This window comes from Sivoneniella epilithica UHCC 1019, assembly GCF_040830845.1.
Classification (GTDB): Bacteria; Cyanobacteriota; Cyanobacteriia; order Leptolyngbyales; family Leptolyngbyaceae; genus ULC077BIN1.
Map to the genome: position 1 here is coordinate 1 of NZ_JBFPDP010000027.1, position 54,898 is coordinate 54,898.

64 protein-coding genes and 1 tRNA gene (1 of these 65 cut by a window edge) are annotated in these 54,898 nt (G+C 47.8%); 26 read left to right on the top strand and 39 right to left on the bottom strand.

Annotated elements, in window-relative coordinates; translation table 11 throughout:
• The first annotated feature begins 120 nt into the window (after positions 1–120).
• Positions 121–465, top strand: coding sequence for a hypothetical protein (locus AB3R30_RS16255; RefSeq protein WP_458650256.1), 345 nt, complete (start codon positions 121–123; stop codon positions 463–465).
• A gap of 166 nt (positions 466–631) precedes the next feature.
• Here AB3R30_RS16255 and AB3R30_RS16260 read toward each other — a convergent pair whose 3' ends face one another.
• Positions 632–1,165, bottom strand: coding sequence for a hypothetical protein (locus tag AB3R30_RS16260; protein ID WP_458650257.1), 534 nt, complete (start codon positions 1,163–1,165; stop codon positions 632–634).
• 207 nt (positions 1,166–1,372) lie between these two features.
• Here AB3R30_RS16260 and ruvB point away from each other — a divergent pair, with 207 nt between their 5' ends.
• The 6 genes from ruvB to AB3R30_RS16290 all read left to right on the top strand — a co-directional run bounded on the left by ruvB (position 1,373) and on the right by AB3R30_RS16290 (position 8,788).
• Positions 1,373–2,527, top strand: a complete 1,155-nt coding sequence (gene ruvB, locus AB3R30_RS16265) for a Holliday junction branch migration DNA helicase RuvB (protein ID WP_458650258.1) — start codon at positions 1,373–1,375, stop codon at positions 2,525–2,527.
• 83 nt (positions 2,528–2,610) lie between these two features.
• Entirely contained in the window at positions 2,611–3,489 is an 879-nt protein-coding gene (locus AB3R30_RS16270; RefSeq protein ID WP_458650259.1) for a tetratricopeptide repeat protein, read from the top strand.
• A gap of 51 nt (positions 3,490–3,540) precedes the next feature.
• Positions 3,541–4,566, top strand: a complete 1,026-nt coding sequence (locus tag AB3R30_RS16275; protein ID WP_458650260.1) for an ABC transporter permease — start codon at positions 3,541–3,543, stop codon at positions 4,564–4,566.
• Between the two features lie 143 nt (positions 4,567–4,709).
• The gene (locus tag AB3R30_RS16280) at positions 4,710–6,005 is read left to right on the top strand and encodes a M16 family metallopeptidase (protein ID WP_458650261.1); all 1,296 of its coding nucleotides are present in this window, start codon (positions 4,710–4,712) and stop codon (positions 6,003–6,005) included.
• A 156-nt stretch (positions 6,006–6,161) separates the two neighbouring features.
• Positions 6,162–7,496, top strand: a complete 1,335-nt coding sequence (locus AB3R30_RS16285; protein ID WP_458650262.1) for a M16 family metallopeptidase — start codon at positions 6,162–6,164, stop codon at positions 7,494–7,496.
• Positions 7,497–7,663: 167 nt separating this feature from the next.
• A complete protein-coding gene (locus AB3R30_RS16290; RefSeq protein ID WP_458650263.1) occupies positions 7,664–8,788 on the top strand; it encodes a tetratricopeptide repeat protein in 1,125 nt (374 codons plus the stop codon).
• A gap of 158 nt (positions 8,789–8,946) precedes the next feature.
• On the opposite strand, the gene AB3R30_RS16295 is transcribed toward AB3R30_RS16290, so the two are convergent.
• From AB3R30_RS16295 to AB3R30_RS16355, 13 genes are all read right to left on the bottom strand, one after another.
• Positions 8,947–9,153: a type II toxin-antitoxin system HicA family toxin gene (locus AB3R30_RS16295; RefSeq protein ID WP_458650264.1), complete on the bottom strand. Its 207-nt coding sequence runs from the start codon at positions 9,151–9,153 to the stop codon at positions 8,947–8,949.
• A 14-nt stretch (positions 9,154–9,167) separates the two neighbouring features.
• Positions 9,168–9,371: a type II toxin-antitoxin system HicB family antitoxin gene (locus AB3R30_RS16300; protein WP_458650265.1), complete on the bottom strand. Its 204-nt coding sequence runs from the start codon at positions 9,369–9,371 to the stop codon at positions 9,168–9,170.
• 128 nt (positions 9,372–9,499) lie between these two features.
• Complete coding sequence (locus AB3R30_RS16305; protein ID WP_458650266.1) at positions 9,500–9,820, bottom strand: aspartyl protease family protein; 321 nt, start codon at positions 9,818–9,820, stop codon at positions 9,500–9,502.
• A gap of 154 nt (positions 9,821–9,974) precedes the next feature.
• On the bottom strand, positions 9,975–10,142 hold the full coding sequence (locus tag AB3R30_RS16310) for a hypothetical protein (protein ID WP_458650267.1): 168 nt from the start codon (positions 10,140–10,142) through the stop codon (positions 9,975–9,977).
• Positions 10,143–10,264: 122 nt separating this feature from the next.
• Positions 10,265–10,666 carry a type II toxin-antitoxin system VapC family toxin gene (locus AB3R30_RS16315; RefSeq protein WP_458650329.1) on the bottom strand — a complete coding sequence of 134 codons (402 nt, stop codon included), beginning with the start codon at positions 10,664–10,666 and terminating at the stop codon, positions 10,265–10,267.
• The gene (locus tag AB3R30_RS16320) at positions 10,660–11,148 is read right to left on the bottom strand and encodes a ribbon-helix-helix protein, CopG family (RefSeq protein WP_458650268.1); all 489 of its coding nucleotides are present in this window, start codon (positions 11,146–11,148) and stop codon (positions 10,660–10,662) included. Before AB3R30_RS16320 ends, AB3R30_RS16315 begins: the two co-directional genes overlap by 7 nt.
• On the bottom strand, positions 11,102–11,512 hold the full coding sequence (locus tag AB3R30_RS16325) for a type II toxin-antitoxin system VapC family toxin (protein WP_458650269.1): 411 nt from the start codon (positions 11,510–11,512) through the stop codon (positions 11,102–11,104). Before AB3R30_RS16325 ends, AB3R30_RS16320 begins: the two co-directional genes overlap by 47 nt.
• On the bottom strand, positions 11,512–11,724 hold the full coding sequence (locus tag AB3R30_RS16330; protein ID WP_458650270.1) for a hypothetical protein: 213 nt from the start codon (positions 11,722–11,724) through the stop codon (positions 11,512–11,514). Before AB3R30_RS16330 ends, AB3R30_RS16325 begins: the two co-directional genes overlap by 1 nt.
• A gap of 214 nt (positions 11,725–11,938) precedes the next feature.
• Complete coding sequence (locus tag AB3R30_RS16335; protein WP_458650271.1) at positions 11,939–12,238, bottom strand: type II toxin-antitoxin system PemK/MazF family toxin; 300 nt, start codon at positions 12,236–12,238, stop codon at positions 11,939–11,941.
• On the bottom strand, positions 12,235–12,444 hold the full coding sequence (locus AB3R30_RS16340) for a hypothetical protein (RefSeq protein ID WP_458650272.1): 210 nt from the start codon (positions 12,442–12,444) through the stop codon (positions 12,235–12,237). Before AB3R30_RS16340 ends, AB3R30_RS16335 begins: the two co-directional genes overlap by 4 nt.
• Positions 12,441–12,566 (bottom strand): hypothetical protein, encoded by a 126-nt coding sequence (locus AB3R30_RS16345; RefSeq protein ID WP_458650273.1) that lies wholly within the window; start codon positions 12,564–12,566, stop codon positions 12,441–12,443. The genes AB3R30_RS16340 and AB3R30_RS16345 overlap by 4 nt, the downstream gene beginning before the upstream one ends.
• An 88-nt stretch (positions 12,567–12,654) precedes the next feature.
• Positions 12,655–12,870, bottom strand: a complete 216-nt coding sequence (locus AB3R30_RS16350; protein ID WP_458650274.1) for a DUF6887 family protein — start codon at positions 12,868–12,870, stop codon at positions 12,655–12,657.
• The gene (locus AB3R30_RS16355) at positions 12,867–13,082 is read right to left on the bottom strand and encodes a DUF6888 family protein (RefSeq protein WP_458650275.1); all 216 of its coding nucleotides are present in this window, start codon (positions 13,080–13,082) and stop codon (positions 12,867–12,869) included. Before AB3R30_RS16355 ends, AB3R30_RS16350 begins: the two co-directional genes overlap by 4 nt.
• 22 nt (positions 13,083–13,104) lie before the next feature.
• Here AB3R30_RS16355 and AB3R30_RS16360 point away from each other — a divergent pair, with 22 nt between their 5' ends.
• Positions 13,105–13,317 (top strand): hypothetical protein, encoded by a 213-nt coding sequence (locus tag AB3R30_RS16360; RefSeq protein ID WP_458650276.1) that lies wholly within the window; start codon positions 13,105–13,107, stop codon positions 13,315–13,317.
• Entirely contained in the window at positions 13,310–13,453 is a 144-nt protein-coding gene (locus tag AB3R30_RS16365) for a hypothetical protein (protein ID WP_458650277.1), read from the top strand. The genes AB3R30_RS16360 and AB3R30_RS16365 overlap by 8 nt, the downstream gene beginning before the upstream one ends.
• 50 nt (positions 13,454–13,503) lie before the next feature.
• On the opposite strand, the gene AB3R30_RS16370 is transcribed toward AB3R30_RS16365, so the two are convergent.
• The 4 genes from AB3R30_RS16370 to AB3R30_RS16385 all read right to left on the bottom strand — a co-directional run bounded on the left by AB3R30_RS16370 (position 13,504) and on the right by AB3R30_RS16385 (position 18,176).
• Entirely contained in the window at positions 13,504–16,416 is a 2,913-nt protein-coding gene (locus AB3R30_RS16370; RefSeq protein WP_458650278.1) for a LecA/PA-IL family lectin, read from the bottom strand.
• Positions 16,417–16,879: 463 nt separating this feature from the next.
• Positions 16,880–17,194, bottom strand: a complete 315-nt coding sequence (locus tag AB3R30_RS16375; protein ID WP_458650279.1) for a type II toxin-antitoxin system PemK/MazF family toxin — start codon at positions 17,192–17,194, stop codon at positions 16,880–16,882.
• A gap of 402 nt (positions 17,195–17,596) precedes the next feature.
• Positions 17,597–17,803 (bottom strand): hypothetical protein, encoded by a 207-nt coding sequence (locus AB3R30_RS16380; RefSeq protein ID WP_458650280.1) that lies wholly within the window; start codon positions 17,801–17,803, stop codon positions 17,597–17,599.
• Between the two features lie 4 nt (positions 17,804–17,807).
• Positions 17,808–18,176: a GIY-YIG nuclease family protein gene (locus AB3R30_RS16385; protein WP_458650281.1), complete on the bottom strand. Its 369-nt coding sequence runs from the start codon at positions 18,174–18,176 to the stop codon at positions 17,808–17,810.
• Positions 18,177–18,263: 87 nt separating this feature from the next.
• On the opposite strand from AB3R30_RS16385, the gene AB3R30_RS16390 reads away from it, so the two are divergent.
• Positions 18,264–18,422 carry a hypothetical protein gene (locus AB3R30_RS16390; protein WP_458650282.1) on the top strand — a complete coding sequence of 53 codons (159 nt, stop codon included), beginning with the start codon at positions 18,264–18,266 and terminating at the stop codon, positions 18,420–18,422.
• A gap of 6 nt (positions 18,423–18,428) precedes the next feature.
• Here AB3R30_RS16390 and AB3R30_RS16395 read toward each other — a convergent pair whose 3' ends face one another.
• Together AB3R30_RS16395 and AB3R30_RS16400 are read right to left on the bottom strand one after the other, a co-directional pair.
• A complete protein-coding gene (locus tag AB3R30_RS16395; RefSeq protein ID WP_458650283.1) occupies positions 18,429–19,613 on the bottom strand; it encodes a hypothetical protein in 1,185 nt (394 codons plus the stop codon).
• Between the two features lie 25 nt (positions 19,614–19,638).
• Positions 19,639–20,433 carry a TauD/TfdA family dioxygenase gene (locus AB3R30_RS16400; protein WP_458650284.1) on the bottom strand — a complete coding sequence of 265 codons (795 nt, stop codon included), beginning with the start codon at positions 20,431–20,433 and terminating at the stop codon, positions 19,639–19,641.
• 198 nt (positions 20,434–20,631) lie between these two features.
• Between AB3R30_RS16400 and AB3R30_RS16405 the strand changes: the two genes are divergently transcribed.
• Both AB3R30_RS16405 and AB3R30_RS16410 read left to right on the top strand, forming a co-directional pair.
• Positions 20,632–22,101, top strand: a complete 1,470-nt coding sequence (locus AB3R30_RS16405) for an ATP-binding protein (RefSeq protein WP_458650285.1) — start codon at positions 20,632–20,634, stop codon at positions 22,099–22,101.
• Entirely contained in the window at positions 22,098–23,750 is a 1,653-nt protein-coding gene (locus AB3R30_RS16410) for a tetratricopeptide repeat protein (protein WP_458650286.1), read from the top strand. The genes AB3R30_RS16405 and AB3R30_RS16410 overlap by 4 nt, the downstream gene beginning before the upstream one ends.
• On the opposite strand, the gene AB3R30_RS16415 is transcribed toward AB3R30_RS16410, so the two are convergent.
• Positions 23,703–24,929: an MFS transporter gene (locus AB3R30_RS16415; RefSeq protein ID WP_458650287.1), complete on the bottom strand. Its 1,227-nt coding sequence runs from the start codon at positions 24,927–24,929 to the stop codon at positions 23,703–23,705. The two genes, AB3R30_RS16410 and AB3R30_RS16415, sit on opposite strands and share 48 nt — an antisense overlap.
• A gap of 99 nt (positions 24,930–25,028) precedes the next feature.
• On the opposite strand from AB3R30_RS16415, the gene AB3R30_RS16420 reads away from it, so the two are divergent.
• Entirely contained in the window at positions 25,029–25,319 is a 291-nt protein-coding gene (locus tag AB3R30_RS16420) for a nucleotidyltransferase family protein (RefSeq protein WP_458650288.1), read from the top strand.
• Entirely contained in the window at positions 25,309–25,668 is a 360-nt protein-coding gene (locus AB3R30_RS16425; RefSeq protein WP_458650289.1) for a HepT-like ribonuclease domain-containing protein, read from the top strand. Before AB3R30_RS16420 ends, AB3R30_RS16425 begins: the two co-directional genes overlap by 11 nt.
• Positions 25,669–25,686: 18 nt before the next feature.
• Here AB3R30_RS16425 and AB3R30_RS16430 read toward each other — a convergent pair whose 3' ends face one another.
• Positions 25,687–25,803: a hypothetical protein gene (locus AB3R30_RS16430; RefSeq protein WP_458650290.1), complete on the bottom strand. Its 117-nt coding sequence runs from the start codon at positions 25,801–25,803 to the stop codon at positions 25,687–25,689.
• Between AB3R30_RS16430 and AB3R30_RS16435 the strand changes: the two genes are divergently transcribed.
• Both AB3R30_RS16435 and AB3R30_RS16440 read left to right on the top strand, forming a co-directional pair.
• Positions 25,802–27,721, top strand: a complete 1,920-nt coding sequence (locus AB3R30_RS16435) for an ABC transporter ATP-binding protein (protein WP_458650291.1) — start codon at positions 25,802–25,804, stop codon at positions 27,719–27,721. The two genes, AB3R30_RS16430 and AB3R30_RS16435, sit on opposite strands and share 2 nt — an antisense overlap.
• A 77-nt stretch (positions 27,722–27,798) precedes the next feature.
• Positions 27,799–27,872, top strand: a tRNA-Pro gene (locus AB3R30_RS16440).
• Between the two features lie 49 nt (positions 27,873–27,921).
• Here AB3R30_RS16440 and AB3R30_RS16445 read toward each other — a convergent pair.
• From AB3R30_RS16445 to AB3R30_RS16480, 8 genes are all read right to left on the bottom strand, one after another.
• A complete protein-coding gene (locus AB3R30_RS16445; protein WP_458650292.1) occupies positions 27,922–30,102 on the bottom strand; it encodes an NAD-binding protein in 2,181 nt (726 codons plus the stop codon).
• 114 nt (positions 30,103–30,216) lie between these two features.
• Entirely contained in the window at positions 30,217–32,490 is a 2,274-nt protein-coding gene (locus AB3R30_RS16450; protein ID WP_458650293.1) for a molybdopterin oxidoreductase family protein, read from the bottom strand.
• Positions 32,487–32,807: a DUF1830 domain-containing protein gene (locus AB3R30_RS16455; protein ID WP_458650294.1), complete on the bottom strand. Its 321-nt coding sequence runs from the start codon at positions 32,805–32,807 to the stop codon at positions 32,487–32,489. Before AB3R30_RS16455 ends, AB3R30_RS16450 begins: the two co-directional genes overlap by 4 nt.
• 101 nt (positions 32,808–32,908) lie before the next feature.
• The gene (locus AB3R30_RS16460) at positions 32,909–33,745 is read right to left on the bottom strand and encodes a nitrate ABC transporter ATP-binding protein (protein ID WP_458650295.1); all 837 of its coding nucleotides are present in this window, start codon (positions 33,743–33,745) and stop codon (positions 32,909–32,911) included.
• 121 nt (positions 33,746–33,866) lie between these two features.
• Entirely contained in the window at positions 33,867–35,879 is a 2,013-nt protein-coding gene (locus tag AB3R30_RS16465; RefSeq protein ID WP_458650296.1) for an ABC transporter ATP-binding/substrate-binding protein, read from the bottom strand.
• 168 nt (positions 35,880–36,047) lie between these two features.
• Positions 36,048–36,875 carry a nitrate ABC transporter permease gene (gene ntrB, locus AB3R30_RS16470; RefSeq protein WP_458650297.1) on the bottom strand — a complete coding sequence of 276 codons (828 nt, stop codon included), beginning with the start codon at positions 36,873–36,875 and terminating at the stop codon, positions 36,048–36,050.
• 113 nt (positions 36,876–36,988) lie between these two features.
• Positions 36,989–38,317 (bottom strand): CmpA/NrtA family ABC transporter substrate-binding protein, encoded by a 1,329-nt coding sequence (locus AB3R30_RS16475; RefSeq protein ID WP_458650298.1) that lies wholly within the window; start codon positions 38,315–38,317, stop codon positions 36,989–36,991.
• A 102-nt stretch (positions 38,318–38,419) separates the two neighbouring features.
• Positions 38,420–39,976, bottom strand: coding sequence for a ferredoxin--nitrite reductase (locus AB3R30_RS16480; protein ID WP_458650299.1), 1,557 nt, complete (start codon positions 39,974–39,976; stop codon positions 38,420–38,422).
• 586 nt (positions 39,977–40,562) lie between these two features.
• On the opposite strand from AB3R30_RS16480, the gene AB3R30_RS16485 reads away from it, so the two are divergent.
• Complete coding sequence (locus tag AB3R30_RS16485) at positions 40,563–40,691, top strand: photosystem I reaction center subunit VIII (RefSeq protein WP_171574128.1); 129 nt, start codon at positions 40,563–40,565, stop codon at positions 40,689–40,691.
• 138 nt (positions 40,692–40,829) lie between these two features.
• Here AB3R30_RS16485 and AB3R30_RS16490 read toward each other — a convergent pair whose 3' ends face one another.
• From AB3R30_RS16490 to AB3R30_RS16515, 6 genes are all read right to left on the bottom strand, one after another.
• Positions 40,830–40,949, bottom strand: coding sequence for a photosystem II reaction center protein J (locus AB3R30_RS16490; RefSeq protein WP_171574129.1), 120 nt, complete (start codon positions 40,947–40,949; stop codon positions 40,830–40,832).
• 69 nt (positions 40,950–41,018) lie between these two features.
• Positions 41,019–41,144: a photosystem II reaction center protein L gene (locus tag AB3R30_RS16495; protein WP_458650300.1), complete on the bottom strand. Its 126-nt coding sequence runs from the start codon at positions 41,142–41,144 to the stop codon at positions 41,019–41,021.
• 7 nt (positions 41,145–41,151) lie between these two features.
• Positions 41,152–41,286: a cytochrome b559 subunit beta gene (psbF, locus tag AB3R30_RS16500; protein WP_458650301.1), complete on the bottom strand. Its 135-nt coding sequence runs from the start codon at positions 41,284–41,286 to the stop codon at positions 41,152–41,154.
• A gap of 58 nt (positions 41,287–41,344) precedes the next feature.
• Complete coding sequence (psbE, locus tag AB3R30_RS16505; protein WP_458650302.1) at positions 41,345–41,596, bottom strand: cytochrome b559 subunit alpha; 252 nt, start codon at positions 41,594–41,596, stop codon at positions 41,345–41,347.
• A gap of 89 nt (positions 41,597–41,685) precedes the next feature.
• On the bottom strand, positions 41,686–42,690 hold the full coding sequence (locus tag AB3R30_RS16510) for a photosynthesis system II assembly factor Ycf48 (protein ID WP_458650303.1): 1,005 nt from the start codon (positions 42,688–42,690) through the stop codon (positions 41,686–41,688).
• An 85-nt stretch (positions 42,691–42,775) separates the two neighbouring features.
• Positions 42,776–43,108 (bottom strand): rubredoxin, encoded by a 333-nt coding sequence (locus AB3R30_RS16515; protein WP_458650304.1) that lies wholly within the window; start codon positions 43,106–43,108, stop codon positions 42,776–42,778.
• Between the two features lie 421 nt (positions 43,109–43,529).
• Here AB3R30_RS16515 and AB3R30_RS16520 point away from each other — a divergent pair, with 421 nt between their 5' ends.
• From AB3R30_RS16520 to AB3R30_RS16530, 3 genes are read left to right on the top strand one after another with little or no spacing between them, the layout of a single operon-like run.
• On the top strand, positions 43,530–43,892 hold the full coding sequence (locus AB3R30_RS16520; protein ID WP_458650305.1) for an NAD(P)H-quinone oxidoreductase subunit 3: 363 nt from the start codon (positions 43,530–43,532) through the stop codon (positions 43,890–43,892).
• The gene (gene ndhK / locus AB3R30_RS16525) at positions 43,883–44,629 is read left to right on the top strand and encodes a photosynthetic/respiratory NAD(P)H-quinone oxidoreductase subunit K (protein WP_458650306.1); all 747 of its coding nucleotides are present in this window, start codon (positions 43,883–43,885) and stop codon (positions 44,627–44,629) included. Before AB3R30_RS16520 ends, ndhK begins: the two co-directional genes overlap by 10 nt.
• Complete coding sequence (locus AB3R30_RS16530; protein ID WP_458650307.1) at positions 44,622–45,140, top strand: NAD(P)H-quinone oxidoreductase subunit J; 519 nt, start codon at positions 44,622–44,624, stop codon at positions 45,138–45,140. Before ndhK ends, AB3R30_RS16530 begins: the two co-directional genes overlap by 8 nt.
• Positions 45,141–45,325: 185 nt before the next feature.
• Here the strand turns inward: AB3R30_RS16530 and AB3R30_RS16535 are convergent, their stop codons facing one another.
• Together AB3R30_RS16535 and AB3R30_RS16540 are read right to left on the bottom strand one after the other, a co-directional pair.
• Positions 45,326–47,206 carry a PAS domain-containing sensor histidine kinase gene (locus AB3R30_RS16535; protein WP_458650308.1) on the bottom strand — a complete coding sequence of 627 codons (1,881 nt, stop codon included), beginning with the start codon at positions 47,204–47,206 and terminating at the stop codon, positions 45,326–45,328.
• Between the two features lie 210 nt (positions 47,207–47,416).
• A complete protein-coding gene (locus AB3R30_RS16540; protein WP_458650309.1) occupies positions 47,417–47,647 on the bottom strand; it encodes a hypothetical protein in 231 nt (76 codons plus the stop codon).
• A gap of 279 nt (positions 47,648–47,926) precedes the next feature.
• Between AB3R30_RS16540 and lepA the strand changes: the two genes are divergently transcribed.
• The 3 genes from lepA (at position 47,927) to AB3R30_RS16555 (ending at position 52,384) form a co-directional block, all read left to right on the top strand.
• Positions 47,927–49,735, top strand: a complete 1,809-nt coding sequence (lepA, locus tag AB3R30_RS16545; protein ID WP_458650310.1) for a translation elongation factor 4 — start codon at positions 47,927–47,929, stop codon at positions 49,733–49,735.
• A gap of 50 nt (positions 49,736–49,785) precedes the next feature.
• On the top strand, positions 49,786–50,760 hold the full coding sequence (locus tag AB3R30_RS16550) for a UDP-glucuronic acid decarboxylase family protein (protein WP_458650311.1): 975 nt from the start codon (positions 49,786–49,788) through the stop codon (positions 50,758–50,760).
• A gap of 184 nt (positions 50,761–50,944) precedes the next feature.
• Positions 50,945–52,384, top strand: coding sequence for a UDP-glucose dehydrogenase family protein (locus tag AB3R30_RS16555; RefSeq protein ID WP_458650312.1), 1,440 nt, complete (start codon positions 50,945–50,947; stop codon positions 52,382–52,384).
• 121 nt (positions 52,385–52,505) lie between these two features.
• Here AB3R30_RS16555 and AB3R30_RS16560 read toward each other — a convergent pair whose 3' ends face one another.
• A complete protein-coding gene (locus tag AB3R30_RS16560; RefSeq protein WP_458650313.1) occupies positions 52,506–52,685 on the bottom strand; it encodes a hypothetical protein in 180 nt (59 codons plus the stop codon).
• A 499-nt stretch (positions 52,686–53,184) separates the two neighbouring features.
• Here AB3R30_RS16560 and AB3R30_RS16565 point away from each other — a divergent pair, with 499 nt between their 5' ends.
• The 3 genes in view from AB3R30_RS16565 to AB3R30_RS16575 are tightly spaced (at most 21 nt apart) and all read left to right on the top strand, a layout consistent with a single transcriptional unit that may run on beyond the window.
• Entirely contained in the window at positions 53,185–53,685 is a 501-nt protein-coding gene (locus tag AB3R30_RS16565) for a DUF2231 domain-containing protein (protein WP_458650314.1), read from the top strand.
• Positions 53,682–54,284: a DUF2231 domain-containing protein gene (locus AB3R30_RS16570; protein WP_458650315.1), complete on the top strand. Its 603-nt coding sequence runs from the start codon at positions 53,682–53,684 to the stop codon at positions 54,282–54,284. The genes AB3R30_RS16565 and AB3R30_RS16570 overlap by 4 nt, the downstream gene beginning before the upstream one ends.
• A gap of 21 nt (positions 54,285–54,305) precedes the next feature.
• Positions 54,306–54,898, top strand: the 5' portion of a protein-coding gene (locus AB3R30_RS16575) for a cytochrome c oxidase subunit II (protein ID WP_458650316.1). Its footprint extends 331 nt past the window's final position; the window shows 593 of its 924 coding nt (coding positions 1–593); the start codon lies at positions 54,306–54,308; its stop codon lies off the right edge, out of view.

Here is a 54,898-nt window from a genome sequence, read left to right on the forward strand (position 1 = left end):
TACGGATGTTAGTCGATCCACATTCCGGGCATTGCATAGGTCATTTACTCAATATCATCCCTTAATTATGCAACGCCCACTTCTTTAACTGACCGCAGCGAATTGTCAAGGAATACTTCGTTGAGAGAATCGAGCAAAGCGAAAGCTAGATCCGATTTTCGTCAAGTCGCTCTCGGAGACAATCCGCTTGTGGTACAACGTCGCGGTGGCTTCGGGTATACCATGGCAAAAAGCATCTGCCCCACGTTACGTGCCCAAACTGGAGAACATCAAGGAGTCCATTCAGACCGACCAATACTCTGTGGCGAGAAACTTGACGTGGACAGAGTGGGAGAGGCTTATGGGGTTTCCTCCAGGATGGACGGTCGTAGAGGGAGACTCCTTGGCAATGCCGTCGTCCCTACAATCAGCGAATGGATTGGAAAACGAATCTTAGAAATCGAAAGAATGGCAAATGTCAACTAACAAATCGAGAAGCTGACGGTTGAAAATTTTTAGTGGGGATACGGAAGTTACTTGCCGCCGCTTAGCTCAATCGTTAGCCAGGTACAAGTGGGTTGGTTAGCGGCAGACGTTATGACTGATTGACTTAACCCGCGATCGCCCAATTAAAAACTTTCAATTGCAAACTTTATTTGAGTGATTCAAACACCTGTCGGATTGCCTGCTGTTGCTTTGAGTCGTAGCCCCACCGTTTGAGAAAGGTTGTGTAATCTCCAGCCTGAGTATCAATGCTGGTGATCAGCGCCTGGATTTGAGCCTTAGTTTCGTCAGATTGGATTGCTTGCAGAATATACATCGATCGCGCCTTCACTCGATCTGAACCTTGCGCCAGTGTCTCATCCTGATTGCGACGATGGGCGATCGCCATTGATGTAGACATTGCCAAGTTTTTTACCATTAGCGGTGCCACGATCGCCGGAGCCGTCTTTAGTGCAGAAATTACAGCAGTAGAGGGCGGATCGGCAACTGGGCGCTCATCGCTGAGATAGGTGACAAAAAAACCACGCGCGCCATTTTCGCTAGTAACTAACGCTGTGATCGCTTGTTCGAGCGAATCATCCGCGATCGCGCCCTGCGCCATTTGATCGGTTAACGCTTGACTGAGGGCGATCGCCTGCTCAAACGTCACCTTCTCTGGAACTGTAAACCTAGACTCCACCATGATCTTTCCAAATCCTAGGTATGATAAACAAAAGCATTCGTACTAGCAAACTGTGGCGTAAACTTGGCTACCGCTGACCGAGTGCTGAGTCTATCCATCCATCTACTTCCCTAAAAATACCAGTAAGACCCCTGTGATCTAAACAGTGCTATGCCTAAAATCCGCCTTAATATCTAAACCTCTCGCCCCTCACCTCTCGCCCCTCCAATGGCAATCATTTCCTCCAATCCACAGCCTGCTGAACCCGACGATTTATCGCAACCGGGTTTGTTTGCCGATGGAATGCCCAAAAAAACACCTGGTAAACAGAGTCCGACAAACGGCAAATCGCTACCTTCTAGTGCTAAAGAACCGCTATTAGAACCGGAGGCGAAACCAGAAGAACGTAGCCAACAAGAAGAACGCCTACGTCCTCGCCGTTTATCGGAATATATTGGGCAAAAAGATTTGAAAGAAGTGCTGGATATTGCGATCCAGGCTGCCAAAGTCCGGCAGGAAACCCTGGATCATTTGCTGCTGTACGGACCGCCCGGTTTAGGAAAAACCACCCTTTCCCTAATTTTGGCAGAGGAGATGGGCGTAGGCTGCAAGATGACGACGGCTCCGGCGTTGGAGCGTCCGCGAGATATTGCGGGATTGCTGATGGGGTTACAGCCAGGGGATGTGTTGTTTATTGATGAAATTCATCGATTGCCCAAGGTGACTGAGGAAATTCTCTATGCAGCGATGGAAGATTTTCGGCTAGATGTTACGTTGGGCAAGGGATCTAGCGCTCGGACGCGATCGCTGCCCCTGAAACACTTCACCTTAGTTGGAGCGACCACCCGCGTTGGGGCGCTCACTTCCCCTTTGCGCGATCGCTTTGGGTTAATCCAGCGGCTACGCTTCTACGAACTGGATGAACTGCTGCAAATCGTGCTGCGAACGGCTGGTATTTTGAAGATGCCCGTGACCGATGAAGGCGCAACCGAAATTGCCCGACGATCGCGGGGCACACCTCGAATCGCTAACCGCTTGCTCAAACGAGTGCGAGACTATGTGCAAGTTAAAGAGTTGGGTGAATTGACAGAAGCGATCGCCGCCGAAGCCCTAGAGCGCTACAACATCGATCCGCTGGGTTTAGATTGGACTGATCGCCGACTGCTAACCGTGATGATTGAAAACTTCAACGGCGGTCCCGTTGGCTTAGAAACGATCGCCGCTGCCACTGGCGAAGATGCCCAAACCATCGAAGAAGTCTATGAACCCTATTTGCTGCAAATCGGCTACCTCAACCGCACCCCTCGCGGACGCATCGCCACCGCTGCCGCCTGGAAGCATCTCGGCTACACTCCCCCCGATTCCCAGCTTTCAATCCTTTAGACTAGAAAGGCTAGAGGCTAGAGGTCAAAAACTCAAAACTCAAAACTCAAACTCAAAACTCAAAACTCAAAACTCAAAACGTTATGATTCGCCTGTTCGCCGCTTGCCTCAGTCTGTTTGTAGTCGTTATGACTGCCTGGTCAGTACCCTCTGCATTCGCTGCGCCCCAAGATTTTTTGGCACCTCCTGCACCCTCCAGTGTGTCCTCCAGTGTGCCTTCCAAAATTGTGGAGCCTTCTGTAGTAGATTTGATGCAAGATTTGGATGCGCTTTATCAAAAGGCGCTAGATGCCACGAATCAGGGAGATTTTGCGACAGCGGAAACCTACTGGACACAAATGCTGGATCGCTTTCCTCAAAATCCTGCGGTTTGGAGCAATCGGGGCAATGCGCGGGTGAGCCAAAATAAGCTAGAGGACGCGATCGCGGACTACGATAAATCGATTGAACTGGCACCTGCTGCACCTGATCCGTACTTGAATCGGGGGGCAGCGCTGGAAGGCTTGGGTAAGTGGGATCAGGCGATCGCTGACTATAATCATGTGCTGGAGCTAGACCCGAAAGATCCGCTGGCGTTTAATAATCGCGGGAATGCAGAAGCAGGTTTGGGACAGTGGCAAGCCGCGATCGCCGACTTTAAGCAAGCCTGTGATCTCGCTCCAGACTATGCCTTTGCCCGTGCCAACTATGCCCTCGCCCTGTACCAAACCGAGCAAACCGACGAAGCAATTCGCATCATGCGAAACCTGGTACGCAAGTATCCTAAGTTTGCCGACATGCGCGCCGCCTTAACCGCCGCACTCTGGGCGCAAGGCAAACAGGGAGAAGCCGAAAGCGAATGGGTCGCCGCCGTGGGCGTAGATTCTCGCTACAAAAACATCGAATGGCTGACAAAAAATCGCCGTTGGCCACCCCAAATGATCGCCGCCATGGAAAAGTTCTTGACGCTCAAGTCTAGTTAGGACGGAGTGCAGTAAAGTATCACATAGCTTTCAAATCCTAAACTCTAGTCTATGTCTCGCTCTAGCTCCCTGCGCTACTACATTTTGACTCGCTTGCTGCTAGCTCCGCTGATGCTGTGGCTCATTGCAACCCTAGTATTTTTGCTGATGCGGGCAACACCTGGCGATCCGGTCGATGCACTGTTAGGACCACGGGCACCCCAAGCTGCCAAAGATGAACTGCGCCAGCAGCTAGGCTTGGGGCAGCCGTTATGGATGCAATATCTAGGTTATTTGGGTTCGTTGCTGCGGCTCGATTTAGGGAACTCTCTCACCACTCAGGGGCAATCCGTTTGGGGAATCATCCAAAAGTTTTTCCCGGCAACCGTGGAGTTGGCGCTCTGTAGCTTAGCGATCGCCCTGTTAGTCGGCGTTTCCGTTGGCATAAGCACCGCTTCTCGCCCCAATACATCCCTAGACTTGGGGGGCAGACTGTTTGGCATTCTCACTTACTCTATCCCCATGTTTTGGCTGGGAATGGTGCTGCAATTGATCTTTGCCGTGCAGTTGAACTGGTTTCCCTTGGGCACTCGCTTTCCGGTAACGATTTCCGCACCCGATGGACCTACAGGCTTGTACCTTTTGGACAGCTTGGTTCACGCGAATCTAAGTCAGTTTTTCACGACTCTATACTATCTGGCGTTGCCCTGCTTCACCTTGGGGATTTTGATTAGCGGCATTTTTGAACGCATCGTGCGAGTCAATTTACAGCAAACCCTCAAGGCAGACTACATCGAAGCAGCCAGAGCTAGGGGCATTCCAGAGTCTCGCATTTTAGTCTCCCACGCGCTCAAAAATGCATTGATTCCAGTGATCACCATTTTGGGCCTTACTTTTTCCGCGTTGTTAGGCGGCGCAATTCTCACAGAAGTCACTTTCTCTTGGCCTGGGCTGGCAAATCGGCTGTATCGGGCGATCGCCCAGCGCGATTATCCCACCGTCCAAGGGATCGTCGTGTTCTTCGCCGCGATCGTCGCCCTGTCCAGCATCCTCACCGATATCATCAACGCCTATATCGATCCCAGAATTCGTTACTAAGGCAAAACTCAAAACTCAAAACTTCCACCACTCCGAACTCTTCACTTCTTCGCCATCCCAATACATTAAGCAGACCTTAAGCATTGCCGTTACTTGATCCAAGGCGGCGCTATGATAGCTCTAATGCGCTTCAGGATTAAAAATTGACCAACGTTCTGTTAAAAGCTGAGCCGTTTCCCGCAAGCATTATCCGGCTGGATAACGGGTTGACGGTAATTCATCAACACACCCCTGCAATGCCTGTTGCAGCAGTAGATGTGTGGATTAAGGCGGGTTCAGTCTTAGAACCTGATGAATGGTCGGGCATGGCGCACTTTTTAGAACACATGATTTTTAAGGGCACCACAAAAATTGCCCCAGGCAGGTTTGATCGCGAAGTAGAACATCGGGGCGGCATTACCAATGCCGCAACCAGCTACGATTATGCTCACTACTTCATCACCACCGCTGCTCAACATCTTGAAGACACCTTGCCATACCTGGCAGATATTTTGTTGAATGCGGCAATTCCCGATGAGGAATTTGACCGAGAGCGGGATGTTGTTTTAGAAGAAATTCGCCAGTCCTACGACAATCCAGACTGTGTAGCCTTTCAAGTGCTTTCTGAAACGGTGTATCAACGTCATCCTTATGGCCGACCGATTTTAGGGAACGAAGAAACATTGATGGCGCGATCGCCCGATGAAATGCGCGCCTTTCACCGCACCTATTACCAACCCGAAAACTTGACCGTTGTCGTCGTGGGGGACGTGAGTCAAGATGCTGCCCTGAACTTGGTCGATCGCACCTTTCACAATTTTTCAGACCGGGCAACCTGTCCTCAGCATTTTTCTGAAGCAGAACCTCCCATCACGCAAATTCGGCGTAAAGAATTACTGATGCCCCGGATTGAGCAAGCACGGCTGATGATGGCATGGCTAGGACCCGGCATGGATTCATCCGTCCAAAGTTTGGATGACCAGGTGAATGCTGCCTATGGGCTAGATCTTCTATCGGTGCTGTTGGCAGAAGGGCGCACCTCTCGGCTGATATGGGAACTGCGAGAACAACGCAACTTAGTGCAGGCGATTAGCAGTGGATTTTCTGTGCAGCGAGAATCTGGCTTGTTTACAATTACTGCATGGCTGGAGGCAGAAAATTTAGCACGGGTAGAAGCAATCATTTGCGATCGCCTCTCAGAATTGGCATCCGTTCCGATCCCGGAAGCGGAACTCGATCGCTGCAAACGCCTCCTCTGCAATGACTATGCCTTTTCTACCGAAACTCCTAGTCAACTCGCCGGACTTTACGGTTACTACAGCATGATTGTCCATCCCGAAATTGTTTGCACCTACCCTCAGCGAATTCAAGCGCTTCAGCCCGCAGACCTGCAACGCCTAGCTGCCCAATATTTGTCTCCCTATCATTACGCAGTCACCCTTGTAAAACCGATGTCATAGGCTGCAATCAAAGATAGGCTTGGGCGATGGAGGCGTTGCTGAATATCCATCAGCCGATCGCATACTCACTTCCTCCAAAGGCACCATTCTAAGCTTGCGGCTCCCACGTTTGATTTTATAACCGGAACATTTAGCCCTTATCTAAAGGAATTTTCTGTGATAGTTCGCACAACCGCTGCTCAACCTGCTTCCCTGATCCATCGCACCGTTTTAAGTAATGGAATTGTGGTGCTAGTTGCTGAGAATCCCACTGCCGATATTATTGCGGCGCGTTTTTTTCTGCGGGCAGGGAGTCGCTGGGAGCAACCCAACCAAGCTGGACTCTCCCATTTAATTTCTGCCGTGCTGACGAAAGGAACCCAAACGCTCTCTTCCTTAGAAATTGCTGAACAGGTGGAATCGGTGGGTGCCAGTTTGGGAACTGATGCGACTACAGACTACTTTTTACTCAGCTTGAAAGCCGTTTCAGCCGACTTTAAGGAAATGCTGATTTTGGCGGGAGAGTTGCTGCGATCGCCCACCTTTCCTCAGAAAGAACTGGAACTAGAGCGCCGCTTAACCCTACAGGCAATTCGTTCTCAGCAAGAGCAGCCGTTCACCGTTGCCTATGACCAACTCCGACGCAGCATGTATGGAGATCATCCCTATGCTTTATCCGGCTTAGGCACCGAAGAAACCGTTTCTCAACTCAACCAAACCGATTTATTGGCTCATCACCATACTTTTTTTCGCCCCGATAACCTGATCATCAGCGTGTCAGGTCGCATTCAGCCAGAAGTTGCCGTTTCCCTAATTGAATCCGTCCTAGGCGATTGGCGCAGCCCCGATCAACCACTGCCAATCCTCAGTTCTCCACCCATTTTAGGAAACCCCATCTATCAAACAACCGCGCAAGACACGCAACAATCGATCTTAATGTTGGGCTACCGCGCCCCTGCTGTCATTAGTCCATCATCGCCAACCGTTTCTCAAGGCTCCCCTTCTCCCTCTCATCCCGATTATGCGGCACTCAAGTTGCTGAACACCCACCTAGGCAATGGACTATCCAGTCGGCTGTTTGTAGAACTGCGGGAAAAACGCGGCTTAGCTTACGAAGTGTCTGCGTTCTACACTACGCGGCTAGAGACTGCCCAATTTGTCGCGTATATGGGAACGGCAGCGGAAAATACTGAGATCGGATTAGACGGGTTGCGATCGGAAATTGACCGATTGGGGGTCATCCCCCTCTCGGCAGACGAGTTACAAGCCGCTAAAAATAAGATGTTAGGACAATATGCATTAGGAAAACAAACCAATGCACAGATTGCCCAAACGTTTGGCTGGTACGAAACCTTGGGTTTAGGCATTGAGTTTGATCAGACTTTTCAGCAACAAATCGCCAATATTACGGCAGAGCAGGCTCAAGGAGTTGCTCTGCACTACCTTATGAAGCCTTATATTTCCGTGGTAGGACCTGCTAGTGCAGTTAGCAAACTGGCTAGTAGTCCCTAAATTGATAAAAGTCGTTAAATATACTGGCTCAAGAACAGCGAATCTTTTGCGAAAAGCCTAGAAATCACCGAATACTTTCTTGAGTCAAGCAAGTTAGGCTGATTTAAGTCAGGGAGTCTCTACTACACAGGCAATCTGAGCCAGCATGAAATGGGAGGCACCAAGCGATGGAAAATAGATTCAGATACGTTGATGAAGACTACGACCGAGTCCCTGGTGTTCCCCTAGATGACTCTGCTAATTCTAATTTTTTACGAGACACTCTGATTCCGACGAGCGATAGGCAGTCTATTGTCGGCAAATCGGCTGAAGGCGAGACTTTTCAACCGACTGAGACTTCCCAAAACATGGCAAATCGGCTTTTAGGCTTAGGAAGCGAAAATTATCAGGCTGGACAATACGAAGCCGCGTTGGATCTTTTTAAGCAAGCCTACTCCCTCTATCATGCGACTCAGGATGATTTGGGGCAGGGACGATCGCTGGGCAATATTGGTTTAACGTTCTATAGCCTAAAGCATTACAGTAAGGCGATCGAATATTCACAGTCTGCCTTGGTTTTGGCTCACTATACCTGCGATCGCCCCAGTGCCGTTGTTGTGTTGAGTACCCTTGGTAATGCCTATCGTCATCTCAAAGACCCTGCTAAGGCAATTGAGTATCAGCTTCAAAGTCTGGCATTAGCAAAAGAGGTGAGCGATCGCTCTGGTGAAATGGCAGCCCTGAATAATTTAGGATTGGCATACAAAGCGGTCAGCCAATATGAGCAAGCAATTTCTTATGAAAAGCAAAGTCTGATCATTGCCCGTGAACTGGGGGCGCAGCCAATAGAAGAGCAAATTCTCAAAAATCTAGGGAATGCTTGCTATGCATTAGGAGATTATGCAGGCGCGATCGACTATTATCAACAGCGATTAGCCCTAGCAAGGTTGTTATGCGATAGCCGTATGGAAGCCCAAATCTTGAGGAATTTGGGGAATGCCTATTATGCAATGGAAGACTATCCCCGCTCGATTAAGTGCGGCGAACAGCGATTGGATGCGACCCGCAAACTGGATGATTTGCGGGGCAAAGAACAAGCTTTAGGAAGTATTGGGGTTGCTTATGACGCATTAGGAGACTATCTCAGTGCCATCCGCTACTATGAACAACGCCTTGAAATCGCTCGGTTGATGAATGATCTTCGGGTTGAAGAGCAGGTATTAGGCAATCTCAAAGTGGCTTGTTTCGCGATCGGTGACTATATCAGAGCGGCAGATTATGCATCTCAACGGCAGAATCTTTCGCGCAAGTAAGCAATAACGAAGTGAATAACCTCAACGCTTAAAAGTCGCTATTGTAGCGATCGCCCCACGCCCCAAACGCCGATCGCCCCTCCACTCCACCGATCATCATCCTCAATGCTGGATTTGCAAAGAGGGCGATCATCAAGTTGTCTTAGAAGAGACCCAGCTTATTCAGTTTTCCATTCACTTTCAGGAATGTTAGCGGTGATTAGGATGCTGCGAAGAGTGCCGATGGGTAAATCACGACCTTTGTGATAGGGCACAATCACCTGAATCTCTTGGTCAGAGTTTCGCCATTTGCGATGACTACCTTTCTGAGAAATCAATTCAAATTCGTAGTTTTTCAGAATGCGCTCAACTTCGTCAGCGTTCATGCGTCGGAGGCGACTCATCCCACCACGACCTCTCGAATAATTGCGCCAGAGAGTAGCTTCATTGGGGTCGGTTCAATGTAGAGGGCGATCGCGTCTTGAATATTTCTGAGGGCTTCGTCTTCGGTTTCTCCGGCTGAGGTGCAACCGGGTAGTTCTGGACACCAGACTGCCCAGTCTCCTGTTTCTGGATCAGGCTCAAGAATGACACGCCACTTCATCAATCATTCCTCTGAAACGATTATGTTTGTTCTATCACTGTAACTGAAGCGGTGATTAGACTGGCGATCCTAGGGGTGAGCAATCGCACTCCCTGGTCATTATCAACGAAAGTAGGAGGGCGATCGCTCTAGAGAATCGTCAGATAAGTATCAAACGATTCTGATGGCAATACTTTCAAGGCTTGATTCTGTAAATCCAACTCCAACCCCAATGCCTCTAGGGGAATCACTCCAATCAAGGGATTGCGACCTCCCGGTAACTCTAAACATTCAAAAGTGCCTTCCCGCCCACATAGAGAAATCTTTGCATCCTGAAACATTCGTGCTGTACTCAAGCCTGTGGCTGTGGATACATCCACTTCTTTGAGTAAATCCAGTCCAAGTTGAGCGATCGCATCTTTGGGTAAACATAGAGTGGTTGCGCCTGTATCAACTAAGACTTTCTGCAAAGTGATTGATCGAATTTGGTCTGTTGAAATAAACCCTCGCCTCGTGCGGCGGCTGATTCGTCTGCACGGTTCGTAATCGTTAATGTTGTTAGAGCTTTACCCACTGTGTTCTCAGAAGTAGTGACCATGCCGTAATCTCCCGGATTAGTGTATCTCAATTATGGCAAAGGTATAGCGGGGTCAAAGGGACGATCGCAGATGACATTGGGTGAAAACAGCGATCGCCCCTACCCTTCACATCGCCCCTTCCCAAAAAAGCGATCGCTCCTCCCCAAAAGTAGATCGCCCTCTCCCAAACAAAACGAGATCGCCCCTCTCCCATAGATCTCATCTCCCCAAAAGAAAATCGCCCTCAATGCTGGGTTTATCGTACTAGCTCTTGCAGAGCCGCTACGCGAACGTACAGGCTACGCCAACGGGGTTGAGGGTAGTGGAGTGCGATCTCTAGGGTAAGAGTTCCAAATAACGTAGTTTTTTGGGTTTGATTAGACTGAAATGTCTACGATCTAGCGTGAGAATTCGCTGAATTTGATAACGTTCTGCTACAGCAATTAGGCTGGCATCGACTAATCCAAGGGGAACGTCATTGTATTGCGTCATTCTTTCTACTGCCTGCTGAATATCTTCAAGCTCAATGTTCAGGTAAGTAAAGCAGCCTGCAATGAGATCCTCTAAGAATGCCCTAGCAACTGGTTCACCAAGATACTTGCTGACTAAATAGTCAACTTCTGGTAGAACGGTGGATGGGATCAGAATAGTTGCAGTTTGGATAATTTGAATAGCTGCGGTGTGATGTCGATCATCTCGATCAAGAAGAGCAATGATGCCGCTTGTATCAGCTAGGATAGCTTACTCTCTTGCCATAGGAGTTCTTCATCCCTTTCTGATAAATTGTCTACTCCACTTAAATTGTCTACTCCACTTGAACCCATACTAATGCTGCGGGGAAGCGATCGCGTTTGGCGAATGAGGTATTGTTCGATTGCTTCTTGGATCAGTTCTATTTGCGATCGCCCAGTGGCTTGAGCGAGTTGACTCAACAAATGATTAATCTGTTCTGGAAGTTGAACGGTTGTTTGTTTCATAGTTCGCACCGCTGCACAGAATTCCTCCCAAAGTAACATGATCTTTGGCACCGCTGTACTTGAAAAAGCCGATCGCCCCCTCCCAAAAACGCGATCGCCCCTCTTCCAAAGCCGATTGCCCCTCTCCCAAAGCCGATCGCCCTTCCCCAAAAGAAAATCGCCCTCAATGCTGGGTTTATAAAGGAGGAAGTCGAAATCATCTTGGTTGCGTATCAAAGCCTGCTTGCGTAAAGTGATGATCAAAGGTGAGAGCAGTAATAATTTTCATTTGCTCCATGACCTTAAAAGAAATGCAATCTGTTAACGAGTAAGTTTTGTCTGGGCGTTGCTTGAGATATTCCCAGCCTTCCTGAAAGAGATCACGCTCAACCTGAACGAGTTGAACGGAAGGACTGGTTAGTAACTGTGTGCCGATCTCAAGTGCTTTGGTGTGCCGATCGCGGCTTTTGAAAAATGTGATGGCTTCATCAAACACGTAAGAAGTTGTTACGAACAATGGCAACGCAAGGGTGAGCGTTTGCCAATGCTGCCGTGCTTGAGTGTGATGTTGATCGTTGCTGAGATTGAGTGCCAGGATATAGCTTGTGTCGAGAAATACAGGGAGCATTAAAGGGATCTGTACAAGTATTGGTCATGATTTTCGGAAGCATCACTCGCATCACAGTTTATTGGATTGCTGCCGAGATCTAAAATTGGATCTGTTTTGAAGATTGGTAGAAGAATAATGCGATCGCCCTGTTGCTGAATTTCTAGTTCTTCTGCACCGTTCAGAAGCTCAATAGGAATCAGGGCACCTTGTTTACTCACTCTAATTTTCATGACTTTAGGTTGAAGTTTATAGAATTGGCGATCGCCAACCAACTCGATTATATCTGGTGAGACGCGATCGCCCCTCGCCTAAAAGCGATCGCTCCTTCTCCCATAGATTGCCCCTCCCCAAAAGAAAATCGCCCTCAATGCTGGGTTTGCAAAGAGGGCGATTGGTCAGGATAGCTGAAAGACTTGGATCAACTGTGTGTTTAATTGCTGGAGGTTAGTGAATTTCCAAATGCCCCAAACGTCTGGTAATCAGGCGGCGCTCTAGAGTCACAATCCGGGCAACTCGAATTTTTGATGGCTGCTTAAGTTTAGTGGCTGCAAATTCTGGTTCTGAGGGATCAAGCAAGATCTCTCCAGTTTGGAGAGAGTCCAAGTTCTGGGAAGAGACGAAGCAAAGAGTAACGTCGTTTCCGTTGGATTCTGCCCAAAGCACGATCGCGGGTCTGAGTTTAGTTTGGCTGAGATCGGTGCAGGGAAAGGGGACGAGAACAACATCGCCTTTGCTGAGGGTCATGCGATCGCTTCTCCGTCTTCTGCGGTGTAGAGATCAGGTTCATCCTGGAGAAAATCAAATCCTCCTCCAATTGCGGCAAGCTGCATTAGGCTCTGAGTGGCGGGTTCTGATGAATCAAAAAATAGCTTTTGCTCTAGGAGCGATCGCTCTTGATCTGAAAGTGCCTGAATTGCGAGGGCTAGGGACTCTACCAGTTTGGTGTTCATACACAACAGAGTGATTTGTATCCATCATAAACCGATCGCCCCCTTCCCCCAAGAAAAGCGATCGCCCCTCCCCAAAAGCCGATCGCCCCTCCCAACAAAAAGCGATCGCCCCTACCCTTCACATCGCCCCTCTCCCAAAGAAAATCGCCCTCAATGCTGGGTTTGCAAAGAGGGCGATCGCACTTTCATCAGTTCTATTTCAAAAATAAATCAAGTTTGCTTTCCAGAATCATTTTGAACTTTCTGAACAATGTCAGGATAATTCTCCATGTCTTCAGGTGAGTTTAGGGGTGGATGTAAGATTCGTCCAGGTTGGGCACTGAGACGATCGGTGAAGGCATGAAAGGCATCTTGATCATCTCGATGCGCTAACACATAGGTACGAAGTTCTTTCTTGGTCATTGCTTGAAAGTTAGGTTTGTTCATCCTTCCATCCACCTACCATCGGGTTGAATTTCAAACTCCAGATCTTCACCTGCCAATATGTAGACGGTTGCATTACGTTGATCAAGCCGTACTAGCTGAATTGGAGTATACAGTCTGGTTAGCCAGCAGCAAAGAGTAAAGCATTGAAAAACTTGCGCTTGAGTTGGAATATCTTCGTCTCCTGAGTTGGTCTTTCTAAAGTTTATACCCATTTTAGTCTTCCTACGATCGCGGATGACATTAAGTGAAAATAGCGATCGCCCCTCCCCCAAAAGCCGATCGCTCCTCCAACCAGAAAGAGATCGCCCCTCCCAACAAAAAGCCGATCGCCCCTCTAAAACTGCCGCTTCTTTAAAGAAAAGAGATCGCCCTTTCACCCCACAGATCGCCCTCAAACAAAACGCGATCGCCCCCCTCCTAAAGAAAAGAGATCGCCCCTTTGAGTAAAGCGATCGCCCCTCACACCCAAACGCGATCGCCCTCAAACAAAACGCGATCGCCGCTCACCCTACAGATTGCCCCTCCCCAAAAGAAAATCGCCCTCAATGCTGGGTTTGCAAAGAGGGCGATCGCACTAGATTGATTCAGCTACTCCTGGACGGATTGAGATTACTCAATGACAACCTGTCCTTATCAAGATAGGGTAACGCGAACGGTGAATTGTCCAGAGTTGTCACTGTAGTATCCTGGGACATCATTCGTAGCAAGATATAGTCGCCCAGACGTAGCAGCTTGGATTTGATTGTTTGCCCCAATTAAGAAAGGAACACCATTGATACCAATCTTGCCGATCAAGGCTCCAATCGAACCTGGAACAGTAGCGTTAGGATCAATTTTCTTGCCTACTCCAAAAGAGCCATTAACATACCTTTCGCCGTCAGCATAAACGGAAGGCGTAGCGTTCAATGTTCCCTCATAACCATAGGTGACAGAGCCACTGGCTGAAACTTTCATTTGCTCACCAACATTGATATTAATTCCAGAGTCAAAAAAGGAATTATTTGCTGGAACAGTGACCGTTACAGGACTGTTAATCTGACCAAGACCACTAACGAGTAAAGAGTAGGGTTGGGTGAAGGAGTTGCCAGAGTGACCAACATGAATTGTGTAGTTTCCTGGCAATGGGTTATCGACTAAAACTTGCTCAATGTTATCAACCGAGTTTTTGATGATCCGAACCGCAGGAGCAGAAGGGTTGGATGGATTGAGCGTCCAAGGGCGGAGAATGCTGCCATTGGGTGCAGTAACCCAAATGTCGAGATCATTGACCAGAGTACGAGTTGTTTCGTCCAAGCCATAGCCATGAGCATTGCCTGGAGGATCAGTCCAAACAATAGTTGCCTTCAATGGTTCGCTGCCATTAGAGGTTACTTGATAAGTCTGCATAGCACCTCCATAGGTTGCCTCAAATAGCTTTGCCTTGCTTGCTTGCTTGGCATTGTTGAGGAAGACAGCAGCAGCGGCTCCATCAACAACACCCCAACCGTAGGTAGGATCGGGACCCACATTCCCAGCATCAAGTGTTGTGTGGATAATCGTAGCTTTCAAGGTCGCACTGCTGGGATTCTTGCCATACAAGTTCTTGTAGTGCTGAGTCAGCAATGCCGCCGTGCCTGTCACATTTGGCGCTGCCATTGAAGTGCCACTGTAACTTGCATAAGAATTATTAGTTGTCGCCAGTGTTGAGTAAACGCCTACACCATCAGCAACAACATCTACTTTTAGTCGTCCATCATCGGTCAAACCCCAGTTGGAGAAAACTGACATTTTCACATCACTCTTGCTGTATGGATCAGCGGTGATTGGGCTAATAGCACCCACAACCAGAGTATTTTTGGCAGTTTGTCCTCCGCCTTGCAATGTATCGTAGCCTGTCGATCCACCATCTTGACTGGGAGAAAAGGTTGAACCGCTGTTTGGAACTTTGTAGTAGCCTGAACCTTGCCAGCTAGAAATACCAGGATTTTGCGAGAAATAGGTGATGTAAGTGTTGTCTTGACGAGTATTTGTGAAGCGACCACCCCGATCATTTCCAGCAGCCCAGATACTTAACAGGTTTGGATTCATTGAGAGAACCTGATCAAGGTCACGAGAGAAAGTGTTGTACTTACCAAAACTCTCTGCCTCCGTAAAGCGACCGCGATCTCCAAACCAAGAATCAACATTGCCCAACACACCAATGCCCGACCAATCGGCACGGGTATCCCATCCGGCAAAATAACCATAGGAGTGGTTGGAAAGAGTAACACCTAACTGAGATGCAGTGCCTAATTCACTCAAGTCAGAGTTCCAATCGTAGCTGCGAATGTTCGCTTGATTTGCCATACCACGAGCGTTTGGATCAATACCTGCTGCTCCAATCGTTCCAGCGACGTGGGTTGCATGGTTATCAAAACCAGAAGATGCGTCGCTGAGTGTGACGCGAGAGCCAAACTCACGATGGGTGTTACGCACTGCTCCCGCATCCCAAACTCCTACAGTGACCCCAGAACCATTGAGATTCAGTCCGAGACCACCCCCGCTCCACAATCTATCAGCGTTGGTTGTATCAGCCGCTTTCAAATTATTGGGTGCAACAATTCTCCATTCGCTGGGTGGAATGCCAGCGCCAAGATACCAAATGTCATCTGTAATCTTGATTGGCTCTTTAAGAAAGCCCATTTCGGGAGTGACGCGAAATACAAAATCTTTGTCGGCATCTTCTGCCTCAAAGCCGGGATAGCCAATGATCTTTTGACCTATTTCTGAGCCACGCCAGTCTTTGGCAGGATCAATCAGATCATCCAAATTCGCCGCCACGCCGATCGCGCCTCTGACTTGAAAGATCATGTCGTTGTAATCGCGATCGCTATACCCGTCTAAGCTCAAATCTTCCAGCACAAAGGTGGAGCCGTTACCCGTCACATCGGCAATTTGCCCAAACTGAAACCCTTGGTTTGGGTTAGCGGTTGCCAAGGAAAATAGAGGACGCTGATTGCCCCACAGATCTGTACTGCCAAGGATTTGCCGGAAACTGCCATTGGGCAATAGCGCCACGCCGAAGGTGTCCCCCGGATTCATGGCGACCGTTTTTACGTCCAAATAATCCCCAGCGTTGAAGTTGCCCTCCCAGCCAGACTCATCGGTAAACCGGGCAGCATCGGTGTGGTCATCAATCACCAAATGCCCTTGAGTGGTGCCGCTGAGAATGCGGCGCACCACCTCTTGAATGAAGGCATTGGAACCAGGGTCGAATTGTTCCAGTCCAGACAGGCTAAAGATGCCCAGTTCGCCCTCGTAGCTGCCACCATCAAATAGATAGTCAACGCCGACCTGTCCGCTAGTGCCAACGGTGAAGTAGCCGGAGTTGAAGGCAGAAAATGGAGCAGGGCTGAGCGGATTGATATCGAGTGCCGAGGCTGAACCTTGCGATGTGAAAGTAGGAATTTCTAGAGGATTTTGAGAGGTGTTCTTTCCGAAAAGCTCATTGCTAGATGGCAGTCCAATGTCTAAGGGAGAACGAGATTGAGCCAATAGATCCGAAGCGGTGGTAGCGCTGCCCGTCATGGAAGGTATCCTTTATGAATTGATCAAACGTGAATGAACCCGATTGAACGATGTTGATCGCAGGGGTTATCTTTCTCTCGGTGCGATCGCACTGATAATTACGCAAATTGCCAGGGAACTTGTCGTCAATTCTGATACACGACCTCAAAAACTTAGGTATGGTAAAGTTGGGTTTTTCCTTTTATTGATGAAAACTTTATACCCACATGGAAATCCATAAAGTTAGGGTATTTACTGGGGTAATTTATGGATATTAGGGAAGCCTCAGCCTAAATAAATCGAAACCTGTAGTAGTGATGAGGCGAGTTTGAAACGCGATCGCGCTTCGATCAAAAGTTGATCGCCCCTCCCCAAAAGCGATCGTCCCTCTTCTCAAAAAGCTGATCGCCCCTTCATCTCACAAATCGTCCCTCGTTTCTATTAGCCCAGAAGTATTTGCAATAATGTGCGTAGAGTTTGCTCATCAACTGTATTTAGTTTTCCCAATCTGCGGATAATCAAGTTGTTGTTCGATCGTGGCTAAGATGGGCTTGATGATCGAGGATTTAAGTAACCCGGCAGCTTGCCACTCAACGATCAGTGCTTCCCCAAATCTCAACGACGAACTGATTTGACTGGTTATAGCAATCACAATCAAGTCAATGCGCTCTTGTTGGTAAGTCGAGGAACTGATGACGATTGTGGGACGTTTTTTGGTTGTGGATTGATCGGTGAAGGGGAAGGGGAAGGGCACCAAAACAACCTGACCAAACTCAAAGTTGGTCGTATTCGGCATCATCAGGATTGTCCCAAATATTTTGCAGGATCGGCTCAGAGAATTTTGTGACTGCTAGATGCAATGAGCGATCGCCACTGCCAGAATGCAAGGAGTCGATAAATTCTTCAACGGTCGAAAGTTGTTCGGGTGGAAGCTGGCGGATTTTTTCTAGCAGCCGCAGCGCAACAGGTTCTATAACTAACTTAGAAAGTTTTCATAATTCATATTGCTATTATGCCATGATCGCCCCTCTCCCCAAAAACTGCTGGTGTAGCCTGTGCAAAGCACAATCGCCCCATCCAAAAAGAAAATAGCCCTCAATGCTAGGTTTGCAAAGAAGAGCGATACGTAATTTGTACAGGCTATGCCAATGGGGTTGAGGTTAGTGGGAGGGCGATCGCTTTCCTTGGCTGCAACATATAACTAATTAAGCTTTGGCTTGCAGTCAACAAACGAAAGTGCTTCGTCATCTAGGTAGCCAGCGATCGCCATTTCAATGATTGCCCACACGGGGTAGTTCATTGCTTCGGCTCGTGATTCTAAGGCTGTCCGAATAGAGGTGGGTAATCCTTCGAGGAACTGTTGAGCGAGTTCTGGAGAGAGATGCTCAGTCGTTAATTGAGTTTGCATGGGTTTAGTCCCTCGCTGAAATTCTGACGTTGTAGGGTGGATCGATTGCGCGGATGATTAAACTTTCTAGTTCTGAGGATAGTCGTATCCACTGGTCAAATTCTAAGGTATGGAAGGTGATTCTGACATCTGTAGCTTGGAGTTCTTCGATGAATGCCCAGAGGAGTGCCTTGTGTCCGCCTCGAAAGCGATCGCGGAGAGTTCTGGTTTTGCCGATGTAAAGGATGCTGAGGGTACGGTGTTTGACGGCATAAATCCCTGCACTCATGGGAAGTTCACGAAATTCTTTGGATAGTGCAATGCAGTCTTGAAACTCAGTAGTAGCGAGAATATCTAGGATGGCTTGGGCTTCTTGCTGAATGGAGTTGGACATGCGGATGAGAAGCGATACGGGCTTTGCACAGATTACACCAATGCTTTCCGTTTCTAAAGGAAAAGCGATCGCCCCTTCACCGCCACGATGCCTCTCCCAAAAAGAAAATCGCCCTCAATGCTAGGTTTGCAAAGAAGCGCGATCGCGGCTACCCATGATATTCGACTGCTGACGGCAGATAAGGAATTAGCAGAGAGAGCAATTTCGCTGGGAGTGGGCGTTCAACTGTTGCAAATGCCCCTCTAATCAGAGTCAAGATATAAGGGTGAAATCAAGTAGCGCACAGTAATCTATATCTGGAAATTCATTCAACATTTTTTTACGGAGACTAAGTGGCATACCTTCAAAGCTATTAGTCACAATTGTATAAGCGGCACAAAAACCCGGCATACCTAGCAATTCTCCAGTAAGACCTTGAAAATATTCTGGTGATAGGCTTGTCAACTCCGAAACATCCGATAACCAATCTTCAAATCTTTGTTTGTGAAGATGCACTTTTAGATCTAGATGCAACCGAATTTCTCGCTCAAGAAGACCGATCAGTAAACGTAGCATTACTGAATCCGTGCAAGCGGGATACCAATCTGGAATAGAAATTTTCTGTTCCTTAAGTAGATTGAGAAAGAGCCGTTCTACACACATAGCTTGTGCTTCAAGAAATAAAAACTCTTCCGGCGCTAAAACATTTGACCATTTTTTACCATACGCTTGCATCTGCCAAATGTGGACAGAATCATGAATAATATGCCAAACGAAGAACTGTGTTGGTCTAAAAATACCGGGATCTATAAGAGTAGGAAAATCAATCAAACGCCAGCACCGCCAGACTTCTGAACTCCAATCAACAACTCTCAATCCAGGAGAACAATAGGATGATTGACGAGCAGGTAGATAATCCAACAAAAATCTTTCACAAATTGGACTGAACCATTCTTCATAGCTCTTAGCATAAAGCTCCGAGATTTGCGAACTCCAATTATCTGGGATAGTATCTCCACTGATTGCTTTTTTAAGAAATACTTCTATCTGAGACTTAGAGCAACCTAAGAACTTGCAAATCTCTTGTACTCTAGAGGCTATAATTTTTTCTGAAGAGTAGTTTTTCTCAACATATTCTAGAGAAATACAGCTTGGTACAATTCTTTTTGATTGAATATCATCTGATAACTTTAAGCAGCAACTAGCTAAATGATTTTGCCCTCCATAAGTTGCCAATAAATTAGCAGCCCTTTTCAGTTTTCCAGATGCGGCTTCTCCTCCAAAGTCTCCGCAGATATCATTAAAAACATCAATAAATCCAGAAATATCCTCAAATTTTTTGGTCAATAAAGCTACTACTACTTCATCATATAAAGCTTTTGAAGTCCATGCTCCTTCGCCAACTTTTGAATATTTTTCTAGATAGTAACTTCTTCTATTTTCTTCATTTCTCAGCATTAGTTAACCATTCTTGAAATGTTTATTAGTTAAGCCGAACTCGAAGCAGTAGTCTTTCAGAATCCCAAAAACAAGATCTACCGTGTAGAATTCTATGATTGTCTACAATGAGTAGACTGTTTTTTAATAGCTGAAACCCTAAACGGTGAGAACTATTTTGAATGAATCTATTGAATAATTCCAGGTTTTTGTGAAATTCATGACTATTGTTAGTTTTTATCAAAGAAATTCCTGTTTTTAGGATGTCATATCTATATCTAATGAAAGGATTATCTGATATCAATCTGGACATGATATATGATTCTTGACAGTCTTTTTTGAAAACACTCGGAACAGCAATAGGAAATTGATTTTCACTAATGAACTTGAGAACTCCTTTTCCTTCCTTAGATGATTTCATGTCTTGTAAAACCTGTTTAAAGTCAACTAGATGTGTTTCGCCACCACCACATTTAGCTTGTTTAACAGCCAGTAAAACCATGTATTTTTCGGGTTTATCTCTGTACTGAGAATCAGTGTGTAAAGGAGCAGTCATGGAATGCTCAGAAAAAGTTTTTATCAAAGAGGAATTAGGCTTTAATCCTATTTCCCAAACGAAATCTTTCATTCCTAAATTATGTGCAACTGGAGAGCCAATATAAGAAGAAAAATCTAGTAGTTGCTTAGGTTTTTCTACATCAAGAAATGCGATTTGAAAGTCTTCTATTAGCAGAAAGCCGTAAGTATTCACGTAGTTTCTAATCCAAAATCCTGCTTCTTGCTTTGAACTGAACTTCTCGATTAAATGCTGATAGTTCAAGGAATGCTGCTTAGGAAACATATAAACTTTTACTTTTCACCTTCGAGTCACCTTGTCTGCTGCAAAATAGTGAATTTATCTAGGACGTACAATTATCTTGATATACATGGGATAAATTGCAGGTGCGGTAAAGCTGAGTCAAATTTTTCTTGAAGTACGTAAAAGTCTTCCTCGCTAAGGGATAAATAAGGGTAAGGACATTAGGGTGATCGAATACAGATGAACGTAGAGGAAGCATTAGACCAAGTAGATTGCCTACTTCATGCACAAGAAGGAGAACTGCTAAATCCAAAGCGCTTAATCTTTCGAGGGGCATGGCAGGATTTGACTTATCAAGACATGATTTTGCAGTGGCGGCGGGAGTACGACCTGAGCTACATCAAGGCGCAGGGAGCAGACCTATGCAGACAATTGACCGCATTACTAGGGGTCAAGGTTCGCAAGCCGACGTTTCAGGAAGACGTGATGGAGGGGTTGGAGCGGCGATCGCGCCCAATTCTTGAACCTCAACCCAACTTCACCTCACTTAACCCAACGTTTGACTCTCGTGACTCAGTGCCCAATATCGACGGTATGGAAGTGCGATGGGTAGGGCGAGAAGCGTTAGTCGAGGGGCTAGTGCAGCGTCTATTGGGGAACTGTCGTTTGTTGATGTTGGTGGGGCTAACGGGCATCGGCAAGACGGCGTTGGCGGCGCGATTGCTGACCGATCGCGAGTTGCATCCCGCTTTTCCAGTTCAGAAAGTTCTTTCCCTCGATCGCACATTACCCAACTTTGAGAATCTCGCCAGTGAGATTTTGGGCGCAACCGCGATCGCAGATCCCGATCTTCAGAAAAATCCAGATAGGTTGATTGCCGCGATGGTTGCCCATTTGAAAACGCAGCCTTGCTTGCTAGTGTTGGATATGATGGAAGAGATTTTGACCCGCGATCGCCAAGGCAACACCAGTTTCACCGATCCGGCATTCGATCGCTTTTTGGAGCAGGTGATCCGAGCGGACACCATGCCCAGCCGCATCATTTTGACCTCACAGGAGCGTCCACCGTCGCTGTATCAGGGTAGATACGAAGGGCGATCGCATCTAGAAGCGTTGTTAGGCTTGCAAGATACTGAGGCATTGCAACTGTTCGCAGAATGGGGCGTAGCGGTGATTGCAGGAAGCCAAGAGGAAGCGCTGCTGCAACGGCTGATTCGAGTCTATGAAGGGCATCCCTTAGCGCTACGGGTGATTGCCGGAGAGATGCAGGCGACACCCTATGATGGCTGTGTGCAAACCTACTGGGCGGAGTTTGGGGCGGTGTTTCTGGCGGTGGAGCAGCAACAACAGGCAGAGGAGATAGAAGGCAAATCGGATCAGTCGCTGCTTGCCTCTCACCGTCCCCAGCTACAAGATATTGTTTATGCCCGCATCGACCAAGCATTCCACCGCCTCAGTCAAGTGGAGCCAGACTCGTATCGATTGCTTGTCATGGCGGCAGTCTATCGACGAGCGGTGGAACCTGCTGCCTGGTATCGCCTATTGGATGATTTGCCCCCGCCCGTTGCGGTGCGATCGCTCTGTGCCTTGGAACGCCGCTATCTGATTGAACGAGAACACCATCAACAGCACATTCTTTACCGTCAACATAGCTTGATTCGCTCTGTGGCACTCCAGCATCTCGACCAGATGGAGGAGGAGTCGCAATGACCCATGAACCGATCGCACTTGCCGAATTAACCGCTCAAGGGTTGCCAGACCTGCGGTTTGATGCCAGCGGAGAACTGGTGCGCCAGATCGCTGCTGCTGCGACCTTCAGCCCCAATCGCAAACTCTCGCTACGACAGCTTGCCAACATCAAAGCCACGCTTTACTGGTTACAAGATTACCAACCGCTAAAGCAAGCGACTCATTTGGATCAGGTGCGCGGCTGGCTAGAAGCCTTTCACCATTTGAGCCAGCTTGCAGCATGGCAAGCAGCCGAAGACTTATTATCTATGCCCGTACCTGCCAGTCAGCCGCCGAAACCTGACCAGTCTGGGCGATCGCTGCCGTTGCATGAACAGCTAGAAGTGTGGGGTTACTATCAAGAACTCACCGATCTCTATGCCAAGCTACTCGGCAAGCGAGATGATGCCTCGGATCAGGTGTGCTGCGATCGCTTGGGAACGATGCACAGGTTCAGAGGGCGGCTACCTGAAGCAACGGACTACCACCAACGGTCGCTACAACTGGCAGAGCAATTGGATGATTCAATTGCCAAAGCACGAGCATTGCTGGGGTTGGCTGATGTGAATTTCCGCCTGGATCAGTTTGAGAATGGCATTATCCAAGCGCAAACCGCCTTAACGCTAGCACGACAGCAGCACGATCGACGGTTACTCGCAGATTGCCTTGGCTGCCTATCCAATGGGCATTCTGATGACTATTTCGCCTGTTATAAACCCAAGTTAGCGTTGAGCTATGCCCAGGAAGGCTTGCAATTGGCACAACAACTGGATGATGCGGCGTTGCAATGTCGATTGTTGAATCATATGGGTGGCGTTTACTTCAGCCTGGGAAAAGCCAGTGAAGCGATCGCTCATCATCAACAAGGGCTAGCACTGGCAGAAGCAACTGACAATCTGCGTTACCAGTGGGCAAATCTACACAATTTAGGGCTGGTGCATTTCCAATTGCTTCAGGATCAAAAGCAAGGCGAAGCCCTGTTTTTAGCCTCTATCCAAATTGCTCGCCAAATGCAGAACTTATCCTGCGAAACCCAGACCCATCTCAACCAAGCATTTTTCAATCAGCAGCAAGGAAAATCTCTCACTGTACAGTCAAATTTGCAGCAGATCCTAGAACTGGCACAGCGGTCAGGAGATGCCTATCAGGAATGGCAAAGTCAGCGTAATCTTGGCGTGATTTTACTGCGGCAGAAACAATTTGAACAGGCAAGACTACACTGGGACAGAGCCGAAGAGCTTGCCCGATCGCACCATTTCCGATTCGCCTCACTCAGGGCAGCCGACACCTGCAATACATCCTACCTCCTGAGTAGTTTAGGCGATTGGCGGAAGGGGCTGCGCTATGGCAAACAGGGTTTAGCGATCGCCCGTCGGTGCAACAACAAACAAGAGCAAAGTTGGGCGATTATGGTGATTGCCTATGCCTATTGGCAGGGAAATCAACGGCTGTGGGCACTGTTGATCTTTCTGCGCCATCTCCCCCAAGCGGCACAGTTAGCCCTGCGAGATGAATCGCTCCGCTATACCTTGCTGACCGGGTTGCAGGTGATCACCAGTCCACTCCTAACCGCGATCCAGAGGCTAGGGCGTTTCCTCCAACTTCAGCCACGGAATCAGGAACCCCGTTAGCCCAGTGCAACACACTCCCAGCAGCACCAGGCTTTCATAGGAAACCTGCTGATCATACAGCCACGCCCCGATCGCCCCTCCCAGCAGCATCGCCAGATTGCTCACCGATAAAATCAGCGCAAAGGACGTTGCCGCCGCCGTTACTGAGCAAACCTGCGCCGCAATTTCTAGCACTCCCAGCGTTGCCAGCATTCCCGTAAACCCGATCAGCACAAATGCCAGTACTGCGCTTTCGGGCGATCGCGCCAGCAGCAGCCCCAAAACCGACATCGCATTCATGCCCACGGCTCCTACTAGCAAACTTTTTCGGGGCAACCGTTTCGCCACAAACCCAAAGGCGATCGCGCCCACTCCTCCCGACAATGCGCTCACCGCTCCCAAGGTGCCCAACGCTTGTTCACTCAGCTTTAGCGTATCCCGTGCATAGTAGAGAAACGGCGGAGCAGGACTAAACCCCAACAGCACCAAGAAGCCCAGAATGGCGAGGATCTGCCGATTTTTGAACTCAGCCTTCACCGTTTTCAAGGTTTGCCGCAGCGATGGCGCGATCGCTGGCTCCGCCGAGTTGGGCAGCGCCCACCAGATGACACCACCCCCGATCAGCAACACCCCCACCGTCACTCCCCCCACCCATGCCAGCGATCGCCCTTGCGCGAACCAGCCCCCCGCCCAACTTGCCAAAGCCGCTCCAAAACTAACCGCCGTCCATTGTGCCGCCTGAAGGATTGCCGTTTGCTGAGTCCGCCGACCCTCAATCACCATCAACCGATCCGTCACCACATCTGAAAAAGCAATGCCACAGGACACCAAAACAGCCGAGATCGTCAACATCGCCACGCCGGGAGTGGGCACGATCACTAAACTCAATAGGGCGATCGCCGCGAACCCATAGCACAAAGCAAAGTAAGCTCGAAACTGAGAACCGAATACCGTAAAACTATCGCAAATCACACCCCAAACCGGTTTGATTGTCCAAGGCAGCATCGCCACGATTCCAATCAGCGTGGTGTCTGTGGCAGATAGGTTTAGAGTTTCTTTGAGGTAAAGCGCGATCGGCAGCGACGGCAAGCCGGGATTGCTGACCAACGCCTGGATTAAATAGGCAACGACCATCACCGTCAGCAAACGGGGCACTGGGCTGATTCCTTCAATCTTTTGTTTCAACACAGAGTAGTCCATCAAGAGTTTCGTCGATCGCTGTCTACCTATCAATAGTGTGATTTGAGGTTGAGTGGCTCTACTATGCCAGAATATTGGTAAAGGCGTTCAGGAATCACTATGAAACGAGAGATAGTTCTGGCGATTTTGGAGCAGCATTGTCTTTCCTTAAAAGAGTTAGGCGTAAAGTCTCTGATGCTTTTTGGATCAGTTGCACGCGATCAGGCGACACTTAACAGTGATGTGGATATTTTGGCTGAATTTGAACCCCCTATTACCTTTGATCGCTACATGGATGTGAAGTTGTATATAGAGGATCAACTCGGCACAAAGGTGGATTTGGTCAGTTTAAAATCCTTGAAGCCTCAAATTCTTGCCCTAGTTGAACAAGAGGCAATTCGTGTCGCGTAGTTTTCAGCTTTATTTAAGTGATATTTTGCTTGCTTGTGCAAAGGTACTACGCTACACAAACGGCATGAGTTTTGAACAGTTTGTAGCTGACGATCGCACCTTTGATGCAGTTGTTAGAAATCTACAAATCATTGGGGAAGCGGTAAAAACATTCCTCAAGAGGTTCGCGATCGCGCTCCTGAAATTGAATGGCGGAAAGATAGCAGGACTACGAGATATTTTGGCTCATACCTATTTTCAGGTTGAAAATGAAATCATTTGGGATGTTATTCAAACCAAGTTGCAATCCCTACAGAAAAAGATCCAAGACTTGTTGGAAGCCGAGGCGGGCGATCGCAACCCTAATTGAGTTTTAGCAAGCGCATCATCAGAAAGGCGATCGGAAATAGTGTAGTGCTGGCAACCCAAACCGGAGCCATGTCAGCCTTTTTTCTTCTGTCTCAGCCGAACATCCCGATGCCCCTGCAACCAGTAGTCCAATCATGGTCGATGGTTCTGGCACCGCACTAGAAGAGAATTACCTGAGCAACCGCGCAGATATTTCTGGCAATCGCTATTCTAGAAGGATGAATCATCGAAGACATTTCTTACGGCGGCGATGGCAAGAGTTTCGCCGATCGCTGTCTACCTATCAATATTGTGTGAAGGCAATCGAACTGGTTTGGCAGTGCGATCGCACCCTAACCATTGCGTTTGCCATTCTCACCTTGATTAGCGGTTTGCTTCCAGCCGCGATCGCCTATGTGGGCAAGCTGATTGTGGATAGTGTGGTGTTGGCAGCCCAAACCGGAGCCACGAGCGATCGCTGGCTGGTCATGCAGTACCTCGCGCTAGAAGCCGTCATCACTGCGCTGTTTACTGCCTCACGCCAAGGGTTGATGCTGTGCCAATCAATATTGCGGATGCTGTTGGGGCAAGAGGTCAACGTGATGATTATGGAAAAGGCGCTGACGCTCAACATGGCGCACTTTGAAAACCCAGACATCTACGACAAAATGGTGCGCGCTCGGCGAGAAGCCTCTAGTCGTCCTTTAAGTTTAGTTGGTCGCAGTTTTGGCTTAGTGCAGGATGGCTTATCGCTGATTACCTTTGGCGGGTTGCTGCTGGGGTTTTCGGGGGGTGTCGTGATCTTGCTGCTGGTGGCAGCATTTCCGGCGTTTGTTGCCGAAACCCGTTTTGCCGACCAAGCCTTTCGGTTGTTCCAGTGGCGCGCCCCTGAAACCCGTGAGCAAAACTATGTGGAATGGCTGATCTCCAACGAAAGCAGCGCCATGGAAGTGAAGCTCTATCAGTTGGGCGACACGCTGCTCGATCGCTATAAAGCCACGTTTCAACGCTTATTTCAGGAAGATAAAACGCTGACGATTCGCCGCAGTCTATGGCGCTATTTATTGGGCTTATTGAGTACGCTGGCATTTTATCTGGCGTATGTGTGGATTGCGCTAGAGGCGATCGCGGGGCGCATTTCTCTAGGCGAACTCACCATGTACTTAATCGTGTTTCGCCAAGGACAAACGACGTTCTCTAACCTGCTAACCAACATCAGCGGCATGTATGAGGACAGCCTGTATCTGTCCAACCTGTACGAGTTTTTAGAGGAGCCAATTTTTGACTCGGCAGGGAGTGCTACACGCGGAACATTGCCAAGTGATGGTTTGCGATTTGAAAATGTCAGCTTTGCCTATCCCGGCAACCCCAAACAGGCGCTACAGGATGTGTCATTTCACCTGAAACCCGGAAAAAAACTGGCGATCGTGGGGGAAAATGGCTCTGGTAAAACCACGTTAATCAAACTGCTGACTCGTCTCTATAGCCCCGATTCTGGCAGGATTTTGCTGGATGGACGGGACTTAGAAGAGTGGGATTTGTTGACCTTGCAGCGACGGATTGGCGTGATTTTTCAAAACTTCGTGCGCTACCAATTTACCGTTGGCGAAAATATTGGGGCAGGTGATGTCACCGCATTGCAAGATGAAGATCGCTGGCAGATTGCCGCTGAGAAGGGCATGGCTCATCCCGCGATCGCTGAACTGACTGATGGGTATTGGACTCGTCTCGGTCGCTGGTTCAAAGGCGGACGAGAACTCTCCGGTGGACAATGGCAAAAAATCGCTCTTTCTCGTGCTTTCATGCGGATTGGAGCCGACATTCTCGTGCTAGATGAACCCACCTCGGCAATGGATGCGGAAGCCGAAGCCCAAATTTTCGATCGCTTTCGGGCATTGACTCAAAATCAAATGGCAATTCTGATTTCTCACCGCTTTTCCACTGTTCGCATGGCAGATCATATTCTAGTGCTGGAAAAAGGGACAGTGCTAGAAACCGGAACTCACGAAGAGTTGCTAAAAGCCAAGGGACGCTACGCTCATTTATTTTCCTTGCAGGCAGAGGGCTATCAATAAACGCACAAAAGTAGTGATTCGCTTGTTTCGTCTGTAATCAAGTCACAAAGCAGGCTATACTGAGGAGGTGAATTTTACGGGATGTAGCGCAGCTTGGTAGCGCGCCTGCTTTGGGAGCAGGATGCCGCAGGTTCGAATCCTGTCATCCCGATTGTTGCAAAAGCCAGTCTGAATTAACTCAGTCATCAATGATAGGCGATTTATTCTTGCAATGAGGGCAATCCATCTTGCAAAGGCATCAGATGGGCAGTAACTCGCGCCTTTTGAAGATTGCGAATGAGTCGCTGAGCTTGATGTTTGTAAAGTGGAGTGGGTACTAATGCAGGCAGGCTGATCATGATTTGTCGAGCAGTACTGATGCTACATCCCGAAATGCGCGTAATTTCATTGGCACCCTCAAAAATGGCATCTTGATTGAGAGCTTGGGTCACTTGAACTTGCCATCCGGGTGGTTTCAATTCAGCATGCTCAATCCGCTGGAGGCTTTGAGTACTGGCAAGTAAAATTAGGCGATCGCCCGCTTCCAAACGCACATCATCGGAGGGTAACAGGTTGGGAGATGACTGCGATCGTTGATGTAAAACAGGCACCACATCAAACCCATACGCAACTTCAGCCAGCAACAATCCATTCAGCGTATCCTCTGGTTCAATAGTATATTCCGTCACCAAAATGGTTTGATGATTAAGATGAAACAAGCTAAGAATATTCTCGCCATATGCCGCAGCCGCAAACACTTCGGCTGAAAGTACAGGAGCGCATAGAACCTGAGCATAAGGAAATAGTTGCGCCACATTATTGCTGAAAAGCTGATCCTGAGTCCGAATGACTAGTTCGTTATGAGGATTTGCGGCATGAACCATTAATCCAATTTCTAAATTTTCCATATCATCACCCAACACCACCACTGTCGTTTGGGCTTGAGCCAAATTCACCTGGGTGAGTGCCTCGCTGATATTGCCAACCACCATTGGCATTTGTGGCAAAATGCTCGACTCAAGCGCCGTGCTATCGATACCCACCACTGGTTGTTTAAGATCTTGCAGAATGGCGGCTATGCGTTGCCCCACTCGACCTAGCCCAATAATCACCACATGGTTCTGCTTGGGAATGGGGGGGCGGTTTTTGAACTGAAACTTTGCGGTCAACAGTGCTTCAGTCAGCAGAGCATACAGTACGCCCACAAAGGCTGTTCCTGCCAGCGTGAGTCCGAGGCTAAAAAGCCTTAACCCCCAAGGCACTTCTTCGGCAGGCGGAGGTTCGGAAACAAATCGCACCCCTCCAAATAAATCGCCATAGCCTCCTAGAAGCAAAACGACTGGAGCGTAGAAGGCTTCAGCTAAGCTGATCTGAGGATAATGTAAGCGGTATAAAACAATTCCCAAGCACCACAAAACAGAAACAGCAAGCCCGCAAATGATGGCAACTCGCCGCGTTTGATATTGAGCAGTAGATTGCCAAAACTGAATTAACTTTTGCTTGATGTTGCCATTGAGTATGGGGAATCTGAGGTGTCTAAATACTCGACGACGCTGAGATGAAGCTGCGCTTGTTTTTTGGGACTGCCGCTGTTGAGTGGTGGGTTTGATTTGCTGCTGCGATTCTGGTGAAAGTTGGGGGCTATAGCCAACCAGTCGATCCAGCAGTTCGATATAGACCACCGTATCCCCCGCCATCAGCGTAGCGTCTGCATCCCAGCTATAAAATTGCTGAGATGATGGAGCGGCGGCGGACAGATGAAGTAGCACCCGGCGAGATGAAGTAGTCAAGTCTTTTAATTGGCGACGATCGCGCCAGCGATCGTCCTGCCGAATCTCACGGTTCACCACCCGCAGCCATTGATCTTCCAGTTTAAAAAATCCTGGTACATCTGACCCAAGGGCGGCAAATGCAAACGCAGAAGCAGACAAATCGATCGGTTCAAAGGCGACAAAGCTTCCAAGATTTTTACTCAGGAGTTGATTAAGATTTTGCTTGGACGATCGCACAACCAACCGCACATTGGGGTTGAGCAATCGTGCCGCAAATGCTGCCTCAGTATTGGTTCGCTCATTATCAGTCACAAGTAAAACACCGCGACAGTGATGAATCCCTGCGGACTCCAACACATTCGCTTTACGACAGTCGCCGATGTGAACCGTTTCCACCGACTCAGCCAAATTAGGCAACTCCCAATCAATCGTTTGATTTAACTCGATCGCAATGACCTTGGCTCCATATTGGTGCAGCACTGCCACACAGTTCTGCCCAATGCTTCCGAGTCCGCATACAATAAACATTGCCTTTTCAGGCTTTGACGGGTGTTGCAATTGGGGAGTAACAATTGGATCGCGCTCTGCATCAGCATCGTCTTCTAGCAGCGTTTTTGCAACAAATACCATGGGTAATTGGCTCGATCAGTAGCTAATGCTGATTATAGGCTTCTATTTATGTAGCAAGGTTAAAAGCACCGATAGACGTGATGCTAACAGCGATCGCTGCTGGGTGCAAACCGACTACAAAGTAGAGGATACCGAAGAGGTTTCAAGCGTTTTGGTAAAAAGTGTGTAGTCCGCTTGAGGTAATTCAATGGCGATGGGCGTTAGTTGCACCGCACAGGCTTTCAGTTCAGGCTGCTTTGAGTCGGGGCACGATCGCTCGTGGGTCATGGCATTCGCTTCTGCTTGATCTGCCCAAAGTTCACCCCAATGAATCGGCACAAACACTGTTCCAGGGGCGATCGCGGTCGTCACTTTAGCTGGAAACCGAGCCACTCCTCGCCGCGATCGCACTTCGATGATGCTGTGATCTTCCACGCCAATTTTGGCGGCATCGCGGGGATGAATTTCCAAAAATGGGTTGGGATGCATCCGTCGAATTTTTTCGATTCGCCCGGTTCTCGTTTGGGTATGCCAATGTCCATAAAGCCTGCCCGTCGTTAGCACAAATGGATACGCCGCATCGGGCGGTTCGGCTAATCCTCGCGAGTGATCTGCCGAAAATCGCGCGCGCCCATCGGCAGAGGAAAACTGATGATCGGTATACAGTCGTTTTGCAGGTTTGGCAGCCTTGGGGAGGGACTGATCAGGGATAGGAGCCAGATTTTCAGCCACTTTTATTCCACTCTCTTCTTTTGGGCAGGGCCATTGCAGCGGACCCTCTTGCCGCAAGCGATCGTGGCTCAGCCCAGACATATCACAAACCCGCCCTTGCGTCAGTTGTACATATTCAGCAAAGACCTCAGCAGAACTGATAAACGGAAACTTATCGGCAAATCCCAGACGACACCCCACTTCGGCGATAATTTCCCAATCGGGACGAGCTTCTCCGGGTGGCAAACAAAATGCCTGACAGAGCGTCACGGTTCGTTCGGAGTTTGTCATGGTTCCAGTTTTTTCGCCCCATTGAGCAGCAGGTAACAACACATGAGCAAATTTGGCGGTTTCGGTTGGGTAATAGGCATCTTGCTGAATCGTGAAGGGCGATCGCCATAATGCCGCTTTTACCCGCTCCAAATCTGGCAAACTCACGGCTGGATTAGTCGCCACAATCCACAGCAACCCAACCTCATCAGTTTCTAAGCCAGTGATAATATCCCAAGCAGTGCGCCCCCAATTAGACGAAATCTGCCCCGCTGGTACTCCCCAAAACTGCTCCACTTCAGCGCGCTGCTCTAGAAACTTAACATGGCGATAACCGGGAAGCAGGTTGCACAAGCCGCCTGCTTCCCGTCCGCCCATCGCATTCGGTTGTCCTGTAAGCGAAAACGGTCCTGCACCCACTTTGCCGATCTGCCCCGTCATCAAATGCAGGTTAATAATCGCGCGCACCTTGGCAGTCCCTTCACTGGATTGGCTTACGCCCATTGACCAGAGAGAGAGGACGCGGTTTGATTCAGCCCACCAGCGAGCGGCTGTTTCAAGGTCACTCATCGAAATGCCACATCGCTCTGCCACGACATCGGGCGAATAGTGCTGGATGACTTCTTGAAACTCTGAAAACCCTTCGGTATGGTTTGCAATAAAATCCGCATCCACACAGTCCCAACGAAGCAGCAAATGGGCAATCCCATTCAGTAGATCAATATCCGTGCCGGGATGAATCGCCAAGTGTAGATCGGCATCCTCGGCGGTTTTGGTTCGGCGTGGATCAACCACCACCATTTTGACGTGAGGGTTTTTCTTGTGATGCTTTTGCAGACGATTAAAGGAAATAGGATGGCATTCTGCGGCATTGGTTCCAATTAGAAAGACGCAATCAGTCAACTCTAGGTCTTCATAACAGCAGGGTGGTCCATCAGAACCGAGGCTTTGCACATAGCCTGCAACAGTAGAAGACATGCACAGGCGCGAATTAGAATCAAAATTATTGGTGCCTAAACAGCCTTTCAACAGTTTTTGGGCGATGTAGTAATCCTCGGTTTGCAGTTGCCCGGAGCCATACATACACACTCCATCCGATCCTTGCGTGGAGCGAACGGTTTGGATACGGGCAGTGATTAACTCTAGGGCTTGATCCCAAGAAGCCCGACGAAATTTGTCATTCAAAGAATCGCGAATCATGGGATACAGCAAGCGATCGCGGTTCAATGCTTCGGCAACTGTCGCCCCTTTGACGCAAACCATCCCTTGGCTAGAAGGATGGGCGCGATCGCCACGCACTTTCCAAGACTGACCTGATAGTTCCTGTCCACTCCCTGCCTGATCGAATTGAGGAGAAGGTAATACTTCTAAGCCACAACCTACGCCACAGTAAGGACACAGAGTCTTAGTTGAATCCACTGCTGTCATTCCATAGAATCCGTCTGAAGGTCATCGTGCAATATGGATGATCCCGCCATAACCAGCGATCGCTCAGAAACTTGTAGGTGAAAGCAGGGAATTTTGCCAAGTAAAGCTTCGCCAGCCGCCGCACAGGAGTGAATCTCGAGAAACGCATCAGGGAGCGCTTCAAATAAGAGCCGCTGATGGGGGAAAACCACTCGCTCAAATAACCAATTGGGAATGGTCAAAATCTTTGCTTTCTGAATTTGAGTAGTCGTATTGACATAGCAGCAAAGAATTCGGTTAGACAAGTGGCTTGGAAATGGGGTAAATGCCGAGGTCATCACAACACTCCTGTGTGGGTGCTTGAGCGATTAAAATATGCGCTAGCGATCGCCGTTAAACAATCAGTGCCTAGAAACTATTTATTTTTTGACATCTCGTTTTACTCATCAGTGTGTAGAGCAAAGCGTCCAAATAGGAAATCTAAGGCGCGATTGCGGAGGGTATAGTATGCCGGGTCTTCCATCATTTGGGTGCGATTGCGCGGATGGGGAAAATGGACTTCCATAATTTCGCCAATCTTGGCAGCCGGTCCATTTGTCATCATCACAATGCGATCGGCTAAGAACAACGCTTCATCAATATCATGGGTAATCATCATCACGGTTACCTGCTGCTCTGCCCAAATTTTGAGCAACTCTTCTTGTAACTCTTCACGAGTAATGGCATCTAATGCGCCAAACGGCTCATCTAGCACCAAAACTTCGGGGCAAATTGATAAGGCGCGAGCGATGGAAACGCGCTGTTTCATGCCACCCGACAGTTGACCGGTTTTTTTCTGGGCAGCTTCCTCTAGACCCACCATTGCTAAGTGCTTTTGGACAATCTCAACTTTTTCCGGCTTCGACTTTTCGGGATACACTGCATTCACGGCAATGTAAATGTTTTCAAAGGCAGTTTTCCAGGGCAACAGCGCATAGTTTTGAAACACCACCATGCGATCGGGTCCTGGTCGCACAATCCGCTCCCCTTTAAGCCGCACCTCACCGCTGGTCGGTTGGGCAAAGCCAGACACCATATTGAGCAATGTCGATTTACCGCAGCCAGAGTGCCCAATGACGCAGATAAACTCGCCTTCACTCACCGTTAAATCAACTCCGTCTAAAACGGTATGATCTCCTTGAGCAGAGGGATAGACCTTAGTAACTTGATCAATTTCCAAAAATTTGGAGGTGGGCTGAATCAAATCGGGTGATTGTGGCGTTGTGAGGGTTTGCATAGGTGCTTTCTAGAGTAATGGGCGGCGTTGGATGGTTTGCAAGCAGCAGGGGACAGGTTTAGCTCACATTCACAATTTTGGACTGTTTTAGTTGTACTGCTCTTAGCGGCTTGTGCTTTGTCTAAGCAGCTACCGTTGTGATGCTATCCAAATTAATTTCCTTAACTTGAATCGGATGAGCGATCGCAAATTGGTTGAGATAAGCCAGCGGATCATCGGGGTTAAAAATCACCTCATCAAACAGCGCAAAGGGCTGGCGATCGGGTTCAGGGATCGGAAAGTCGAGTTCTTGAGCCGCTTCTCGATACACATCAAGACGGTGGGTGCGCTCTAACACTTCTATCCAGTTTTTGGGAAAAGGCGCGATTCCCCACCGGGCAAGCTGAGTCAAAATCCAGAGACTCTCAATCTTTTTGGGATAATTACTCAGATCGACATAGAACTGATTGAATCTCAATAGAGAGCGGGGCACTTCACCTTTGCCATAGTTATAGGCATCAATAAAGCCGGGGCGAGTATATTCTGGCGTGGAGCCAACATATTCCGGCTTACACAGGAGTTCCAAAATTTCTTCACGATTGCGGCGATCGTCACAATATTCGCAGGCTTCCATCAGCGCTTTGACGAGGGCTAAATTGGTTTGAGGATGTTGATGTACCCAATCTTCTCGAACTCCTAGCACTTTTTCAGGATGTCCTGCCCAGATATCTAGATCAGTCGCCATGACGACCCCTAACCCCTCATGGACGGCGCGGGAGTTCCAGGGTTCTCCAGCACAATAGCCATCAATGTTGTTGGACTGGAGATTAGCCACCATTTGAGCGGGAGGAATCACGGCAAGATTGACATCTTGATCGGGGTCAATGCCACCGGATGCTAACCAATAGCGCAACATTAGGTTATGCATGGAGGTTGCGTGAACAATCCCCAAGGTTCGCGATTTCGACTCATCTGAAGGTTGTTTGACTAAGGCGGCAAAATCTTCGAGCGATCGCACTCCTTGATCGTAAATATCTTTATCTAATGTGATGGCGTTTCCGTTGCGGCTCAGCACTAAAGAAATCACCATCGGCAACGGATCATTGTTGTTAAACCCAACCGTCATCGCCAAGGGCATTCCCGCCACCATTTGAGCCGCATCTAAACGATTGGAAGCCACACCTTCTAGAACTGCCTTCCAGCTTGGCTCACGGGATAAGGTGACTTCTTCCAGTCCATGTTTTGCAAAAAAGCCCATTTCTTTTGCCACCATCAACGGCGCACAATCGGTCAGCGGCACAAAGCCAATATTCAGGTTGACTTTTTCCAAGCCGTGACGGGCGATCGCGACCACTTTTTTGGATTTGCGCTTTTTCTCCCGTTTTTGCTGATTGAGAAAATAAATCATCTCATTCCGCAGAGTGTAGTAGCTGGGATGATTGACCACTTCTAAGCGATGGCGCGGGTGATGCATGGGCACCTCCAAAATTTGCCCAATTTGCGCTTCCGGTCCGTTGGTCATCATCACAATGCGATCGCTCAACAGCAGCGCTTCATCGACATCGTGGGTCACCATGACGCAGGTAATTTTGCTCTCTTCGCAAATCCGCATTAACTGATCTTGTAGATTGCCACGAGTTAACGCATCCAACGCGCCAAACGGTTCATCTAACAGCAACAGCTTGGGGCGAATTGCCAAAGCACGGGCGATCGCGACCCGCTGTTTCATGCCGCCTGATAGTTCGTTCGGCTTTTTGTGTATCGCATTTCGCAACCCGACCAAATCGATATGATGATCGATAATGCTTTGCCGCTCTGCAACAGGCAAGGTGTCCATCACCTTATTCACTGCTAGTTCGATGTTTTGATACACGGTGAGCCAGGGCAGCAAAGAATAGTTTTGAAACACCACCATGCGATCGGGTCCCGGTTGGGTCACTTCTCGCCCTTCCAGCACTACTCCCCCATTAGTTGGACGATCTAGTCCTGCCATGATGTTGAGCAATGTTGATTTGCCGCAGCCAGAATGTCCAACTAAGGAAACAAACTCACCCTGCTGCATTTTTAGTTCAATGTTCTTCAAGGCAATGTATTGACCGCCATTCGATAATTCAAAAATGCGATCAACATGATCAACTTCTACAAAGAAAGACATAGATATCTCTGGGGAATGAGGAACTAGAATCACCTTGCGTAAGGGCGTAGACATTGGGCAGTCGGTCTTTGCTTGAGTCGTCAAGATGTTGCCCGAATGCTACGCCCCTACAAAATCTGGAAATCAACGAAAGAGGTATAGAGGAAAACTTTTTACCGATGCAGGCGCTTATTTATCGGTACTCACGAAGCTGGCAAAATAGCCAATCAGTTTATCGAGCAAGAAACCAATTATCCCGATATAAAACAGTGCCAAAATCACTTCACTGAGGCTGCCGCTGTTGTAGGAATTCCAGATGAAAAAGCCGATGCCCGTATCCCCGCGTAACATTTCGGCTGCCACGATCGCCAACCACGCTAACCCAATCCCCAACTTCAGCCCGGTGAACATGAACGGCACAATGGACGGTAGCAAAATGCTAAAGAAATACTCTGAGCCAGAGAGACGCAGCACTTTCGCCACGTTTTTGTAGTCTTGAGGCATTTGCTGCACACCCAGAGCAGTGTTATAAACAATGGGCCAAATCGCGGTGATGAAAATAATGAAAATCCCGGCGGGTCCAGAGTCTTTGAAGATTGCTAGGGCGATCGGCAACCAGGCAAGCGGCGGCACGGTTCGCAAAATCTGGAACATGGGATCAACAGCTTCGTAGGCGATCGGAATCGCTCCGATCAGCACTCCAACCGCAATTCCAATCACGGCTGCCAGCGTATATCCGATCGCGACCCGTTGTAGACTTGCCAGCGCTTGCCAGCCCAATCCTTTATCATCTCCTTCTTTGAAAAAAGGACTAATGATAAACGGATCCCACGTTTGTTGAACGACTTCGATCGGTCCAGGCAATGCCTTCGTCACAGTTGAAAAAACCTGCCAAACGAACAGCGCCACTGTGAAACCAATCACTGGAGCAATCAATTTTCTGGAATTCTTTTGCAGATAAATCGACACATTAGCGAGAAAGGAAGATGGAACGTTAGCGGCTGCGCGTGTTGCCATGGTCAAGTTATCCTTGATATAGATGTCAGTTATATGAGGGTGAAAGTGTTTCGCAGCGAATGGAGGAGCTTTGAGCAGACTAAGTATCCAACCCAAAGCTGACTCTTTAGCCCCTATGCTTTCATTGCAGTAATCTTGAGGCTCTTCAAATAAGCTTCTGGATTTTCTGGGTCAAACTTAACGCCATCGAAGAAGGTTTCAACTCCGCGAGAAGCGGTCTTGGGAATTTCTGCCTCTGGGAGTTTCATCGCTTTGGCAGCATCGCGCCAGATGTCTTCACGGTTGACTTTCTTCACCAAGGCTTTGGTATCTAAATCACTGGGTAAGTATCCCCAGCGCTTGTCTTCTGTGACAAACCAGGTGTCGTGGCTGACAAACGGGTAGGAGGCGAAATCTTGCCAAAACTTCATGACATGAGGGCTGTTCTCTTCAACCCGCCCATTGCCAAAGTCGATAGTGCCTTGAAGTCGTCCGGCGATCGCGGCTGCATCCACCTTCAAATATTCCCGCTTGGCAATAATGTCTGCCATCTCTTTTTTGTTTTCTGCCTTGTCGCACCACATTTGGGCTTCCATGACTGCCATCACCAAGGCTTTTGCCGCTTTAGGATTTTTGTCTACCCAGTCCGCCCGCATGGAAAACGCTTTTTCAGGGTGTTTGTTCCACAGTTCACCCGTTGTCAAGGCACTATAGCCAATATTGTCCTTCACCAGCTTTGCGTTCCAAGGTTCACCCACACAAAAGGATGCCATTTGCCCTTCTTGCATGTTGGAAACCATTTGTGGCGGTGGAATCACAATTAATGATGCATCTTTGTTGGGATCAACGCCGTTTGCAGCCAGCCAATACCGCATCCACAGATCGTGGGTTCCACCAGGGAAGGTGACGGCACACTTGACGGCGTTTCCGGCAGCTTTTTCTTTGGCAAAGGCTGATTTAAGAGTTGTACTCTCTAACCCAATTTTCAAGTCTTTGTAGGTATTGGCAATGGAAATTGCTTGTCCATCCAGGTTTAGCCGAGCCAAGATATACATGGGTATTTCTTTGCCGTCCGTGATTTTGCCCGTGGTCATGAGATAGGGCATGGGAGTCAAGATATGTGCGCCATCAATGCCGCCCCCTTGAGAACCGGTGGAGAGGTTGTCGCGGGTGGTTGCCCAAGAGGTTTGCTTGACTACCTTGACATCTTTCATGCCGTACTTGGCAAAGTAGCCTTTTTCTTGAGCCACAATTAAAGGTGCAGAGTCGGTTAGGGCAATAAAGCCGAGCGTTGCGGTTGTTACTTCGGGAGTATCGCCCGCCGCCACGTTGACCGCTGGAGCCGCGCTGGGTGAAGCCGATGTGGTTGTAGTTGTAGAGCTACTACAGCCATGAACAAGCAGAGTTCCGGCGGCAGTTGCACCTGCGGTGATAATAAACTTCCGTCTTGAAAGATGGGTCATGAGTTCCTTTGAGATTTGATAGAGACAGTTGAATCAAGTGTGAGGATTAGGGGGCGAACCAAACTGGACAGCCTGGATAGTCAAACAGGGGCGATCGCACCTTTATTGGGGCGGCGTAGCTGTTTCAGTACGAAGACTGGCACCAAAGTTTTGAATCAGTAGATTTCGCAAAAAAGGCAGCAGATCCTCGCAGGGAATCCCCTTTTGGATGCAGGTGCCAAGCTTGGCTTCTTTGCCAACCGTGCCACCCATGTAAAGGTCTACGCCATCCACAGTTTTGCCGTCTTTGCGAACTTTGGTGCCCATCAAGCCAATGTCTGCCACTTGCGGCTGACCACAGGAGTTGGGGCATCCCGTCCAGTGAATTCTCACTGCGCGGGGAACATGCAGTTCTGCATCTAGGTCTGCGGTGAGTGCCAAGGCGCGATTCTTGGTTTCAACCAGTGCAAAGTTGCAGAATTGGGCACCGGTGCAGGAAATCAGCGATCGCCCCAAGGTCGATGGATTGATGGAAAACCGCTCCAGCAGTGGCTCTTTCAGCAAAGGCGCAATCCTAGAATCAGGCACATTGGGGATCAAAATATTTTGCTCAACTGTCAGGCGCATTTCGCCGCTGCCATACACTTCGGAAATGCGAGCTAAATCAAACATGTCGGATGCAAACAGACGACCCACTGGCACATGCAGCCCCACATAGTTCAAGCCGGGTTGCTTTTGAGCATGAATGCCAATGTGATCCCGTTTTGCCCACAGAATTTCATCTTTCTCGGCTTCTGGTTGCAAAGTGTGACCCATTTGCTGCTCGACTTCTGCCCGAAAGCGATCCACGCCCCATTCATCAATCAGCCACATTAGACGGGATTTTTGCCGATTTGCCCGTAATCCATGGTTGCGATAAACCAGTAAAATTGCTTCGCACACAGCGACCACATCACGCGGATCAACCCATGCGTTTAGGGGAATGGCAGCGTCGCAGCGTTTGGCAGAAAAGAAACCACCCACCAGCACATTAAACCCTAAGACATCGTTTTTATAGGCTGGAATAAAGGCGATGTCGTTAATTTCGGCGTGGACGGAGTTATCTCTACACCCCGCGATCGCAATATTAAACTTGCGTGGCAGGTTAGAAAAAGAGGGATTCCCTTCACCATTGTTGGTAATCATGTCCTGCACCTTACGGCACAGCCCCCGCGTGTCGATCAATTCATCAGCATCAATCCCCGCGACTGGTGAACCTGTGATATTGCGAACATTGTCCATACCCGACTGGACACTAGTCATTCCCGCCTGCTCAAATCGGCTAAAAATGTCGGGAATATCTTCAATCCGAATGCCACGCAGTTGAATATTTTGACGGGTGGTGACATCGCCGTAGCCATCTTCGCCATAGCGCTGGAGCACTTCCGCCAATACCCGCATTTGCCCACTAGTCACAATGCCATTGGGTAGCCGCATCCGCAGCATAAACTTGCCAGGAGTCACAGGGCGAAAGAAAACGCCCAACCATTTCAAGCGATGATCGCGATCGGTTTCATCCATCGCTTCCCATCCAATCTTGGCGAACTCTTCAAGCTCCGCCTTAGTCGCTAACCCGTCTTTTTCAACCTTTAGCTTTTCAAACTTGTTTAGACTTGCTGCTGCCGGAACAGTACTTGTCATAACTTTATCCACTGAAACATTGCTAACTTGCTTAACCAACACGCGATCTTTTTGTCTGCAATTCTCAATACCCAAACTGGCTCATACCCAAACTGGCTACTGCCTCTGATAATCCTTGTTACTGCTCTAAGGTGTGTCAAAAGTTTTGACCCATTTCAACAGCGATCGTTAATTCTTTCTAAAAAATAGTTTTAAGTTCTCACCTTGTGCGTGTTCATTCCAAGGTAGAAGCATGGCAACAAGGGTTTCGTATAGTTAATTACAAAATATTTCTAAATATGAAGTCTTAGCATGGCTGCAATGCCACATAAGCAAGTATTATTAGTTTTTAATTTAGCTATCTTTTTGGCAATGCCCACAACATAGGCGTTTGAACAACTATGAGCAAAACGATCTAAGCAAGCATAAATTTCTTAAAATATTACAAATAGTATGTATTTTTTTGAAAAAGGCGTTTGGTGCAATACGGATGTTCTACTTCAACGTCTAGTGATTATTAAGAATTCTTAGAAGCTGGAAACAGGTACACACTTCACAGTAGAGTCTTGAGAAACGTTCCAGAACTTTAGATATAGGAAACTTCGTTATGACGGGTTCATACGCGGCTTCATTTTTGCCTTGGATTTTGATTCCTGTAGTGACTTGGCTTTTGCCGGCTGTAGTGATGGGTCTTTTGTTCCTCTATATTGAGCGCGAAGATCCTACCGGAATTTAAAACGTCTTACACTACCAAAAAACGCCTACTGAACAATTTAGTAGGCGTTTTTTTAATGGTTTTGTTTTCCCTGTGCAGAACACTTGAGAGGTGTTTTCTGTTTGGGTTCCCTTGGAAGCGAACTCAAACGATCAATCTCTAGACGGAAGAGCCAAGTCCTGCATAGGCACCGTAGAAAAAGAGACCTAAAACGCTAATTACCCCTAGACCTGCAACCGTTGCTACAATCCAAAGAGGAATTCTTCCAGATTTCAACATAAGTGTCACCTTTTAGTAAACCGAAATTAAAAATGAAGCAGGAGCGCTGGATTCGAGCGCTCCAAAAAGTTAGTTAAAAAAGTAGCTAGAAAAAAGAATTCCTAGCGTAAAAATCATCAGCAACCCTAAATAAAGGGAAGTACGGTTTAGCTCAACGGGCTGCTTGTTGGGATTTGGAGATCTGCTTAAGGGCATAACTTTGTTACCTTTGAGTGAACTGCATAGCGGCGATCGCGCCTAGGAAAAATACAGTTGGAACCGCTAGGGTATGAACCGCTAACCATCGAACTGTAAAAATTGGATAGGAAATGGGTTGATTAGGAGTATTGCCAGTCATAGTTACTCTTGCCGTGAAACTACTTTTTAAAATCTAAAACTCTTCATGAACTATGAAGCTATTTTTGCTGAATAAACTGATCAATTTGCTGCTTAGCATCAAAGCGATCTCTAACAATGGGCGCTTTCTCACGAGTCGATGGAAAGTACTCATTCGGGCGAGGAGTGCCGAACGCAGTATACGCTAGACCAGTACTTACAAACAGCCAGCCAGCGACAAATAGCGCTGGAATGGTGACGCTGTGAATTACCCAATAGCGCACACTTGTAATAATGTCCGTAAACGGACGTTCGCCTGTCGTTCCAGCCATTTCAGTTTCTCCACTCAGATTTTTCTAAAGACTTACCTTCTATCATAGGAGACAGCCGCCCCCAAGCTAAACGAGCTTAATAGAAATGATTAAACTGCTTGATTAGCACTGTCATCATATTTTAACAAAGAGCCTTGACCAATAATGAACCCCCGGTCTTGACTCAAGAACTTGATTTTGTAGAGGTTAGACGGTATGTCCTCAACAAATCGATCCTTTTCCCAGGTCTTGCCCCCATCGAGACTCCGCAACAGGTTTCCACTCCCTCCTGCAACCCAGATTTCTTCAGGGGTACGATAGGCTAAATCCAGCAATCCCCAGCTAGTTGAAAATTCAGGATTAATGATATCTTCCCATTCATCTGGGCTGCCCGCATTACTAAACTGAATTAGACCACCTCGCGCTAACATCCATAACCGACCATCCCCGGTAAAGCCCATGTTTTGTAGCCGACGGGAACTACTCCGATTATAGGGCTGCCATGCCTCTTGACCGGGCTGCCAAATCGAGTAAAAGTTTCCGCGAGAGGAGACGGCTACATATTCACCGCTTGGAGAGCGAGAAATATTCCGAATCACTCCAACTGCTTCTTCTACCAAAGCCTTCCAGGTCTTTCCACCATCCGAGGTGCGGTAGATGGCACCGATGTTTGTCGTCATTTCAGCCGATTTAGTGCCCAAGGCTAAAACCGTATTGGGCGCACCGGGAAGCTTTTCGCTGAGGGGAATACGCGACCAAGACTGTCCTGCGTCTTCGGTATGCAGCAAAATTGAAGGTTGCCCAACAATCCAGCCTTCATTTCCATCAAAACTAACGGATGTAAACCGATAGGGTTCATCTAATTCAAGGCTGCGTGATGCCCAGGTTTCTCCAGCGTCTGTTGTTTCAAATAGGGTTGCATTTGAACCGACTAACCAGCCATGGGGAGAATCGCCAATGAAACTGATGTCATTGAGGTTGGCATCGGTATCAATAGAGATGACCCGCCAAGGGTTGGTGCTGGTGGCTGAAAGATATCCACCGCAGCCAGTACAGACTATTGCGATCGCACAAAGCGCTAAAATTTGACGTAAAACTTTCGTAGCTACACGCATTACAGTTCCAACTCTCAACAGATGTATATCAATTTTGCAATGGATTCATCACTCAGTCAGCGTAATGAATTGAAGGCACCCGCACCTATTGCAAGCCATAAAGACTAATAAAAAATAGGAAAATCAAAAACAAGCCCCCAAAAATCAAAAGGTTCTTTTGATCAGAAGTCATGCTATTGACCCCAAAACCATACTTAAGATTTTCTTTGAAGCCAGAGGCAGAACCGTCCGTTCCAAGATTAGAAAATCGAGAAGAGCGTGCGCCACAAACCGGGCACCGCCAATCTTCAGGAAGGGACTCAAACGGAACTCCCGGAGGAATGTCTCGTTTTTCATCTCCCTTATTGGGTTCATAAACATAGCCACAAGCTTGACACTCATGGCGGTCTAAGGATGTATTTACCGTTTGGGTACTCATCGTTTCACTACTGATCGGAAATAACCGATCGCTAACATTAAAGACAGCCGCACCAGCAAAAGAAATTCAGTGAATCTGAACGCTGTATTAAATTATGATACGACCCTTAGGGCATTGGTGCTAGCAATCCACTATGAACTAACATGTCCTACGAACCAAATACTTTGCTATCAGCGATCGCACAGCAAAGTTCCATTGGAACTGAGAACTTTAAAAAACTTGTCTATAGTTAAGGTGTTGTAAAATGCCACCCTAGTGACTATGCTGTTGCAAAAGCATCGAGATAAGTCTAAAGGCGCACTCGGATAACTTCTATTCTTTTGTAAAGCCCAACCCACCTATAATAAGGGCAGCTAATTATCAAAGGCAGCAACCTCTAAGTCTTGTTAAATCGTACCTAAATGAAGAGGCAGTTCTAATTGTGTTTGTTCTGAGTGGATATGAATACCTTTTAGGGTTTACGTTGGTATGCAGCTTAGTTCCTATTCTGGCGTTAACGGCTGCTAAGCTACTCCGTCCTAGCCGCCGTGGACCTGAACGGCGAACAACCTATGAATCTGGAATGGAACCAATCGGCGGTGCTTGGATTCAGTTCAACATTCGCTATTATATGTTTGCCTTGATTTTCGTCATTTTCGACGTAGAGACAGTGTTTCTTTACCCATGGGCGGTTGCGTTCAATCAACTAGGACTATTGGGATTTGTGGAAGCCCTGATTTTCATCGGCATTTTAGTAATTGGTCTTGTTTATGCTTGGCGGAAAGGAGCGTTGGAATGGTCATAAAGCCTAATAGTCAGGTTCAAAGTCTGGCAATTGATCCCTCTGAGCGGATTATGAACCCGGTTGAGCGACCCCAAGTTACTCAAGATCTGTCTGAAAACGTCATTTTAACCACTGTGGATGATCTCTATAACTGGGCGCGGCTTTCTAGCCTGTGGCCCTTGTTATACGGAACAGCGTGCTGCTTTATTGAGTTTGCGGCTTTGATTGGCTCCCGGTTTGACTTCGATCGCTTTGGGCTAGTGCCGCGATCGACTCCTCGTCAGGCTGACCTGATTATTACAGCAGGCACGATCACCATGAAGATGGCACCTGCTTTAGTGCGCCTGTATGAGCAAATGCCCGATCCGAAATATGTGATTGCCATGGGTGCTTGCACCATTACCGGCGGTATGTTCAGCGTTGATTCACCTTCTGCCGTGCGTGGTGTAGACAAACTTATTCCGGTAGATGTCTACCTACCGGGTTGTCCCCCGCGCCCCGAAGCCATTATTGATGCCATCATCAAACTACGTAAGAAAATCTCAAACGAGTCCATTCAAGAACGGGGAATGCTGCGACAAGTTCATCGCTACTACAGCACCACCCACACCATGAAAGTTGTGGAGCCAATATTGACAGGTAAATACCTCCAGTCTGGCACCCGTGAAGCACCTTCTAAAGAATTAATGGAAGCCATGGGGATGCCCGTTCCTCCAGCACTGTTAACGGCTCAAACGAAGGAGGTTGAGCGTGGTTAAAGCACAAGAAACGCCCAATCCAGCCCCAATTGTTGAAACGGGCAAGGTGTCTAAATGGTTAAACGAAAATGGATTCGAGCATGGATTCTTAGGGCTGGATGCATCTGGAGTTGAGATGTTAATGGTCGATCGCGACTTTTTAGTTCCTATCTCAACCGCGCTCTACGCTTACGGGTTCAATTGTCTCCAGTGCCAAGGGGGATACGATTCTGGTCCTGGACAAGATTTAGTCAGCTTTTATCATTTGATCAAAATTGCTGATAATGTCGATCGCCCTGAAGAAGTTCGAGTTAAGGTTTCTTTACCTCGCGAAAACCCTTCTGTTCCAACCGTGTATTGGATCTGGAAAAGTGCAGATTGGCAAGAACGAGAAACCTACGACATGTACGGCATTGTTTATGAAGGGCACCCCAACCTCACGCGGATTTTGATGCCCGAAGATTGGGTCGGTTACCCATTGCGAAAAGATTACATCTCACCCGACTTCTACGAGCTTCAGGACGCTTACTAACTCAGGATGCTTACTAACAAGTAATTCCTAATGAGGTTTAGAATACAAAACCGTAACAGAAAAGCTGTGTCGTTAAGTCTGCACAGCTTTCTTATGAACTCTGTAAGTCCATGCAGATATACGCGATGTGCGACTTTCCTGATAGCCCTCACTCTAAATTCTTCTCTCAGAACGGGCGAAGGACTTTACAGTAACAAATCAAGCACATCAGTCGTTTGAGCCATAATCATCACCGGTTCTTGATACAACGGCACTGTAAAAGTAACCGTAGAGCCTAAACCCTCACCCATACTATAGAAATTCACCACTCCACCCATCGCTTCGACTAGCTTTTGAGAAATTGCTAGCCCCAAGCCCGTCCCCCCATATTGGCGAGTCCGAGAACCATCAACTTGGCTAAACGACTGAAACAGCTTGTCCTGCTTGTCAAGCGACACGCCAATGCCAGTATCCGCCACTCGAATTTTGACATATCCTGGCAGGTCTACCCCTTGGACGATAGTCTTTTTCTTAATAATCTCCACACTAATAGTTACACCGCCTTCGTGGGTAAACTTAATCGCATTCCCAACCAAATTCAGCATTACTTGGAGTAAGCGTTGATAGTTGCCATAGAGAATAATTTCATCATCCGTAGGCGGTTTTTGAATCTCAAAACTTAGCTTTTTTTGGCGAACCTGATTGCTAATAAAATCGGCAACATCATTTAATAGCTCTGCCAGTTTGACTGGACTCAGTTCAATTTGTAGTTTTCCAGCTTCAATTTTGGCGATGTCGAGAATGTCATTGATGATGTTGAGCAGATGTAAAGCGGAGCGATAGGCTTCACCAATAAATTCAGTTTGCTCTTCAGGATCATCCGCCATTCCGTCTAAAACAAGTTTAAGGAAGCCAATCATGCCGTTGAGTGGAGTTCGCAGTTCATGAGAAGTATTGGCAAGAAATTCGCTTTTTAATCGAGATGCTTCTTCAGCTTGTTCTCTAGATTCTTCTAGTTCACGATGTTTTTGCAAGAGGTTGCTATTTGCTTTTTGTACTTCGGTTGCTAAAGATTGGCTGGCAGAGATCAAGTTTGCATGAGCAATCGCCGTTCCCACCTGGTCTGCCAACTCCTGCACAAACTCTAGCTCTACCTCTGTCCAACGACGCGGTTGATCATCTTGATACAGCACAATTAACCCATTCGGCTGATCTTGATAAGAAGTCCTCACAATCAGCATAGAATATTGCATTAGTCCCCGCAGAGTGGGGGATTGTTGAGCCGCTGCTTGATCCGATGTTTTTGGTTCTTGCCGCACATTGACAGGTTTCAAACTCATCAACGCTGCTTGCAGATCAGCATCATCCGCCACCAAAAATTCTAACCCCTGCATTGGGCAAAACGCCCCTCGACAATACTCAGCAACTGCCTTGACGGTTGGGTTAGTTGGCTCATAGGGAAACACAATACAGCGGCTCACCCCTAGTAAGTTACCTAAACCCTCAACCGTTTGCTGCCAAATGGTAGGTAAATCTAGAGTCCGACGAATATTCCAGGCAATTCGAGTTAACAGTTCATGGTTATCAGCACTAATGGTTTCTGACGAAAATTCTTCTAGATCACCAACACTGCGCGCTGTCGGTTCACCCACCTGAGCTAGGAGAGACTTTGGATTTACTTCCGGTTGGGCAGAGTTGGGGCACGTCTTACCCATAACCAGAACCGTAGTAACAGTGCCATTCACTCCAATTACGGGGTTCATCGTTAAGTCTGCTTGCATCCGAAAATCGCCACAGCGAAACTTAAATCTGAATTTTTGAGCCGTTTGAGACTCTAGAACTTGACGAATCCGGGCGATGTATGCTTTGGTATCCACTGGACCAAAAATACGATCAGGTAATTGCCCAATCATCTGGGTTGACTGAATACCATACGCCTCCGCCAGCTTCCAAAAAAACGACAGGCAACGCCCTTCCCTGTCTTGAGCCATAACAAGCTCAGTTAGATCACTAGTAGTGTCCTGCTGTTTTGCGATCGCTTCTGGGTGTGCAGAAAAAGAGCGTTGATAGTTTGCAGAAGAAGGCATCAGTACTCTAGCTAGCAGCTTTTTTAGAGAAGTATCAAACTAGCGATCGATGAAGATAGCTCCAGCGCCACCGATCTCGCCCAACCCTGGTATGTACAGCCTCTTCATCTAACTGAATCACTGACATTACCTGTTATGGCTAACGTTTATGACTAACGTTATTGCTCAATATAGCAAGTGAAATCGTCAGGTTCCATACTTCACCTTTGTTTAATCATTCCATTCGCCTCTTGGAGGCACTGGCGGATTTCGCTGGAGATTACGAGTCAGATCATCATCTCGTCGCAGTTCATTTTTAAGCCACTGCCGCACAGCTACTTCAATCACCTTACTAGGGTCATTGGTCAAATGTTTAATCTGATCCAGCAAATCAGGATCTAAATGAACCGACAACTCGACTTTTTCTGAAGCCGAGTGAGAAAACAGAGCAGACTCATTCATAATTTGGATGCTAGCGAACGTTGGCTAAAGCAATGAACAACCCATTGAAAATAGATCATCCGAACTATTCCAACGATATAAGTTTAACTCGATAAGACTATAAACATAACCAATCTACGGTACAACTACTTGGAATTTGTCATGCTACCTACAACATTTTACAAAGTTGCAGCAATTCTCATTCTTTCAAAGGATATAAAAATAAAGTTGGATTGATGAATGTGAGGTTTCAGAGGTGACCCGTTACAATACGTTAAAAGCTTCTATACAGCCAGATATATGACTGATGTGCCCGTTTCTCGCATTCGTAACTTTTCGATTATTGCCCATATCGACCATGGCAAATCCACGCTTGCCGATCGCCTGTTGCAGGAAACTGGCACGGTCAACGCACGGGAAATGAAAGAGCAGTTTCTTGACAACATGGATCTGGAGCGAGAGCGCGGCATTACGATTAAGCTCCAAGCAGCACGGATGAACTATACGGCGAAAGACGGCGAGAAATATGTTTTAAACCTGATTGATACTCCAGGACATGTGGATTTTTCCTATGAGGTTTCGCGATCGCTGGCAGCCTGTGAAGGGGCTTTGTTAGTCGTGGATGCCTCCCAAGGAGTAGAAGCGCAAACGCTGGCAAATGTCTATTTAGCACTGGAGCATAACCTGGAAATTATTCCAGTGTTGAACAAAATCGATTTGCCGGGAGCAGAACCAGAGCGCGTTAAGCAAGAAATTGAAGATATTGTTGGGCTAGATTGCAGTCAGGCGATTCATGCCTCCGCCAAAGAAGGGATTGGGGTGCCTGAGATTTTGGAATCGATTGTCCACTTGGTGCCGCCGCCTCAAGATACGATCGCCGAACCGCTGCGTGCCCTCATTTTTGATAGCTACTATGATCCCTATCGCGGAGTCATTGTCTATTTTCGAGTGATGGATGGCACCGTTAAAAAAGGCGATCGCATTCGGTTGATGGCATCCCGCAAAGAATATGTGATTGACGAACTAGGGGTGCTGTCGCCTACGCAAGTACAAGTAGAAAGTCTACACGCAGGCGAAGTGGGCTACATTGCCGCATCGATTCGAGCCGTTGAAGATGCACGAGTGGGCGATACGATTACCCTAGCCGCAGTTCAAGCAGTTGAGCCGTTGCCGGGATACAGCGAAGCTACGCCCATGGTATTTTGTGGCTTGTTTCCCACCGATGCCGACCAGTTTGAATCGTTGCGAGAAGCCCTAGAAAAACTCAAGTTGAGCGATGCTGCATTGAATTATGAACCCGAAACCTCTAGCGCCATGGGGTTTGGTTTTCGCTGCGGCTTTTTGGGCTTGCTGCACATGGAAATTGTCCAAGAGCGGCTGGAGCGGGAATATAACCTGGACTTGATCACCACAGCGCCGTCAGTGGTGTATCGCATCACCACACTTAAGGGCGACGTGCTGCTGATTGACAACCCCAGCAAATTGCCCGATCCACAGCAGCGAGAAAAAATTGAAGAACCCTATGTTCAAGTCGATATTATTACGCCAGAAGTCTATGTGGGCACTTTGATGGAGCTTTCCCAAAGTCGGCGGGGTGTTTTCAAAGACATGAAATATCTGACGACCGAGCGCACCACACTGATCTATGACTTGCCGTTGGCAGAAGTGGCAACAGACTTCTTTGATCAGATGAAGTCGCGATCGCGGGGCTATGCCAGCATGGAATATAAACTGATTGGCTATCGCGAAAATCCCTTAGTCAAGCTAGATATTTTAATCAATGGCGATCCGGTTGATCCGCTTGCCACGATTGTTCACCGAGATAAGGCATACAACGTCGGTCGCGCTTTGACTGAAAAGCTAAAGGAACTAATCCCTCGCCACCAGTTCAAAATTCCAATTCAAGCCACAATCGGCAGCAAAGTGATTGCTAGTGAACAAATTCCTGCCATTCGCAAAGACGTGTTGGCGAAATGCTATGGCGGCGACATTTCTCGAAAGAAAAAGCTGTTGCAGAAACAGGCAAAAGGAAAAAAACGGATGAAGGCGATCGGAACAGTAGATGTTCCCCAAGAGGCATTCATGGCAGTACTCCGGCTCGAATCTTAGAAGAGTGCGGCGAGCTTGTGCCATTGGTTTAGGAAAGGAGTCCTCAGAAGATGAGAATATTGGTTACAGGTGGCGCTGGCTTTATTGGCTCTCATCTCATCGATCGCCTGATGGCAGAGGGACACGAGGTTATTTGCATCGACAATTTCTATTCGGGTCATAAACGGAATATTTTGAAGTGGGTCGGTCATCCCTACTTTGAATTGATTCGGCATGACATTACTGATCCGATTCGGTTAGAAATCGATCAAATCTATCACCTCGCCTGTCCAGCCTCTCCCGTACATTATCAATACAACCCGGTCAAAACGATCAAAACCAACGTCCTAGGGACAATGCACATGTTGGGGTTGGCAAAGCGCGTCAAAGCCAGGTTTTTGCTAGCCTCTACTTCAGAAGTCTATGGCGATCCTGAAATCCATCCCCAACCCGAAGAGTATTGGGGCAATGTCAATCCGATTGGGATTCGCAGTTGCTATGACGAAGGCAAACGGGTCGCTGAAACACTTGCCTTTGATTATCACCGTCAAAATGATGTGGACATTCGCGTGGCGCGTATTTTTAACACCTACGGACCGCGCATGTTAGAAAATGATGGGCGTGTAATCAGCAATTTTATTAGTCAAGCCATTCACGGAAAGCCGCTCACGGTGTATGGCAATGGCTCTCAAACTCGCAGCTTTTGCTATGTGTCTGATTTAGTGGACGGGTTAATTCGGCTGATGACTCATGCTCATATTGGACCAATCAATTTGGGTAATCCAGATGAATATACGATTTTGGAACTGGCGGAAATCGTTCAACGGTTAGTCAATCCAGAGGTGGAAATTCAGTTTAAGTCCCTACCTCAAGATGATCCCCGTCGCCGCAGACCCAATATTACTAGGGCACAGAGATTATTAGAGTGGCAACCCACTATTTCTCTATTGGAAGGATTACAGCGATCGGTTGAGGATTTTCGCGGACGATTAGGAGGAAATGCGATCGCCGCCCACCGCGATCGCTTCGATTCTGTTCAGCCTTAGAAACTTTGTGATTCACGTCAGCTAACTTTAGCTTTAATGCCTCCAGCTAATTCAGTTGGATAGATTGAATCCTTGAATGAGAATGGTTAGATATGCCCTTCAACTGGGCGAATTAGTTTTAGTGGATTAGTTTTAGCGGATTGGTTTTATATCTTATTTGTCCCTTCTTGCGTGAGGCTGCTTTATGCGTGTGTGTGTTGTGGGTACAGGATATGTTGGCTTAGTCACAGGAGTTTGTCTTGCCCATTTGGGACACCATGTTGTCTGTGTCGATAACAACGCAGAAAAGGTGACGCTGATGCAGTCAGGACAGTCTCCCATTTATGAGCCAGAGCTAACGGAAATTTTGCAAGCCTCGCTGCAAGCAGGCACCCTCGAATTTACGACCCATTTAGCCGCCGGAGTTGCTCATGGACAAATTGTATTTATTGCCGTAGGCACCCCTGCATTGCCCAATGGGGAAAGCGATACTCGCTATGTGGAAGCGGTTGCTAGGGAAATTGGATCTTATCTCAATGGCGAATACAAGGTGATTGTGAATAAATCAACTGTGCCGATAGGGTCGGGCGATTGGGTGAGGATGCTAGTTTTGGACGGCTATGCAAAATGTGCTTTGACTGAAGCGCCCGTGGCGATTCGGGAGTCGATCGCTATGGGAATGAGCGCGAGTCAAGATAAGGCTATTCCTTCAAGCACCCCCTTAATGAAAGAGCCTGCATTTGATGTGGTCAGCAATCCAGAATTTTTGCGGGAAGGATCAGCAGTGTATGACACCTTCAACCCCGATCGCATTGTCTTAGGCGGCAGCAGCAAAACCGCGATCGCCCTCATGGAAGAACTCTATGCGCCCATCGTCAATCGAGACTGTGCCAAAGACCATAATCGCTCTTTGCCTCCCGTTCCGGTAGTTTTAACAGATTTGAACTCCGCAGAAATGATCAAATATGCTGCGAATGCGTTCTTAGCTACCAAGATTAGCTTTATTAATGAAGTAGCAAATATTTGCGATCGCGTCGGTGCAGATATCACAGAAGTTGCCAAAGGCATTGGCTTAGACTCTCGCATTGGCAGCCGTTTTTTGCAGGCAGGCATTGGCTGGGGCGGCTCCTGCTTTCCTAAAGACGTGTCTGCCTTAATTCATACAGCAGATGATTATGGCTATGAAGCCCAACTCTTGAAAGCCGTTGTGCAGGTCAATCAACACCAACGCTTGCTTATTGTTAAAAAACTTCAGCAAACCCTAAAAATTTTGAAAGGAAAAACAGTTGGTTTGTTGGGATTAACGTTCAAACCGAATACCGACGATTTGCGAGATGCTCCGGCGCTGAGCATTATCGGGCAACTATCCCGCTTAGGTGCCAAAATCAAAGCCTACGATCCAATTTTATCTCAAGCAAACTCGCCTCATAAGCTGGCGGATGTCATTATCGACAGCACTCCAGAGCAACTGGCAGAAGGCTGTGACGCGCTGGTGTTAGTGACTGACTGGCAGGAATTCCGCGATTTGGATTATGCCTATCTAGCCACTTTGATGCAGAGTCGCATCTTAATTGACGGTCGCAATTTTTTGGATCAGCAAGTTTTGGAAGCCGCAGGATTTCAGTATGTCGGCATTGGACGATAGTTGAAAATACTAACGCAAACTTAAGGCGCACTTCTCAGTAGAAGTGCGCCTTTCAAAATAAGTCATGGATTTAGTATTGGAAATCTGTTCAACAGGCGATCGCCGACTAGCTCAACCCACTCTAACTAAAACGATGGCTTGCGCGATCAAGGTGCGCTTTTCCTAAGTCTTCATCACGAAGGTTTAATTCTGCGGGCATACCCACTTCAGCAGCAGCGCGGCTCAATAAGCACTGCTCACGATTTTTAACCATGTGCTGGTGACGTACCATCAATGCACGAGCTTGATCTTGAGTAGACATAGCGAATCTCCCAACCTAAAGAATGAATCCAGTCAATGTACAAAATTCAATGTACTTCAACCTTCGATTACCAATATAACAGAATTTTCTGTAACAAGTAATACAAAATTTTAACTTTCCGGGTCTTCCTGCAAAAAAGCCGGTGGGTGTAGTTAGCTCCGATAGAATTTCTCAAAGTGAATAAAGCGATCGCTCTATATCGCTGACGACACTGGGCAGGTAGCCCAAGAGCAAAGCAGAATATTCTATCCAGATGGGGTCGTCGTCATTTGAAAACAGCGCTACAGTCTAGGGGCAGTTCTGTTTAGCAGATAGGCTTAATCGGTATTGCAAGCCAAATTGGAACTATTCAGTCGGTCTCTGTATTTAATACAACTCTTTAAATCGTTACCCATATGGGACACTGCAATTTTAATCGCTTGGTTTTAATCGCTTGTAGGAGTTAGCTGGATTCAGTGAACTCAGTCCATCTAGGAAGTCAAGCACTAAGGAGAGCAAAATGCTTGAGTATCTGCCGCCGCTCAATGAACACAACCTGCCTTACCCAGATACCATTCATCCAATTGTGGTGCATTTTGTGATCGCGATGGTTTTGTTTGCGGTTCTTTGCGACGCGATCGGATTTCTGACCAAAAATGTTCGGCTTCATGAAGTGAGTTGGTGGAATTTGTTTTTTGCCACGCTGTCAATTTTTATTGCCGTGTTGTTTGGTCAATTAGAAGCGGGCTTGGCTGAACCTTACAATGCGGCACAATCCACTCTAAACCTGCATACGCTGCTCGGCTGGTCGCTGTCTGGTATTTTGGCAGCCATTACGGCGTGGCGCTACATTTTGCGCGCCCGAGATCCGCAGAAAGTTCCGCTGGCATTTATGGGAGCTAACGTTTTGTTAACGGGTCTGGTCTTTTTTCAGGTTTATTTGGGCGACAAACTGGTTTGGGTCTACGGCTTGCATACGGTGCCAGTAGTGGAAGCCATCAGACAAGGAGCGTTGCAATGAACGAAGAACTCGTTCAGCAGTTGGACGGACTAGGCGCAAACGGCTTACCCTATGCGATTCCTATCCATCCCAATTTGGTGCATATCACGTTGGGGCTGTTTATTATCGCGATCGCGTTTGATATTGCAGGCAACCTGTTTCCCTTAGAAAAATCGATTTTGAATTTTTTAGCTATCAAGGCGGTACGGTCTAATTTTTATGATGTGGGCTGGTATAACGTGATAGCAGCGGCGATCGTCACCTTTTTCACCGTAGCAGCAGGCTTCTATGAAATGCTCCTAGCAACCCCTTCCCCCGATGTCATCAGCGCTTGGGGTTTGGGAGCAATGGAAACCATGATTTGGCATGGAGTCGGCGGGGTTCTGTTGCTCACTCTGATCGTGGGTATGGCAGTTTGGCGGGGGATGCAGCGGTTCGCATGGCGCAAAGATAGCGCAAGGCAGGTGCAGTGGAGCTATTTACTAGTCGGTTTGGTTATTCTATTGATCATGTTTTTGCAGGGCACGTTGGGTGCCCATCTGGGCGGCGAATTTGGCGTTCACAACACAGCAGATGGCTTACTTAAACTGGGCGAAGACCCGAATTTACTGCTGAAATAATTCGGCTTAAAGGATAGCGCGATGAAAGTTTCTAATATACTGCCATGGGTGATTTTTGCCAGTGTGAACACGTTGGCAGCAGTGTGGATGGCGGGAGTGTCCCATACCTGGTTTCCCCCGGAGGCATCGCTTGAGGCAGCACTGATTGATAATCTGTTTGCGCTACTCGTATTTTTAGGAACGTTCATTTTTCTAGGAATTACAGGCGTTTTAAGCTATTCAGTGCTAACTGGACTAACCAGTCGGTTTGATACCAGTGATGGTCCGCCGATTGAAGGAAATCTCACCCTAGAAATAGTTTGGACAGCAATTCCGATCGCCCTCGTGATTGCGATCGCGGGATATAGCTACTGGATTTATAACCAGATGGCAATCCAAGGACCGATGGAAATTGTCCATATGCATATGCCCGGTATGGAAACCGCTTACGCTGCATCAATGGATAAATCAATGGATGAATCGATCGCTGGCAAGGGCGAACCTGTGGAGGCGATCGAGGTGAATGCGAAGCAATGGGCATGGTCATTCCACTATCCCAACAACGACATCACCAGCGCCGAATTACATCTGCCTGTGAATCACCGCATTCGGCTAGCGTTGCACACTGAAGATGT

Excerpts from the sequence above, each read along its gene's own strand:
- psbE (WP_458650302.1), bottom strand. The coding sequence starts at position 41,596 with ATGGCTGGAACGACAGGCGAACGTCCGTTTACGGACATTATTACAAGT.
- AB3R30_RS16450 (WP_458650293.1), bottom strand. The coding sequence starts at position 32,490 with ATGACAGCAGTGGATTCAACTAAGACTCTGTGTCCTTACTGTGGCGTA.
- AB3R30_RS16390 (WP_458650282.1), top strand. The coding sequence starts at position 18,264 with ATGCCTCTCCCAAAAAGAAAATCGCCCTCAATGCTAGGTTTGCAAAGA.
- AB3R30_RS16560 (WP_458650313.1), bottom strand. The coding sequence starts at position 52,685 with ATGTCTACTCAAGATCAAGCTCGTGCATTGATGGTACGTCACCAGCAC.
- AB3R30_RS16340 (WP_458650272.1), bottom strand. The coding sequence starts at position 12,444 with ATGAACACCAAACTGGTAGAGTCCCTAGCCCTCGCAATTCAGGCACTT.
- AB3R30_RS16435 (WP_458650291.1), top strand. The coding sequence starts at position 25,802 with ATGGTCGATGGTTCTGGCACCGCACTAGAAGAGAATTACCTGAGCAAC.
- ntrB (WP_458650297.1), bottom strand. The coding sequence starts at position 36,875 with ATGGCAACACGCGCAGCCGCTAACGTTCCATCTTCCTTTCTCGCTAAT.
- AB3R30_RS16310 (WP_458650267.1), bottom strand. The coding sequence starts at position 10,142 with ATGGGAGAGGGGCGATCTCGTTTTGTTTGGGAGAGGGCGATCTACTTT.
- AB3R30_RS16570 (WP_458650315.1), top strand. The coding sequence starts at position 53,682 with ATGAACGAAGAACTCGTTCAGCAGTTGGACGGACTAGGCGCAAACGGC.
- AB3R30_RS16420 (WP_458650288.1), top strand. The coding sequence starts at position 25,029 with ATGAAACGAGAGATAGTTCTGGCGATTTTGGAGCAGCATTGTCTTTCC.
- AB3R30_RS16395 (WP_458650283.1), bottom strand. The coding sequence starts at position 19,613 with ATGCTGAGAAATGAAGAAAATAGAAGAAGTTACTATCTAGAAAAATAT.
- psbF (WP_458650301.1), bottom strand. The coding sequence starts at position 41,286 with ATGACTGGCAATACTCCTAATCAACCCATTTCCTATCCAATTTTTACA.
- AB3R30_RS16290 (WP_458650263.1), top strand. The coding sequence starts at position 7,664 with ATGGAAAATAGATTCAGATACGTTGATGAAGACTACGACCGAGTCCCT.
- AB3R30_RS16270 (WP_458650259.1), top strand. The coding sequence starts at position 2,611 with ATGATTCGCCTGTTCGCCGCTTGCCTCAGTCTGTTTGTAGTCGTTATG.
- AB3R30_RS16370 (WP_458650278.1), bottom strand. The coding sequence starts at position 16,416 with ATGACGGGCAGCGCTACCACCGCTTCGGATCTATTGGCTCAATCTCGT.
- AB3R30_RS16300 (WP_458650265.1), bottom strand. The coding sequence starts at position 9,371 with ATGAAGTGGCGTGTCATTCTTGAGCCTGATCCAGAAACAGGAGACTGG.
- AB3R30_RS16515 (WP_458650304.1), bottom strand. The coding sequence starts at position 43,108 with ATGAGTACCCAAACGGTAAATACATCCTTAGACCGCCATGAGTGTCAA.
- AB3R30_RS16415 (WP_458650287.1), bottom strand. The coding sequence starts at position 24,929 with ATGGACTACTCTGTGTTGAAACAAAAGATTGAAGGAATCAGCCCAGTG.
- AB3R30_RS16325 (WP_458650269.1), bottom strand. The coding sequence starts at position 11,512 with ATGCTCCCTGTATTTCTCGACACAAGCTATATCCTGGCACTCAATCTC.
- AB3R30_RS16335 (WP_458650271.1), bottom strand. The coding sequence starts at position 12,238 with ATGACCCTCAGCAAAGGCGATGTTGTTCTCGTCCCCTTTCCCTGCACC.
- ndhK (WP_458650306.1), top strand. The coding sequence starts at position 43,883 with ATGGTCATAAAGCCTAATAGTCAGGTTCAAAGTCTGGCAATTGATCCC.
- AB3R30_RS16480 (WP_458650299.1), bottom strand. The coding sequence starts at position 39,976 with ATGACAAGTACTGTTCCGGCAGCAGCAAGTCTAAACAAGTTTGAAAAG.
- AB3R30_RS16460 (WP_458650295.1), bottom strand. The coding sequence starts at position 33,745 with ATGCAAACCCTCACAACGCCACAATCACCCGATTTGATTCAGCCCACC.
- AB3R30_RS16495 (WP_458650300.1), bottom strand. The coding sequence starts at position 41,144 with ATGCCCTTAAGCAGATCTCCAAATCCCAACAAGCAGCCCGTTGAGCTA.
- lepA (WP_458650310.1), top strand. The coding sequence starts at position 47,927 with ATGACTGATGTGCCCGTTTCTCGCATTCGTAACTTTTCGATTATTGCC.
- AB3R30_RS16410 (WP_458650286.1), top strand. The coding sequence starts at position 22,098 with ATGACCCATGAACCGATCGCACTTGCCGAATTAACCGCTCAAGGGTTG.
- AB3R30_RS16330 (WP_458650270.1), bottom strand. The coding sequence starts at position 11,724 with ATGAAAATTAGAGTGAGTAAACAAGGTGCCCTGATTCCTATTGAGCTT.
- AB3R30_RS16455 (WP_458650294.1), bottom strand. The coding sequence starts at position 32,807 with ATGACCTCGGCATTTACCCCATTTCCAAGCCACTTGTCTAACCGAATT.
- AB3R30_RS16490 (WP_171574129.1), bottom strand. The coding sequence starts at position 40,949 with ATGTTGAAATCTGGAAGAATTCCTCTTTGGATTGTAGCAACGGTTGCA.
- AB3R30_RS16430 (WP_458650290.1), bottom strand. The coding sequence starts at position 25,803 with ATGATTGGACTACTGGTTGCAGGGGCATCGGGATGTTCGGCTGAGACA.
- AB3R30_RS16555 (WP_458650312.1), top strand. The coding sequence starts at position 50,945 with ATGCGTGTGTGTGTTGTGGGTACAGGATATGTTGGCTTAGTCACAGGA.
- AB3R30_RS16260 (WP_458650257.1), bottom strand. The coding sequence starts at position 1,165 with ATGGTGGAGTCTAGGTTTACAGTTCCAGAGAAGGTGACGTTTGAGCAG.
- AB3R30_RS16510 (WP_458650303.1), bottom strand. The coding sequence starts at position 42,690 with ATGCGTGTAGCTACGAAAGTTTTACGTCAAATTTTAGCGCTTTGTGCG.
- AB3R30_RS16540 (WP_458650309.1), bottom strand. The coding sequence starts at position 47,647 with ATGAATGAGTCTGCTCTGTTTTCTCACTCGGCTTCAGAAAAAGTCGAG.
- AB3R30_RS16485 (WP_171574128.1), top strand. The coding sequence starts at position 40,563 with ATGACGGGTTCATACGCGGCTTCATTTTTGCCTTGGATTTTGATTCCT.
- AB3R30_RS16275 (WP_458650260.1), top strand. The coding sequence starts at position 3,541 with ATGTCTCGCTCTAGCTCCCTGCGCTACTACATTTTGACTCGCTTGCTG.
- AB3R30_RS16350 (WP_458650274.1), bottom strand. The coding sequence starts at position 12,870 with ATGAACAAACCTAACTTTCAAGCAATGACCAAGAAAGAACTTCGTACC.
- AB3R30_RS16405 (WP_458650285.1), top strand. The coding sequence starts at position 20,632 with ATGAACGTAGAGGAAGCATTAGACCAAGTAGATTGCCTACTTCATGCA.
- AB3R30_RS16295 (WP_458650264.1), bottom strand. The coding sequence starts at position 9,153 with ATGAACGCTGACGAAGTTGAGCGCATTCTGAAAAACTACGAATTTGAA.
- AB3R30_RS16475 (WP_458650298.1), bottom strand. The coding sequence starts at position 38,317 with ATGACCCATCTTTCAAGACGGAAGTTTATTATCACCGCAGGTGCAACT.
- AB3R30_RS16465 (WP_458650296.1), bottom strand. The coding sequence starts at position 35,879 with ATGTCTTTCTTTGTAGAAGTTGATCATGTTGATCGCATTTTTGAATTA.
- AB3R30_RS16565 (WP_458650314.1), top strand. The coding sequence starts at position 53,185 with ATGCTTGAGTATCTGCCGCCGCTCAATGAACACAACCTGCCTTACCCA.
- AB3R30_RS16550 (WP_458650311.1), top strand. The coding sequence starts at position 49,786 with ATGAGAATATTGGTTACAGGTGGCGCTGGCTTTATTGGCTCTCATCTC.
- AB3R30_RS16445 (WP_458650292.1), bottom strand. The coding sequence starts at position 30,102 with ATGGTATTTGTTGCAAAAACGCTGCTAGAAGACGATGCTGATGCAGAG.
- AB3R30_RS16385 (WP_458650281.1), bottom strand. The coding sequence starts at position 18,176 with ATGTCCAACTCCATTCAGCAAGAAGCCCAAGCCATCCTAGATATTCTC.
- AB3R30_RS16400 (WP_458650284.1), bottom strand. The coding sequence starts at position 20,433 with ATGTTTCCTAAGCAGCATTCCTTGAACTATCAGCATTTAATCGAGAAG.
- AB3R30_RS16375 (WP_458650279.1), bottom strand. The coding sequence starts at position 17,194 with ATGATGCCGAATACGACCAACTTTGAGTTTGGTCAGGTTGTTTTGGTG.
- AB3R30_RS16360 (WP_458650276.1), top strand. The coding sequence starts at position 13,105 with ATGACATTAAGTGAAAATAGCGATCGCCCCTCCCCCAAAAGCCGATCG.
- ruvB (WP_458650258.1), top strand. The coding sequence starts at position 1,373 with ATGGCAATCATTTCCTCCAATCCACAGCCTGCTGAACCCGACGATTTA.
- AB3R30_RS16535 (WP_458650308.1), bottom strand. The coding sequence starts at position 47,206 with ATGCCTTCTTCTGCAAACTATCAACGCTCTTTTTCTGCACACCCAGAA.
- AB3R30_RS16355 (WP_458650275.1), bottom strand. The coding sequence starts at position 13,082 with ATGGGTATAAACTTTAGAAAGACCAACTCAGGAGACGAAGATATTCCA.
- AB3R30_RS16380 (WP_458650280.1), bottom strand. The coding sequence starts at position 17,803 with ATGCAAACTCAATTAACGACTGAGCATCTCTCTCCAGAACTCGCTCAA.